A 55,346-nucleotide genomic window follows, 5' to 3' on the forward strand; every position below is an offset into this window, starting at 1 on the left:
CTGCGAGAGGGGCCGAAGGCGCCGTGAATACCTGGAGCGGCCGGGCCACCTCGCGAACAAGCCTCCAGGGATGGATTCACGGCGTGTCCCGCAAATGGCTACCGGCATCGGGGCCGCCACCGAATCAGCTTACGGGCACCGAGCGCCAGGGCTGGTATCATCCACCAATCCGCAAACACAACACCCTATCCCTTATGATCGACACACTGATACACGCCCGCTGGATCATCCCCGTCGTACCCGAACAGAAGGTGTACGAAAACTGTTCGCTGGCGATCGACCAGGGCAAGATCCTCGCCCTACTGCCTTCCGCCGAAGCCGCAGCGCGCTACCAGGCGCGGGAGGAGATCCACCTGGACCGCCACGCCCTGATCCCGGGCCTGATCAATACCCACAACCACGCTGCCATGGCCCTGCTGCGGGGCTTCGCCGACGACCGGCCGCTGATGGACTGGCTGGAAAACCATATCTGGCCGGCGGAACAGCAGTGGGTAAACCCGGAATTCGCCGCCGACGGCGGTCGGCTGGCGATTGCCGAAATGCTCCGCTCCGGCACCACCACCTTCTCCGACCAGTACTTCTTCCCGGAAGCCACAGCGCTGGTGGCGCGTGAAACCGGCGTGCGCGCACAGATCGCCTTCCCTGTACTCGACTTCCCCACCCCCTGGAGCCGCAACGGCGAAGACGCCCTGCAGAAAGGCCTGGCACTGCGGGACGACTACAAGTCCAGCGAGCGCATCGGCGTGGTCTTCGCCCCCCACGCGCCCTACACGGTGGGCGACGAGACCCTGCGCAAGATCGCCGTCTACGCCGCCGAGGCCCAGATCCCGGTACAGATGCACCTGCACGAGACCGCCGGCGAAGTGGAGCGCGCGTTGTCGGAGACCGGCGAGCGCCCCATCGAACGCCTGCAGCGCCTGGGCCTGCTGGGCCCGCAGACCCTCTGCGTGCACATGACCGCGGTCAACGACCGGGATATCGAACTGCTGCAGACCGGCGGCGCCAGCGTCTCCCACTGCCCGAAATCCAACCTCAAACTGGCCTCCGGCTTCTGCCCCGCCGCGCAACTGCTGGACGCCGGCATCAATGTGGCACTCGGCACCGACGGCGCCGCCAGCAACAACGGCCTCGACCTGCTGGCAGAGGCCAGCACCGCCGCCCTGCTGGCCAAGGCCGTCAGCGGCGACGCCGACGCCCTGCCCGCCCACACCGCCCTGGCCATGGCCACCATCAACGGCGCCCGGGCGCTGGGTATCGACCAGGTCACCGGCAGCCTGGAAACCGGCAAGAGCGCCGACCTGGCGGCCGTGGACCTGGGCGGCCTGGAACAGCAACCACTGCACGACCCGCTCTCGCAACTTATCTATACCGCCTGCGGTCACAACGTCAGCGACGTCTGGGTGGCCGGCCGGCAACTGCTGAAAAAGCGCCAATTGCAGACGCTGAACGAGCGGGAAGTGATCCAGCGGGCGCACCAGTGGCGTGCTAGAATCGCCGGCGAATCCTGATCGGGAATCGGGGCTCGAAAAGAATACTGAAACCAGATGCGAAGGCGCCGGCAGCAGTGGCGCCCCAAAGCCCGCTTACGAGAGCAGAACCTGAACGAAGAGACGAAAACTTGACGACCAACGTAGACCCGGCAGAAATCGCCAAATTCGAACAGCTCGCCAGCCGCTGGTGGGATCGCGAGGGCGAGTTCAAGCCGCTGCATGAGATCAACCCGCTGCGCGCCAACTATATCGACCAGCGCGCGCCGGTGGCCGGCAGGAAGTTGCTGGACGTGGGCTGCGGCGGCGGTATCCTGGCCGAGGCCATGGCCCAGCGCGGCGCCGAGGTGACCGGTATCGATATGGGCGAGGCGCCGCTAAAGGTGGCCAAGCTGCACGCACTGGAGAGCGGCGTCAAAGTGGATTACCGGCGCGTACAGGTGGAGGAACTGGCGGCGGAACAGCCGGGCAGTTTCGATATCGTCACCTGCCTGGAAATGCTCGAGCATGTACCCGACCCGGCCTCGGTGATCCGCGCCTGCGCCGCACTGGCCAGGCCCGGCGGCCAGGTGTTTTTCTCCACTATCAACCGCACTCCCAAGGGCTGGCTGTTCGCCGTGGTGGGCGCCGAGTATCTACTGCGCCTGCTGCCCAAGGGCACCCACGAATACGGCAAGTTTATCCGCCCGTCCGAAATGGGCGCCTGGCTGCGCGAAGCGGAGCTGGAAACGCGAGATATCACCGGCATGACCTACAACCCGCTGACGCGCCGCTACAAGCTGGACCCGCGGGATGTGGACGTCAACTACCTGATGCACGCGAGCAAACCTGAATAACCTGGCCCCTCCATGAAAGCAGTACTCTTCGACCTCGACGGCACCCTCTTCGATACCGCCCCGGACTTTATCGTTGTGCTCAACCAGCTGCGCGAACAGGAACAACTGCCGCCACTTCCGGACGCCACCATTCGCTCGGCGGTCTCCAACGGCACCCGCGCCCTGGTGACCCTGGGCTTCGGCAAAGACGAAAATGACCCCGCCTTCGAAGGCCTGCGCCAGCGGCTGCTGGATCTCTACCTGGCCCACCTGGCGGAAAAGACCGTGCCCTTCCCCGGTATCGAAAGCCTGCTCGACAGGCTGGCGGCCGAGGAAATCGCCTGGGGGATTGTCACCAACAAACCGGAAGCCTACACGGTGCCACTGATGCAGGCCTTCACCCGCCTGCCCGCGCCCGGCGCCGTCATCTGCCCGGATCACGTCAGCAAGCGCAAACCCGACCCGGAAGCGGTGCTGCTGGCCTGCAGCCAGATCGGCTGCCGGCCGCAGGATGCCGTCTATGTGGGCGATCACGAGCGGGATATCGCCGCCGGCCGCAACGCGGGCACGCCCACCATCGCCTGCCGCTACGGCTATATCGACGAGGGCGACGATCCCGCCAACTGGGGCGCCGACCACCTGGTGGATTCGGCGGAGGAAATCTGGCCGCTGCTGGAAAGGGAGTATCTGGGGACGGGACTCGGGGAAACCCCGCAAGAACCCACTTAGAATCTCGCACAAAGCCGGAAAAGGGTATCCCTCCCGGCCCGGCACTGAGGCCAGCTTACTGAGAAGTTTAAACCGGCTTTAACAACGGCCATTGGCCACGACCAACCTACTTGATACGACAAGCTCCGGAATCTGTATGTCTGAATTTATCGGCGACTACAAAGCTCCCAGGGACCTGCTGAAAGACAAGGTCATCCTGGTCACCGGTGCCGGCGACGGCATCGGTCGCGTGGCCGCGAAAACCTTCGCCGCCCACGGTGCCACAGTGATCCTGCTGGGCCGCACGACGCCCAAGCTGGAAGTGGTCTACGACGAAATCGAGAAAGCCGGCGGCCCGCAGCCGGCGATCTTCCCGATGGACCTGAGCGATGCGCGCAGCGAAACCTTCGAGCAATTTGCCGAGGCGGTGGAACAGGAATTCGGCCGCCTGGACGGATTGCTGCACAACGCCGGCCTGCTGGGTCAGCGCACCCCCATCGCCAACTATCATTTCGGCACTTGGGAACAGGTAATGCAGGTGAACGTGAACGCCGCCTTCGGCCTCACCAAAACGCTGCTGCCGCTGCTGGAAAAATCGCAAGCCGGCTCGATCGTTTTTACCGGTTCCGGTGTGGGCCTGAAAGGCCGCGCCTACTGGGGCGCCTACTCGGTATCGAAGTTCGCCACCGAGGGCCTGATGCAGGTACTGGCCGATGAACTGGATGGCGTCTCCGAAGTGCGCGCCAACAGCATCAACCCGGGTGCCACCCGCACCAATATGCGCGCGGCCGCCTACCCGGCCGAGAACCCGAACACCGTAACCACGCCGAAAGATATCATGCCGACCTATCTGTACCTGATGGGGGATGACAGCAGGGGCGTGAGTGGCAGGCAGTTTAATGCACAGGGATAGGGAGTGGTAAAGGTTGGCGATAAGTGATGGGATACCCGGGCTTCGCCGGGGCATCCCCAACTGGAAGGATTACTCGTCGGCGTTATCGCTTTCCCCTTCCGGCATCTCGTCCATGACCTCTTCCGCGGCTTCTTCGGTCTCTTCGGCAGCGGTATCCACTGCCGCTTCGGCGGCGTCCGCGGATTCCTCGGCCGTATCCATCATATGCTCGGGGGCATCGGCGAATACGTCGCCCTCGGTTTCCGCCATCTCGTTGCTGGCAACCACGCCTTCCTCTCCGGCTTCCCCGGCAACCTCTTCCGTTTTGCCACCGGCCTCCTCTACGGCCGTATCGACTTCACTGGCGATTTCCGCCTCGGGAGCGGTGGGCTCCATATTCTGGTAATAGAAGTAGCCGCCGATGGCAGCGATGACGATTGCGGGAATAACGAGTTTCTTCATTTTTCAACCCCTGACAGTATGGATTTATGGTTATTAGGTACCGGTCATTGTTCCATGCCGGTTCTGATCAGAATGTGACAATCGGCACGTTTCCGTTTGAGGATTTCCCATCCATCCGGCAGAATCCACCTAACCCAACTAGCCAGACTGACATTATGCGAACTCTTACCCTTATCGCCCTACTGCTGGCGGCCAGTGGTTCCGGCGCCGATTCCATCACCAACCAGCTCAAGGGCTGCGCCAGCCTCGAAAAGGACAGTGAGCGCCTCGCCTGCTACGACGCACTGAGCCGCTCCCTGGATGAGCGCGCGGAGGAGGATTTCGGCCGCGAACAGAAGCGTATTGCCGAGGAAGCGCCGGATTCCATCAAGGCGACAGTCGATCGCATTCGGGAGGCCGCCTACGGCAAGCTGGTGATCACACTGGACAACGGCCAGGTGTGGCGCCAGAACGACAGCACCCGGGTCAACTGGAACGAAGGCGATACGGTGATGGTGGAACGGGCACTGTTCGGCTCTTTCATGATGAAGAAAGAGGGCGGGGCGCGGAGTATGCGGGTGAAACGATTGAAGTAAAAACGCCTTTTAAAACGCGTCGTGCACACGGCGCCCCCTACGCACCCGCTGAGATCCTTTCACCCTGCCATAGGAGGCCCGAAATGAAACGTCCTGCAATTCTCCTCCTTACCGGTGCCCTGCTCTCTACCGGTGCTGCCGCCGATTGCCGGAAGGACAGCGAGGGCCATGTCCGCTGCGGCAAGGGCCAATGTGCCAGGGACAGGTACGGCAAAATCTATTGCGCCAACGCCGGCGGCGGCGCGGTTAAAGACAGGACCGGCAACGTGGTCTGCGGTGTCGGCTACTGTGCCGAGGACTACCTGGGCAAAATCTGGTGCTCGCAAAAGCCGGAAGGCGGCGCTGAGGCAGACAGGCAAGGCGAAGTGAAATGTCTCGGCGACTGCGCCCCCGGCTCCGCACGCCTGTGCAGTGAAGCGCGCTGACTCCACTGACAGATGGCCCCGAAAGGGCCACCTGCCATCGGGCACTCAGATATCGCCGCCAACTGCGGCTTCTACCGCAGCTTCCGCCGCGGCATCGGCAGAGTTATCGGCTGCCTCACCGGCAACATCCGCTGCGGTTTCAGCGGCGGAGGCCGCGGCGTCCCGGGCCGTGTCGGCGGCATCGACTGCGGTTTCAGCGGCGGTGGTCGCAGCATCCCGGGCCGTATCGGCAGTAGTATCGGCGGCATCGACAGCCGCATCAGCTACCGCATCGGCGGAATCCACCGCAGCCTCGGCACCCGCCTCGCCGCGCTGGCGGGCGTCATTGGCAGTCTGCAGACCAAACGCAGCATTGGCTTCGGCCTCTTCGGCGGCCTCGGCGGGCAGGGACAGCGAGTCGATTCCGCTATCGGCATCCTCGCTTTCGCTCACCACGCTCATGCGCACATCCAGCTCACCGCCGGCCGAAACATCGGCCTTTTCACCGGCTCGCACGCTGGCATCGGCACTGGCCGATCCTTCCGCACCAGCGGATGCCTGTGCTGCTACCGGCACTGACGCGGTACCCATGGCTGCAGAAACCAACAGCGCTGAAAGCAATTTGCCTTGCATTTCCATAATCTGACTCCTATCGCGTGTATTATCAGGATAATTGAACATTTGCACTGACTGACACGCAGCGACCGGGGAAAAGGTTCCCACTGGAACGCCCATCGGGCTGTATTGGCAGAAACAGGAAAGAGTGCCAAGCTCCCGGATGCCGCCCGGTTGAGAAACCCCAAGCTTGATGCGAAAGGTCCGTACTATGTCCCCGGAGTTCACCAGCCTCAGCCAGTTGCTGGAACATATCGCCAAAACGGCCAAACGCCGGCAGCGGGTTTCACTGGACCTGGTGGTGCGGGAGGTGGGACAGCGCTCCTTTGCCCCGCTGTTGCTACTGGTGGGGATTATCCTCTTCTCGCCACTTTCCGGTATTCCCGGCGTACCCACGCTAATGGCGATACTGGTACTGCTGGTGGCGGTGCAACTACTCCTGGGCCGGCAACACTTCTGGCTGCCGCAGTGGATGCTGAAGCGCTCCGTCCCGGAAAGGAAATTGCTCAAGGCGCTGGACTGGCTGTACGGGCCGGCCCGGTTTATCGACCGCTGGCTGCGGCCGCGGCTGACTTTCCTGGTACGACGCACCGGTACCTATGTGATCGCCGCAATCTGTGCAGTCATTGCGCTGGCGCTGCCGGCAATGGAAATCATCCCCTTCTCCGCCACCACCGCCGGACTGGCCCTGACCGCCTTCGGCCTGGCGCTGGTGACCCACGACGGACTGCTGGCGGTGCTCGCGTTTGTATTCACCGGGCTGCTGGTGATGATGGTTCTGCTGGGCCTCCTGGGGCTGCTGTGACGCGGTACTCCGCCGATCGCCGTGCCCCTATCCTGTTGGACTTCTTGGGGTGAGCGCAGCGAAGTCCAACGAGCCAAACGGGTCACTTCACCGATTCCTCCGATACCGGGATACCCAGCGAACGCGGGAACCTGGCCAGGGCGGCAATGGCGATCAGGTCGTAGACTGCGTGCCAGGTAATCACCAGCAACAGGCTGTGGCTGAGCCAGTAGGTCGCACCCAGCACCACGCCGATGCCGGTGGCAATAGCGAAATAGACAAAGGACCCGTAGTGCAGCAGGCCGAAGGCCACGGCTGTCACCAGAATCGCAATGGCCGGTGAACTGACGCCCTGCAGCCAGGGCTGCACAAAGCCGCGGAACAACAGCTCCTCGCAGAAACCGGCGGCCAGCGCCGCGGTCGTTATCTGAAACCAGGAAAAGCCCCTGAAGAAAGGATGCAGCGCGCCGCAGAGGGCGCGCAACTGTACACCGATGGTGGTTGGCGAGCGTGTCAGCCCGAGTATCAGGGCGTAGCTCAACAACGCGCCGAGCAGGCCCAGAGCCAGCGATAAGGCGGCACCTGTGTCCCACCAGGACACTGCCACCTCACCGAAATACAGGCAGGCCGCAGCGATGATGAAAGTGACCAGCTGGATGGCCATCGCCAGGCCGAAAGCATCCGCGCTTTTCAGGCCGGGGTAACTCATACCAGTCTCCCGATCGCCAGCGGAACCGGCTCCCCCAGAAAATTGTCACTCAGGTGATCGTCTCTCGCCCCGGCCATTCACTCAGCTCCCGCGGGGATCACATCTTTAAGCCGCGCGCGGCCGCCGCCGGAGACCATCACTTCCGCCACACCGCCGTTGCGCAGGTCGCTCTCCAGCTCCAGCGCCTTCTCTTTCGGGGCAAAAAATGCCTCTATGCCGTAGTCGATGTGGTAATTATCCCGCGCGCCGCCGAGCCAGGAGCCGGTGACCCTGCCGCGCAGGAAAAGTCCCTCATCCGGCTTTTCCAGGCCGGCGCCGGCCAGTTCGTGGAGCCCCTCGCGGCCCGGCTCGAGCGAGATATAGACCACTTCCCCCCGGCGCAGACTGGCGCCCTCCGGAAAATGTTCCGCGGAGACCTGTGAAATCTCGTACTCGAGCCGCGCGTAGTTGCCGCGGAACAGCGAGCGCGGGTCTACCGGAATTGTCTTCAGGTGAATTTCCTCGCCGCTCCACAGCGGCATCTGCGCGGCGACGTACATGCCGGTGAGGATCAGGAACTGGAAGGCGATGGCCACCGCCAGGCCGGGCTTCAGGATCCTTTTCATCATCCCTTTCATCGGGCTTCCTCCCGCGCCTGATGGCGCTTCCAGTACTTTGCCGCCCCCAGCAACACGATGGCAAAAACGGTAAAGATCAGGGCCCCGCCCAGATAGTCGCCGATCAGGTCGATATAGCGCAGGAAGGCAGTGATCAGGATGGCCGACACGCCGAGAAAGAAGTAGTGGGAAATCCCGCTGTGAATCCCGCGCACGATCAGCCAGACACCGCTGCCGATCAGCGCGAAATTGGTGACTACCTGGAAGTGAACCGCGTGCTCCGGATTGCGCGACAGGCTGACGGCCAGCAACAGCCCCCAGAGCCCCGCCAACAGCACTGCGGTGGATCGCAGGCGCCCCGATCGCCACCCCAGCCACAGGGTAAGCGCCGCGAACAGCGCCAGCATCAGCCACATGGACAGGAGATGATTCCAGTCCGCTTCCAGCAGCCCCTCCCAGGGGTTGTCGAAGCTCATTACCAGCATCAGCACCAGCGCAAAGCGCAGGCACCAGACAGAAATGACCGCCGCGTAGTCCTTCGCCGTGGCGGAGGCGCGCTCACCCAGCCACTGGCCGAAGGCAAACAGCAGCACAAAGAGCCCGGCGGCCACGGCGAGATTCTCCGCGTGGAAATCGAACAGGAAGAAGTCCCCGTCGTCTCGCCACAGCGCGGCCAGTGAATACTCCACCCAGAAGCCGACACTGGCGATCGCCACCAGCAGCAGGACGATGCTCTGGCGCCCACCCCAGAGCACAAACAGGGAGGCAAACACAAACAGCGGGAACAGAACCGGGTAAAAGCCGAGTGAAACCTGCAGGAAAAACCAGACCAGTGCGAGGATATTGGCCTGCAATGCCAGCCAGGGACTGCGCGTCAACAGTGCGAACGGCAGGCAGCCCAGCGCCCACCAGAAGACGCCGTCCGGCATGTGTTCGCCGAGATGGTAGATCTGCGCAATCAGGATGATCGAGGCACCGTAGAAGAGGTTGCCGAGCAGGAAGAGCCCCACCCCGCCGCTCTCATCGCCACCGGCGTAGCGGCGCAACGCCAGTGCCTGGGTGGTCACGGTCAGCGCAATCAGCCCCACCATGCGCAGGGCGCGGGGAATCTCGTCCCAGTTGGCTCCCAGCAGCGTGATGATGGCGAGGCCGATAAACAGGTAGCCCAGCCCCACCAGCACGTTGTAACCGAAGGAGCGGTTTTTGGCGCGGTGGTAGTCCACCTCATAGCGCCGGCAGATCTGCTCCGCCTGGGGCTCGCTGATCAGGCCATCCTCCACCCAGTCGGCCGCCTCCCGCGCCAGGTCGTTCTTCAGTAATCGTATCAAGCGCATCCTATGGCCCCGTCCGCCCGTATTGGGAATCACTATCCGCCGCCCGGTCATCTGTATGGAAGCGACGCAGTGGTCAGTTGTCCGCGGAGTATCCCCAATGGCGCTGGAATCTGCAATTGGGCATTCCTGTAGTCAATTTGCAATGGAACCTATGGATAAAAAGCAATCAATCACTACAAGCTATTACCATTATTGAAATAGATTATTTTAATCAATAAACATTGGGCCATAGTATTACTCGCGTTCCAGACAACTTGATACGCAAACACACAGCGAACGAGGAGCAAACTATGTCTCGCTACATCGAATCCGAACTGAAGCCCTTCAACGCCAAGGCCTACCAGGCCGGCGACTTCTTCGACATCAGCGATGCGGATGTCAAAGGCAAGTGGGCGGTGTTCTTCTTCTATCCGGCCGACTTTACCTTCGTCTGCCCCACCGAGCTGGGCGACCTGGCCGACAACTATGAAGAGTTCAAGAAACTCGGTGTGGAAATCTACTCCGTCTCCACCGACACCCACTTCACCCACAAGGCGTGGCACGACTCTTCAGAGACCATCGGCAAGATCCAGTACCCGATGATCGGCGACCCGACCGGCACCATCACCCGCAACTTTGGCGTGATGATCGAGGAAGAAGGCATCGCCGACCGCGGCACCTTCGTCATCGATCCGGAAGGCAAGATCCAGATCGTCGAGATCACCGCCGGCGGTATCGGCCGCGATGCCCAGGAACTGCTGCGCAAGATCAAGGCCGCCCAGTACGTCGCCGCCCACCCAGGTGAAGTATGCCCGGCCAAGTGGAAAGAAGGCGAGGAAACCCTGGCGCCGTCCCTGGACCTGGTCGGCAAGATCTGAACCTTCTTACTCCCCTCTCCCTGGAGGGGCCGGGGAAGACGGCTTCCAGCCGCTTCCCCGCTGGGAACGCCGAGCTCCAGCTCGGCACGCGGGCCGCAGGCCCGCCAAGACCTCAACCGGGACTGCCATCCCCATTGCCCACCGCCAGGTGGGCCTTTTTAGGGAGCCCCTGAACAAGTTTCCCGAGCCATCAGGGAATTTCTTCAGAGCCTTCTCAACCCAAACCGGAAACAGGACACAACGATGTTGGATGCAAACCTGAAACAGCAACTGGACATCTATCTGCGCAATATCAAAGATCCGATCGAGATTCTTGTGTCCGGTGACGACAGCCCCAAATCCGCCGAACTGGAAGAGCTCGCCTTCGAGATCGTCGGCCTCTCCGACAAGATCCGGGCCAGCAAGGGCGATGCCGGACGCACCCCGAGCATGGCCATCGGCCCTGTCGGTGAAGCGCCGCGTGTCAGCTTCGCCGGCATTCCCCTGGGCCATGAATTCACCTCGCTGGTACTGGCCCTGCTGCAGGCCGGCGGCCATCCGTCCAAGGCCGATCCGGAAGTCCTCGAACAGGTGCGCAACCTGGACGGCGAATTCCATTTCGAGACCTATATCTCGCTGTCGTGCCAGAACTGCCCGGACGTGGTCCAGGCCCTGAACCTGATGGCGACCCTGAACCCGAAGATCACCCACGAGATGATCGACGGCGCCCTCTTCCAGGACGAAGTGGAATCGCTCAACGTGATGGCGGTACCCTCCGTCTACCTGAACGGCGAACACTTCGGCCAGGGCCGCATGACGCTCGAGGAAATCGTAGGCAGGCTCGACACCGGCGCCGCCGAACGCAAGGCCGCCGAACTGAGTGAAAAGGACCCGTACGATGTACTGGTTGTGGGCGGCGGCCCCGCCGGCGCCGCGGCCGCCATCTACGCCGCGCGCAAGGGCATTCGCACCGGCCTGGTCGCCGAGCGCTTCGGCGGCCAGGTGATGGACACCGTGGGTATCGAGAACTTTATCTCCGTCCCCTACACCGAGGGCCCGAAACTGTCCGCGAGCCTGGAACAGCACGTCAAGGAATACGGTGTGGACATCATCACCGACCAGCGCGCCGCCGGCCTCAGCCGCGACGGCCTGGTAAAACTGGACCTGGAGAGCGGTGCCAACCTGTCCGGCCGCTCCGTGGTGCTGGCCACCGGCGCCCGCTGGCGCCCGCTGGGTGTGCCCGGTGAAGAGGAATACCGCACCAAAGGTGTGGCCTACTGCCCCCACTGCGACGGCCCCTTCTTCAAGGGCAGGGATGTGGCTGTGATCGGCGGCGGTAACTCGGGTATCGAGGCGGCCATCGACCTGGCGGGCATCGTCAAGCATGTCACCGTGCTGGAATTCGCCGACACGCTGCGCGCCGACGAAGTACTGGTGCGTAAGGCGCGCTCGATGGACAACATCGATATCATCGTCAACGCCCAGACAACGGAAATCACCGGCGACGGCAACAAGGTCAACGGCCTCACCTACACCGATCGCGAGACCGGCGACAGCAAACAACTGGAACTGGCGGGCGTCTTCGTGCAGATCGGCCTGGTGCCCAACACCGAGTTCCTGGAGCACAGCAGCCTGGAGATGAACCGCATCGGCGAAATCGCCATCGACGAACGCGGCGCCACCTCCATGCCGGGCGTCTACGCCGCCGGCGACGCCACCACCGTGCCCTACAAGCAGATTGTGATCTCCATGGGTGCGGGCGCTACGGCGGCTCTGGGGGCCTTTGACTACCTGATCCGTTCTTCGGTATCTGACGAGGTCGGGGAAGCTGCAGACAATGGTGAACCTGAAGCGCTGGCCGAGAGCGCTTGAACCACTTGGCTACCAAATGACGGCCGGCAGACGTCGGCCGTCTTCTCCCTCCCCGAGCTGTTTAAACACCGAGCCAGCCCCCTCCCTCTATTCTGGCATCAGGAAAAACGATAACCGGGCCTGATTCCTGCCCGGATTATCAGATTCCACGAAAGTTTCTCCGGACGCAGGGTTTTCATAGGCTGTTCCTGTCTGCCCATTCGCCTGCGGCCTCGACGCTGTGGCCCTTCCGGCGTATTCTTGGGAACATTATCTCATTCTGGAAACAAGGTGAGGAAAGTTGGCCACTGTGTGAAGAAATTGCGTTTATTACTTGCATCCACGCATCACAGTTTCGAGGCACTTTGCCATTTAATGGCCGCGGAAGGACTGAAAACCATTGAATCCTGTACCACCCAGTACTCTTGTAGTCGGCGCCGGAGCCAGCGGTCTTGCCTTTGCGCTTGTATATGCACAGGCAGGCGCCAATGTTCGTATCATCGATAAGAGAAAACATCGATCAATGACAGGAAAGGCCACAGGAGTGGCACAAGGAGTATGGAATCAACTCCACCGGTTTGGAATCACTTCTTCCGTACTGGCGGCTGCGACTCCGATGCGCAACTTTGTCTTCCACGATGACGAAGCACTGATTGCAAATGTTCCGGTACCAGAGATATCTGGCAGAGCCCCGGCCCACCTCTATCCTCAATGGCAGCTCGAATGCGACATGGAGAAAGCACTTGTCGCATACGGTGTGGAGGTGGAATACGGGATAACCTTGGTTGAGTTTCATCAATCCAGGGAGCATGTACAGGCTACTCTGAAGCACAATGACGAACCCCGGACAGAACAGTATGAGACAGACTGGCTGATTGGTGCAGATGGCGCGCACAGTGATACCCGAAGAATACTGAACCTGCCGTTCCCCGGACGGGACTATCCAGGACCATGGTCTGTCGCAGAAATAGCCACATCGCTATGGCCTCGCCAAGTGCAGGCTCAACTGTTCCTGCATCGCGACGGCGTCGGGCTGTTTTTATCCCAACCGTCTCATGGTGCCGTACAGGGCATCCTGAATGCGAAGGGCGCAGCCAGCGAACTCAAGAAAAGGTTCGCAGATGCAGAACTCCGGTATGAGCGTGAATTCCAGGTATCGCTGCGGCGCGTGTCGAAACCACGGCTGGGGAGAGTGTGGTTGATTGGGGATTCAGCACATGTGCAATCGCCGGTTGGCGGCCAGGGACTCAACCTTGCTATCTGGGATGGAATTACACTCGCGAATGCATTGCTCAATGCTGATCTGACCGTCGAACGACGCCTTGCATCACGCGCAAGGCGGACACTCCTGTTTACTGACTTCGACTATAGAATGCTCGCTACAAGGAACCGGGCGATACGAATACTGCGAAACTTCTACTGGAGTTTCGCATCCAGGTATCCGATCGTCGCGAAGTGGTTTTTCAGGATTATCTCGGGTGCCTGGTAGTCGAGAATACCAACTCATACAACAGAATCGAGGCTGTGGAACAGGTCAGCAAGGCACTGCAATGCAGACTGATATCGTCCACTACAGTCAATCTATACACCCGGCGGGCGTGTACCCGCCATCGTTGGCATGACCTCGCGCATCAGGTCGACAAAGGTGCGCAGCCGGGCCGGGTAATAGGCGGCGTAGGGATACAGCAGATAAATGGGCAGGGGATGCGCACACCACTGTGGCTGGATACGGACAAGACGCCCAGCCTTCAGATCTTCCTGTACAATCCATGTAGACACTATCGCGACCCCCAGCCCTTCGAGCACACTCTGGCGCAGGGCATAGAGGCTGTCGGTACTGAACCGGGGCAGGATGTTGAGTTGCTGTGAGCGATCAGCACGCCGATCGACCAAGGTCACTTCGTTGCGGTAATAGGTGCTCAAGGCAACCCAGGGAAGCCGCTCCAGATCCTGCACCCGTTCTATGGTCGGGGATTGCTCGAGTAATCCCGATGCCGCAACCACAATACGCGGCATCTCCGCCAACAGCACGGCGATCACCGACGGGTCCGTCACGCTGCCCACATGGATCGCGCAGTCGATGTTATCGGCGATAAAATCGGGCGAGTGGTCGTTCAACATCCAGTCAATGGACACCTCAGGATAGCGCTGCAGATAGCGGCTCAGTGGCCGGATCATCTGATCCTGGCCAAAGGCATGGGGAGCGCGCACCCGCAGGCGCCCCGTCGGCTCATCCCCCGCCCCCCGCAGGCCGTCTTCCAGCTCAGACCACTGTTCGATCAGCGTTCTGGCGTGGACGTAGCAACGTTCGCCATCGTCAGTCAGCTTCCGACCGTGGGTACTGCGCAGAATCAGCTTGGTTCCGAGCAGCTTCTCCAGGGTATTCAAGCGGCGGCTGATCGTGGGCTGGGTTGTACCGAGCTGCCGGGCGGCCGCTGAGAGACTGCCGCTATCGACGATCCGCACAAACGTCCGCATCAACTCTATACGGTCTATTCCCAGGCTACTTAATTGGCTCATATGCCAAGTGTATAACAGTCTTTCCTGTCAGCCGTCTACCGGCAAGGCAGCGCATCGGTGAAACTCCACAGCCCTCGAGCAACATAGGCCATCTATCGAGCGCACAGCGCCGGCGCTCCCGGCCCGGCGGTTGCCACCGGTCGCCACCAACCGATGGCGCACCAGAACCTCGACCCAACGATTGCCTCCTGACAGGGAAAATGCAGTATGCCAGTTGACAACGGCTCCACTGACGACACCGAGTCGCCGCCACCCCCATCAAGTTATTTCCTGTTAATGGCACTGATATTCGCCATCAACATGGCGGGAACTACGCTACCGGCACCACTGTACCCGCTTTACCAGCATTCCTTCGGCTTCAGCAATCTCACCGTCTCGGTGATCTTTGCCACCTATGCCGTGGGTGTTTTGGGCGCACTGGTCATCACCGGTCCCTGGTCGGACCAGCTCGGGCGCCGCCCGGTACTCTTCGCCGGTCTTTTGGCATCCGCCCTGAGCGCCCTGCTGTTCCTGTACCAGGGCTCTCTCCCGATCCTGCTTCTGGCCCGGTTGCTGTCGGGTATTTCTGCGGGCCTGTTCACCGCGACGGCGACCATTGCGGTGATCGAGCTCGCCCCGCTGCAACAACGTGGACGGGCAGCACTGGCCGCCGGCATCGCCAATATGGGCGGCCTGGGAATGGGGCCTTTGATCGCCGGCCTCCTGTCTCAATACGCGTTTTGGCCACTTCATCTCCCCTACCTGCTGCACCTGGCCCTGATACTGGTCGCCGTAGTGCTGTTGTGGCACCTGCCCGAAACCGTGACACCGCCGCCCCGGCTGCAATTGCGGCGGCAGCCATTGGGATTGCCGCCGGAGGTTCGCGCGCTATTCGTACCGGCTGCCGTGGCCTGCTTTGCCGGCTTCGCGGTGCTCGGTCTGTTTACCTCGCTGGCCCCGGCGGTCATGAGCCAGATTCTGGGCCTGACCGATCGAGCCGGTATCGGCACGGTGATCTTCACGGTCTTTGCCGCCTCCCTCGCAGGTCAGATGATACAGCGTCGAATACCGGACTGGATGCGCCTGCCACTCGCCTGCGTGGCACTGTTCATCGGTGTCGGTCTGCTCGGGTTGTCTATTGCCAGCGGCGCGCTGCTGCCATTGGTCGTGGCCGCGCTTATTGCCGGTGCCGGCCAGGGCGCCATCTTCGCGGCGAGTATCGCCGCAATTGCCGAAGCCAGCCCACCCGGGAAAAAGGCGGAAGTAACCTCGCTGCTGTTCGCGATTGCCTACGTTGCCATTTCGGTGCCGATCGTCAGCCTCGGGCTCGCAATTGAAGCTTTTGGACTGCGGGACGCCGGCATCGCTTTTACAGCGGCAATAATGTTGTCAATCGTTTTCGCCCTGCTCGCCCTGTGGCGTCTCCGCCGCCAGGCACCATCTCCCGTTTGATTCACCTTTCCGGAACAGAGAGCTTTCCCATGACTGAACAGATTCAGCAAAACGCGCACGCCACAGGACCCCTGCCCGTCTTTAATCCCGGCTCTTTCTGGAACCACTTCAGCCGCAACTACGCCATTCTGGATGACATCCGGTTGCACTATGTCGAAGGTGGGGCAGGCAACCCCATCCTGCTTATCCCGGGCTGGCCGCAGAGCTGGTACACCTGGCGCCACGTCATGCACACACTGGTGGAAACCGGTCACCGCGTGATTGCCGTCGACCCGCGGGGAATCGGCGATTCCGATAAGCCGCGCGACGGCTATGACCTGGCGACGGTCGCCCGCGATCTACACCGGTTCGCCGGGCACCTGGGGCTGACCGGCAACGGCACCCTGAATGTGGCCGGGCACGATATCGGCGCCTGGATCGGCTACGCCTGGGCCGCGGACTGGCCGGGCGATATCCGGCGGCTGGCGCTCTACGATGCAGCCCTGCCCGGCATCAGCCCGGCAGGCCCCGGCGGCATTCCCGATGAGACCATCAATGTGAGGACCTGGCACTTCGGCTTCAACCGGCTCGACGATCTTCCAGAACTGCTGATCAGTGGGCGCGAGCGGCTCTATCTGGACTGGCTGTTCAGGAGCAAGGCACGTAACCCCGCAGCCATCACCCCGACGGACCTGGATGAATACACGAGCATATTCAGCGCACCGGGCGCCATGCGGGCCGCTTTTGCCTATTACCGAACGCTGTTCAATGCCGGGGGACTCGAACAGAACCGACTGCGGGCCGACAAAAAACTCTCGATACCGGTTATGGCCTGGGGTGCCGACGGCGGTGTCGGAAACCGGCTCTACACCACGATGCGGGATGTCGCGAACCGGGTTCAGGGCGGCGTTATCAAGCAGTGCGGGCACTTTCCGCCGGAGGAGGCCCCCGACACAGTCGCCGGCCAACTGGCAGACTTTTTCGGGGATTGAAGTTATGGGTCCCGTCGCCGGCAACCGGAGTCGATTCGGGACCCAATCCAGCGCTTCCACCGCCATATCGAAAAAAATAACGTCTGATTGATACGAGCCGACCGTTTGGGGTCATCATGGGATAACCTGGCAGACTACTTTACTTTCGCCTCGTATTTTTTGTCGAGGGGCCGGCAACACACTCAAAGAGCACCTGTAATAACTTCACCCGTAACACCGGCATGCCCCAGCGAGTATACTCGAGAGCACGGTGGCTCCCAGCCAGGCCCCGACCTGAACCCGTCAATTCAGCAGAGAATCGCCTGAGCTTTAATGGGATGAACAGGATCCGGGGCTTTGCTGTCGTGCCTCTGAAGGGCCAAGCAGCCCACACGAGACGGGTCGCTCGATGGCCCGACTCAGAGAGTGTCGATCCAGGACGCAACGACCGTATTCACGTCCTCCGGCGCTGAGCACACGTGTAGCCCCAGAAAAATAGTAATCATCGCAAAACGAACTATCCCGTTTTTTTTCTGGCCCGATGCGCAGCCGCTTTCATTCTGTTTCCGCAAGAGGCCATGCTACACCAGCGGCGGCGATGAGATTTCGTTTGATCGTGAAACAGCAGGATGCAGTCAGGGGCCTCACACTCTTTCACGAGCTGCAAATCTTCCTCAGTAAGCAACTGGACCAGGGCCCACGCTACAGGCTGTAACAGACTCTCACTCTCCATGTTGCGCTTATACACTTTTTTCACAAACACAGCCTCAGCTGGCTCCCATTCGATTTTCTCCATGGGGCAACCCCGTTCCAGCACATGATTGACCACTGCGGGATCCGCGGCCCGGCCCTGTTTTGCCAAGATGATCAGATCCCTCATGTTTTCACGCAATTCCCGGGCAAGTGTGACTATCCCCGCCGGAGGGTTTCCAGGATTTTCCGACAACACGCCCGCCCGTTGAAGCCACGCGAGGACGCTGCCGTCGTCATCCAGGCACTCCCGGCGCTCAGCCCCTACGCCAAACTGCGTGTTGATGAAATCGACTGCGAGATTGCTTGCGATAAACGGTGGCATAGTTTTTGACGACATACCCAGTAACCTTTAATTCGACCATTGACAGGTTACCCCTATTTCGCATAACCTTCAATAACACTCATTACCGGTTACCGAGGAACTGAACCATGGCATCTGACGTTTCCCCATCGACAACGCCGCAGGTCCACTATCGCTTCGAGAAAGTGGGCGATGTAAACATCTTCTATCGTGAAGCGGGTGATCCGGCGGCGCCGACCGTTCTGCTGCTGCACGGATTCGCCGCCTCCTCGTACATGTGGCGCGATGTCATTAAAGCGCTGGCAGACGGGTATCACGTGATCGCTCCGGATTTGCCGGCCTTTGGCTTCACCGAATCACCTGAGCACGGCAGGTATGACTATACATTCGCCAGTCTCGCAAAGACGGTCGATCGATTTACTGACCAGTTGAAGCTCGACCGCTACGCAATTGGCGTTCACGACTACGGCGCGCCTGTTGGATGGCGCTTGGCTTTGGCCCATCCATCCAGAGTCACGGCCATCATTTCGCAAAATGGTAATGCGTACGAGGAAGGTCTCTCGAAAGGGTGGGAACCCATCCAGAAATATTGGAACAACCCTACGCAAGAGAACCGGGACGCCCTTAGCGACTTCCCGACGCCGGAATCCATTAAATGGCAGTATGTGGAGGGGGTAAACGATACGAGTGCTGTCGCACCAGACGCCTATACGCTGGAAGGGGCCCAAGTATCCCAGCCCGGTATGGCGGATATTCAGCTCGACTTATTGCTGGATTACGCGACCAATGTCGAAAAATATCCTGAGTTCCAGGCCTATTTTCGCAAGCACCAACCGCCATTGCTCGCTGTGTGGGGGAAACACGATCCGTTTTTCCTTCCGCCCGGTGCCGAGGCATGGAAACGGGATATTCCCCGAGCGGACATTCGCTTTTACGACACGGGGCACTTCGCATTGGAAACCCATGGCGACGTGATCATCCCTGCTATTCGTGAATTCCTGGATGCCAATGTAAAAGAGTGAATCGGTTTAAGGGTTAGCGCCTGCGGGCTACGCTCGGAGTGTCCAGGCTGCCCCTTCCCGTTGCGGCTGCTCGGCAGCATCACCGTCTATGGCCTCAGTGAGGCTGTGTTTGACCATATATCCTCGGACTGTTCGGCGATCATGGCCTCGACCCGGGCGCCATCGCGCGATGGAGCGACGATGGCGCAAAGTCCTCACTGTCCGTCGGTGCCTCAGGCGAAGTTGGCTACGGTTTCGGGAAACGGGGTGGTCGCTCGTCCGATAAGCCGGGAGAGGCCTGTGTCATCATGGAGCATCGCCTCCTTCGCCGCACCGGCATCGATATCCGACAGGACCATCGCGTGCTGGGCAGGAAAGCCCGCCTTCAGCAGCGTCGCCTGGACAAAAACGAGCAGCTCGGCGACCCAGACAAGGCCGCAACAGCCATGCTGGAGATCATCGAATGCGATACGCCACCTGCAGGCAGTGATGCGCTCAAGCAGGTGCACGATCGTTTGTCCGCCATGAAACAGAAAATTGATGCCTGGGAATTCCTGACGGTCTCGACTGATGGTTAACCAGGCGGCTTTCGGGGACTGCACTCGTGCACCAGTTGATGTTGTTGCACCGCCATAGGATCGCGCCGGTCCAGCAGTTTGATCAGGCGATGCTCTGCAGCAGGTGCAGTTCGACACCAGCGTGGTGGTGCGGGTGCCGCTGGCATGCTTTGCGGATAGCGGTTGACCGCGCCGATCGGGGGCAGGCCATTCCCGTAATACATACAGCAACTACACGCCCCCAAGCCCGCGCACATGCGCAATCAAAACCCTTAACTTTGGCGTAACCGACCGCCGGCCCGGGGAATACAGACAGAAGCCGGCAAAAGGCGGCAGCCAGCCGTCGAACAGGGTGACCAGCTCGCCGCACTCGATATAGGCATAACGGTCTTCTCCATGCCGAAGGTGATGCCGCCACCGCCCAGTGAGGTGCGGATCATCAACAGCATGTCGTTGGTGGTCACCTGCGGTTCCACTGCATGGACCACCAGCTACCTGTGCCGCCGGTGGTTTACCCGACCAATCCGGCCCGGCCACATTGCAGATTCTTCTCTGACAGCAGGAAAGCAATACCTGCGAGTAGGAAGCTCACGCCCTCTGGATTGTGGCTTCCCATTTTTTGGGTTAGAGATCGAACCATGAAGGACATCCTGAAAAGGCACCCGGCACTCATTGGCGCCCTTGTAGCAGCATAGTGAATTTGGTCACCTGATCTTCGTTGAGAGTGATAATACCACTCAAAGTCAGTCAGCCAAACTCACCATGTCACTACAAAGCATCGATAACACTCATAATGATATAAATATCAGAAACCCATAATAAAAAACTATCGATTCAATATAAGAAATGCACTCCATATTTGGCGCTTAAAAAATCCTCATGGCGTTAAAAAACCAAAATTACTATACCAGATTCCAAGCCATGTAAGGCTCACCATGATGTATTTATCGATCTTTAATGACACCTATTCACTCTCTCATCATCCAATCTGTGCACTCAGTCATACCGCGCCTATCACTTTATCATCCATAATTTCTGGAAAGCGTTGTCATCAAGTGCTAGCATGTTTTCAACTATAACTCGTAACCTGAAAGCACAACCAAAGAAACCCAAAGTCCGTACCAGTAATTTAATACGCTCTTTTTCACCCCACTCTCCTGAACCTTTGGTGCGGGCATCCTATGAATATATAAAAATTCTCAAACTACTCACCCTATCCACTACTTCCTCAGGCACACCGGATTCTCCATAAATGAGATCAAGAGTAACCGCAAGCCATAAGAACCAGCAGAAACCTACACATTCATAACAATTTTATTCCGGCGGCTAACGCAACCAAATGTGACAGGATTATATTGGCCGCGAATCATGGGCATATACATGGATCGCACCACGAAAAAGTTCGCGCTTCATGTTTGCAGTCTGTAAAGCAATAAAAAGAAGGAAGGAACCAAATGATCACACCAGTAAATTTAACAGAAAGAATTTTTCTAAAAGCATCGACAGGAACAAGGCGGCTGTTGACTTGGCTATCCCTCATCCTGCTGAGCTTTCAGGTCGCGGCAAGTCAAATAGACTCCGAAAAATCAAAAGACAGCAATGTTATCGACAAGTTCACCCCGGAACTTGTCAAAAATATAGAAGGTGAAGCGGGGTTGAAGCTCTCCGAAAAGCTGACACCACAACTCATCAAGGTCGCTTCAAAAGTCAACTTCCCCGCAGAGATCAGTAGCGGTTCTCCAAACCCACTTGGCACCATCGAGCAGGACAAACGCAGAATCATCATACGGAAAGATGGTGCCAGCTTTATCAAGGTGCACTTCAGTCAGTTTGACATTCCGCCTGGTGGCTATGTCCAGGTTCGCAGCATCGACGGAAGCCAAATACACCATTATGGCAGTGCATCCGAGTCTCTGAAAACGACCGACCTGCAATCAGGTGACGACGGGCTCAATGCTTTCTCTTCCCTTTCAATCATCGGTGATACCGCTATCGTCGAGTATTTTCCCGGCAGCAGCGTTGGCTCAGGCTATAAAATCGAGATTGACCATATCATGCAGGGCTTTACCGACGCTGAAATCGAAGAAGCTATCCAGAACAGCCTGACGGACAATGTCGGTCCTTCATCGACCTGTGGTGTTAACGAACGCAGGGATGTTCAATGCTGGGCGGATTCCTATCCGACCGAGTTCGAGCGGTCCCGCCCGGTAGCCAGGCTGTTGATCGCCGGCTCCAGTTTATGTACTGCCTGGCGTGTCGGTAGTGACAACCACATGTTCACCAATAATCATTGTGTTGACAACCAGTCCGACCTATCCAACACAGAGGTCTGGTTCAACTATCAGCGCACAAGCTGCGGCGGCAGCACCAACGAGCCGACCACTATCGTGACCGGCCAGGACCTGCTTAAAACCGATTATACGCTGGACTACACCCTGTTCACGGTGAGCGATTTCAGCAACATTGAAAGCTTCGGTCATTTTGGCCTGGATGTGCGCGATGCGCTTGACCAGGAACAAATCTATATTCCACAACACGGTTCCGGCAACCCGAAGGAACTGGCTATCGAAAGCGATCAGAACACCGGCGGTGTTTGTCGTATAGATGACGTCCTCGCGGATGGTCGCGGAACTGATACGGATATGGGGTATTACTGCGACACCATCGGCGGAAGCTCCGGCTCGCCGGTTCTCGCAACTTCGAGCAATCGAGTCCTGGCGCTACACCATTTTGGCGGTTGCACCAATCAGGGGGTTCGAGTCGCCGACATATGGCCGCAAGTGTCGAGTTACTTCGGCGGCACTATCCCATCGGGGGACAATGAAAATCCGTCGGGCGAGCCCAGCGCCAACTTCAGCTACAACGCAGACCAGTTAAATGTCGCTTTCAGTGATCAGAGTACTGACTCCGACGGCAGCATTGCGAGCCATGCCTGGGACTTTGGCGATGGCAATTCTTCCACCGTGCAAAATCCAAGTCATAGCTACGCAGCCCCCGGCTCTTACAATGTTAGCTTGACTGTAACCGATAGCGACGGCTTGAGTGACAGCGTCACTAAAAGTATCCAGGTATCGGATGCGGCAGAGGGGCAGTTGCTTAACGGTGTGCCGGTGACCAGTTTAAGCGGTAACCAGGGCAACACTCTGCACTACTGGATTGATGTGCCATCCGATGCCCAAAACCTCTCCGTCAATATCAGCGGTGGCACCGGCGACGCTGACCTCTATGTCAGGTTTGGCGCTGAACCGACTACCAGTACTTACGATTGCCGACCCTATGAGAGCGGAAACGAGGAGACCTGCAATATCAGCCCGACACAGGCAGGAACCTACTACGTGATGGTCCGGGCTTACAATAATTTCTCGGGTGTGGATTTGGTAGCGGACTACGACTCGACCACCGGTGGTGACGATGGTTTCGAAGAGACCAACGTTTCCGCAGATGAGGGAGAGTGGCGGCATTACTCGCTTGAAGTTTCGGAAGGTGCGAGCGAGCTCAACGCCGTTATTACCGGCGGCACTGGAGACGCCGACTTATATGTTCGATATGGCAGCGAACCGACTACAAGTAGTTATGACTGTCGCCCCTATGAATGGGGGAACGAAGAGACCTGCACTATCAGCAACCCGCAGGCCGGTACCTGGTACATTAGTGCCAGAGCGTACGATGCGTTCTCTGGTTTGACGGTGAAAGGTGAGTCGATAAACGCCGATCCTTAACCGAAAAAACACCCTGTCTTATTAAAGTGGACCCAGGGAACCTCCGGGTAAGCACCACACCGTGGACTTGCCCAGAGGTTCCTTACCTGCATGCGGCGTGTCATCGACGCTTCTCATTCTTACCGGCATGACTATCCGGGCCCCGTAACCCTCCCTCCCGAACTTGACGCCCGCTGGCTTGCGCAGCATTCTTCCTCAGGCATTCCCCAAAGGGATTCAAGGCAGGAAGCGATGAACGAAAACGAACTGGAAACCCTGTGCCGGGCAGTCGAGGCCGGCGAAGACGATATCGAGGCGAAGCTGGGCGCCCTGGAAAGCCGCTGCCTGGTGGACAAACGCGGGCGGACAGTCTTCGACGTGGCCATTGAGAGCTACAACCTCGCCGCCATCGAATACCTGTGTCAGGACCGGCAGGCGCTTATGTTTGCGGCACCCGCGGATAACGCCCTCCGCGATCCGGTCCGGCACAGTGCCGCCATGCAGGGTATCGAATACCCGATCACCGGAATCGAACAGCACCTGGCCGACAGCTTCGGCCCCGACCTGGGCTACAACCGCACCCCACTTCTGACCGCCTGCCGCCTGGGCAACGGCCCGGCCATGGATCGCCTGCTGCGCGCCGGGGCCAAGGTTGCAGACAGGGATCTGCTGGGACTGACAGCGCCGGAACTGGCGTTCTACAGCGGCGGTGAAGAGGGCCTCGAGCGGTTTATCGGGGCCTGTCGGGCGGCGGGAACAAAACCCTTCAGCCTGGGCCAGCAGCTGCTGCGCGACCTGCTGCCCTTTCCCACTCTACTGGACGCCCTGCTCGGCATTGCCAAACCCGCTGCGCCGGCGAAAAAGCTGCTTTTCATCTACCACTGCGCGCGGCTGGACCGGTCCGCCGTTGGGGCCCTGCTGGCCGATGGAATGGATGTGAACAAAGCGGTGACCGCTTCGCTCAATCCCCTGGCCCAGGTCTGCACCTCGCAACTGCTGTGGGAGGACGACCTGCCGGACTCCGATTACTACGCCTACCACCTGAAGAAGCACTGGGGGCCGGCCGGCTCCCACTCCATCTCGGTGGACAACAGCCGCATCAATGAAGACGGTTCCAACCTGCACCGGCTGATGGCCGAGGCGGAGCGCGAGCGCCGGGCGTTGCTGGCCCGGGCGTGCGCCCTGTCCCTGACGCAGGAGGAGCAGGCGTCGTTGATGGCCCGGCGCTGTGCCCTGCTGGACCTGCTGCTGGACGCCGGGCTGGATCTGGACAGGGCGCGCGACAAACTGGATGAGGATTTTTTCGACGAGCTGGACGAGATGGGGCTGGGCGAACTGAACCGACACCTCGCCCGACGCGGTACATCCGCGCAGGAAACCGAAAAGACCGGCGACACCGAGCCGCTCGACATTACCCACTGGGAACTCTCCGGCGAGACACTGCTGTCCGCCGCCCTACTGCCCCTGGAGGGTGCCGCCGGGCTTATCCGGATCGCCGTCAGCAATCCCTACGGCCGCATCGGCGACGCGACGCTGGCCCTGCGCCCACTGGATGAGGACGGCTCGCCGACAGACGGCTGGACGGAACTATTGTGCACCGGCGAGAGCCTGGACATCGACGGCGAAGCCGTCGACCCGCACACCCTGGACGAGCCGGTGTACGGCGAGGCGCCCTGGGAGGCCCGCTATGAACTGCCCCTGACCCGGGACACACATGTGGACCAGCTCCAGATACGGATCGCGTGTGACCAGGATCAAACGTTGAACGGCGTACTCGACGCCTGGAGCCCGAAAGAGAAGGCCTGAATAACCTGCCGGGAGGTCCGGATGCCGGACGGAAAACAGATCGATACACCGCTCACTTTCACTATCGGCCGCGAGGAAGTCGTAATTCGCCGACGCTATGAGTTCGCCAGCATCGCCAACGACTTCCTGATCGCCATCTGGTTTCTCGCCGGCAGCATCCTGTTTCTCTACCCTGCCATGGAAAGCCTGGGCAGTTGGTTTTTTATTTTCGGCAGTGTGCAGTTTCTGGTTCGCCCCAGCATCCGCCTCGTCAGCCATATTCACCTGAAACGCCTTCCTACAAGCCAGTGGGAGAATTGAGTGTGCAAGCCGGCCACCTGTCATCGCTCGAACAGCCCCGGGTGGTGACGGAAGCCATGCTCCAGTATCTCGACAAAAACACCGAAAAGCAGACCGAAGACCAACATGCTCCGTCCAATCCGGGCTGAAGCAGACTGTATCGTTAAGGAGAACAAATATGGATGACCGGGAACTGGCCGCCCAGCTGCGCTGCCCCACTGGCACAGATGCAGCAGAAGTGGCAGGCAGGATGAACGAGGCCAATCGCGCCCTGAACCACAAATGTATCGACCTGCTGCAGCTCGCGGCTGCGGAGCGGATCCTGGAGATAGGGCCGGCCAACGGCGCCTTTGTCGCCGATATCGTGGGTGCGGCCGAGGGTATTGCCTATACCGGCCTGGACTGGTCCGCCGATATGGTGGCCGAGGCGCAGAGGAACAATAGCCGAGCCGTCTCTTCGGGGGCTGCACGGTTTCTCCGCGGCAGTTCCGACAACCTGCCCTTTGCCGAAGACCATTTCGACAAGATCCTGACGATACACACCCTCTATTTCTGGGAGAATCCCGCCCGACACCTGGCGGAGATCCGCCGTACCCTGAAACCCCACGGGCGCTTCTGTATCGCCTTCGGGGACCGGGAGTTTATGCAGCAGCTGCCCTTCGTCCCCTTCGGCTTCCGCCTCTACCACGACACAGCGGGGCAGCAATTGCTGCGCGAGTCCGGTTTTGAGGTGCTGGACTGTCAGCAGCACCGGGAGACGGACGTCAGTAACACCGGCGAAGTGGTGGAAAAACTTATCAATATCGCCCTCTGCCAGCCAGAATAAAGCCCACCCACCGGAGTGCCTCGGTCTCGAGCCCCTGGCAGCAGGAGAAAGGCCTAATCACTGTACAGCCACGCCTTCCGGGAGGCCAGAACAGAGAGAACAACCATGGCCGGGATTCGCTACGCCAAGGGGCCGGTTGTCTACTTCTACAACCCCGACAGCCTGGAAATCAATAAGCGATTGCAGGAGGTGATCTTCCTCGATGTGGGCCACGGGGGTGGCTGCATCTCGAATATCCGGGTAGCAGGTACGAAAACCGGCCCACCTCAGAACGCGAGAGCTTGGACACGACGAACAAGAACCCTCTTGGCTTTCAAAGGGCAGACTACAAGCCGCCAACCCCCAGATAAAACTGAATTTCCGCGGGAAAGTCACTGCTATCTGGAAGCAGCTCAAAACCGATTGTATGCTCCACATTCTCCGAGGACCGGGCCGCTTGCAGGGGCAGCCCATACTCGAAGGAGTCACTCAGAGTGAGACGCCGTTGGTTCATTGTCATTTTGACGATACCTCCAAGCGGAGACTTCAAGCTATAGTCTTGATCCACACCTTTAATAATACTATGTATAACATCCAGCCCTTTCGCGAAGCCGAACTCTTTGACTTCGCTTAAGCGGTAAACCACCGTCAGGTTATACATTGAACAGTATTTCTGCTCGATGTATACGGAATCGCCGTTATCGAGGCTCACCTCGCGTTTTACAATGTATTCTCCACTATCCTCGTCACGTTCCCTGCCCTCACTAACCAAACGGCCAGAAACAGGAAGCTCCAGATCGTATTCAACTTTATCAGAGTAGGGGCAAGCCATACTGCTCTCTTGAGCACATGCCGTCCCGGAGAGCAAAAAGGCACATGCAAGCAAACTGATCTTCAACATATCATCGCCTCACCATTGTTAATATATTTAATGGGATGCAAAATAGACCCCTTACCATATTCAGGTATACTCTTCTTGTTAGGTTTTATTTCAATATGCCAACAGGAGTTGGATTTCCCGGTTTCATCAATCAGACGCTCTATGTACCCCTCGTCTACCAGAGCCTTTAGGGCTTTAGTGAACTTATCTTTATGGAATTTTTTAACGGCTGCTCTTGTTGAGTTAACTCCAATATCTATTACATTCAGTTTCCTGTAATCCTCGGGAGACACACAATGCTTGGAAACACGGATCCCCTTTTTGGATAACTCATTAACCTTATCGACCATCAAGTCAACAACTTCAGACTCTTTCTTTGACTTATTGTCCTCGTAAACCTTCAAAACCTGATCTCCAGCGGAGCCATAAAGACGATACTGACCTTTCAGGCTTTTCTTGGCATTTCTCAACATGATCCCAGCCTGCTCCTCCGGCGTCCGGTAAGTTGACGTAATTACTGCGGCCGCCATCCCCGATTCTTTCAATGCGAGCTTTATTACATTTATAGAATATCCATCAACGGACCTTTTGTCTTCGGCAACTCCATTGTATGTTACCTGAAACCCATCAAGCCCCGCTTTTGATCGAACCCTTTCCTTACTGACGCCAACCTCCTTCGAAGTTCCGACCGAATCGATATTCTTTTCTATCTCTTCCTGCTCACTTTCATCAAGATACATCGTAAGGTAGCGAAATGTTTTCCCATTGGGGTCAACCCTACCATCAGGATGATTCATCCCCACCATGTTCTTTTGGAACCAGATAATCGCCGATATCGTATTCGGGCCGATCAGGCCGTCTTTTGCAATAACCTTTTCCGACGAGCTCTCACTGAGGAAGTTGTTAAGATAAATTTGTATTAGTATTACATCGCGGCGATTATTGACGCCGCCATTCCCAACTGACTGACCAATGCCTTTTGACATAGAAGCGCTCATTATTGGTTAAAAGTTGCTCAGTATATCCAACCCATGCAGCGTGCAAAAGAGATTCAGGCGCCAGCCTTTATTTCATCACCAACCGTGAAAGGGCACCGACGGGGTTTTCCAGGTGAAAGCAGCCGACCGACATTGATCTCCGGGTCCCAACTTTCCATCGCCGCCCCACTGACTGAAGTGCCGGAGAATATTCCGCCGGACTGTCGATTGCCGCCTCCGCCAGGCGACCAGGAATTGATTATACAACACAGCCTCCGCCCCGCGGTTGAAACAGAAAGGAGCCGGATATGGCACTGACACTCTACGCGCACCCCTTCTCGTCCTACTGCCAGAAGGTGCTGATCGCCCTCTACGAGAATGAAACCTCCTTCGAGTTCCGCATGCTGTCGCCGGATGAGCCGCAGAATACCGAGGAACTGGCACGGCTGTGGCCGTTCAGGCGCTTCCCGGTACTGGTGGACGGCGACCGGGCGCTCTCCGAAGCCAGCATCATTATCGAGCATCTGTCACTCCACCACCCGGGGCCGGTATCGCTGCTGCCGGACGATCCGCGGGCGGCACTGGAAGTGCGCTTTATGGACCGCTTCTTCGATCTGTACGTCTCGACCCCGCAGCAGAAACTGGTATTAGACAGCCTCCGCCCGGCGGATCAGCGAGACCCGTACGGTGTTGCAGAGGCAGAGAAAATGTTCGACACCGCCTACCAATGGCTCGATGAGAAAATGCGCGACCGCGAATGGGCGGCGGGGGAGGATTTCTCGCTCGCGGACTGCGCCGCGGCCCCGGCGCTCTTCTACGCCGACTGGACCTACCCGATCGACCCCGGATTTGCCAATGTACACGCCTACCGCCAGCAACTGCTGCAGAGACCGTCCTTTGCCCGTGCGGTGGAGGAGGCGCGCCCCTACCGGTCACTGTTCCCGCTGGGTGCGCCGGAGCGGGACTGAGCCGGCTACGGCAATGCCGTCCAGTTCGGCGGGCACACTGCCGGGATTGGTTACCGTCCGCTATGGTGGCGCAGAGAATCCCTTGGTTCCACTACCGACACGCACGACCATGATCCGCGCCGCCCGCCCCGAAGACGCCGGCCAGATCATGGAAAAAGTGGCACACTTCAAAGCGGCCGGGCACAAGGTCGGCCGCTGGATCGATGTGGGCTGCTGGCAGGGCCTGTTGGGCCCGGGTGCGCCTGAATGAATTATTTCCATTACCCTGCCCCCGGGGCTACCCACTTTCCCCGTAACCATCAAAAATGGCGTCACCTTTTACGCTATTGAGTACCACTTTCCTCTGACGGCGCTTTCCGGGGCGAAACCGGCCGCTTACCGGTTGGATAATCGCTGGGCTGGCCGCAGTGGCCGGCGCTCAAGCAAAATAAATTTCAATAATATGGGGCGTTCGTACGGAGGGTTAACGGCAAGAGGTCTGCCGGCAAGACTTCTCCTGCTCGCCCCAACCCAGTCACAAGGGATAGACCCATGAGATTTTCACAACTGAAAGATAATCAGCGACTGCTGAAAGCGGCATCGGCCCTGCTCCTGCTCTGCGCGTTGTCACCGGCGCGGGCGGAGGTGATCCAGGCCGAGGATTACAACGCGTTTTCCGACACCACCCCGGGCAACACCGGCGGTGCCTACCGCAATGACGATGTGGATATCGAGGCAACCCAGGACAGCGGCGGCGGTTTCAATGTGGGCTGGACCGAGACCGGCGAATGGCTGGCCTATGACAACGTCCATATCCCGGCGTCCGGCAATTACACCATCCGCTTTCGCGTGGCCAGCCAGGGTGGCGGCACCATCTCCAACGACCTGAACGGCGGCGCCATCGTACTGGGCAGCCTGAATGTGCCGGATACCGGCGGCTGGCAGAACTGGCAGACCATCTCCCACACGGTGCATATCGATGCCGGCAACTACAGCCTGGGTGTCTATGCCGTCACCGGCAACTGGAACCTCAACTGGATCGAGGTGGTCAGCGCCGACGGTGGCGACGATGGTAACGGCCAGAACCTGGTCTGGAGCGACGAGTTCGACAGCCTCGACCTGGGCAACTGGTCCTTCGAAACCGGCGGCGGCGGCTGGGGCAACAACGAGCTGCAATACTACACCGGTGGCCAGAATGCCTCCATCCAGTACGACGGCCAGGCGGAGAGCAACGTGCTGGTGATCGAGGCCCGCCAGGAGGGCGGCCACGACTGTTGGTACGGCCCCTGCGAGTACACCTCGACCCGCATGATCACCTCCGGCAAGCGGGAGTTCCAGTACGGGCGCATCGAAGCGCGCATCAAGCTGCCGCAGACCCAGGGCATCTGGCCCGCTTTCTGGATGCTGGGCAACGATGTCTTCAGCGGTACCGGCTGGCCGGATTCCGGTGAGATCGACATCATGGAACACGTCGGCTACGAGCCCACCCTGACCCACGGCGCACTGCATGGCCCCGGCTACTCCGGCAACACGCCGATCACCGGCACCCACGATGTCGGCGAAAGCGTGGATGCCAACTACCATGTCTATGCGGTGGAGTGGGACAGCAACAGCGTCCGCTGGTTTGTGGACGGCAACCAGTTCTACAGCGCGACCCGCGCCCAGGTGGAGCAGTACGGCAACTGGGTCTACGACCACCCCTTCTTCATCCTGCTGAACGTGGCCGTGGGCGGCGACTGGCCCGGCAGCCCTGATGGCTCCAGCAGCTTCCCGCAGCGGATGTATGTGGACTATGTGCGGGTCTACCAGTAGCGACCGGGCAGTCCCCGGAGGGCGGGGCGGATGCTCCACCCTCCGGTGGGACCCGGGGATCTGCAGCCGGCAAGGTGGGAGAATCAGTGCAGATTTTCCCGATTTCGGGGCCCATAGTGGTTCTGTGTAACCGGAAATCGGGAGAATGGGGCCACTTTCCCCGCCGGCGTGCCAGAACAAGCCTGCCCCCAGAGGCCGGGAGCAAAAGAATTGTTTGACTTCCGGCCAATCCGCTATAGACTGCGTGGGAGCTAGAAATTAAGCAACACGAATATTTCTCCTGTTACGAAGTTATACCCATAATCCTCGTCCATCAGTTTTCAGTCCTGCTTATTTCCCGCCACACCCGCCATCTCGTATGGCTATTTCACTGTCAAGTTTAAAGGACACGATTATGTCTGACACCGTTACAGGAACCGTTAAGTGGTTCGACGAATCCAAAGGCTTCGGTTTTATTGAGCAGCAGTCCGGCCCGGACGTTTTTGCCCACTACTCCGCCATCAGCGATTCCGGCTTCCGCACCCTGGTCGAAGGCCAGCAGGTCTCCTTCTCTGTCGCCAAGGGCCCGAAGGGTCTGCAAGCGGAAAATATCGTGGTTGTCTAACGGATAATCACTGCGGGCACCAATGACATTTGGTGCCCATTGTACCGGCTCCGGCCGGTACTCCCCCTCTTTTCCCAGTCAGCATCCGCACCCCGTCGATAGATTGCCACCACGGGTGTAGGGGACAGCCCGCAATATCGCCAGGCTCCGCTGAATGCCCCCACCACCTACACGCCGATCTTCACCGGTGATATAATCCGCCGCCGGTTATGTAAGGCATCGGAGAGTTCAGCCCGAGCAGCACTTTACCCGCCCGGTTGTTATACCCCTTCCACAATATCGCAGCGTGGCCGCGGTTAACGCCATAGCCTGTAACAACTCAGTCATATCTCCACAGAACCCTGCACCACTGCGCTTCGCGATCAGTGTGAGGTTGCGTTTTCGGGGTTTGAGCAAGAAGACAGGGATTTCCATGAAAAGCCACAACTATCTTTTCTCCGCCGTGCTGGCCGTAATCGCGCTCCTCACCGCCTGCTCCCGGGGCCCCGACACGCCGCCGGGCACGATCGTATTCTCTCCATCGAAGGGCGATGTGCGCAGTTACCAGGTTCACAGCCAAACCCGGATTCGCGTGGGCGATTCCTCCCGCAAGCGCACCATGAGGATGGAGAACGATGCGGTGCTGCGCTATCAAGTGCTCGACACCGGCGCCACACTGAAACTGGGGATAGAGGCCCCCTACACCCGTTTTTCCCTCGACGGCCGCAAGAGCTTTTCCAGCACCAATCCCGACGGCAAACGTGGCACCACGGTGCTGCGCGAGCTGATGTCCGCCGGCTTCGAAGTGGATATCGATTCCGACACCGGGAGTATCGAGCGCTTCGTCAACCGCAACGAGGATCTCTGGCAGACAGTGCTGGAAGAAGGCCCCGACCCGGTGGTGGACAATCTGAAAAAGCAGATGAGCCCGCCCGGGTTCCCGCAGCCGGCCATTCCTCTGAACGAGGGGGAAAGGATCACACTGCCCGACTTCCGCGGTATCGGCAAACTGCAATTGACTACCGAGCAGGTGACGGACGACGAGGTCGTCACCACACTGGAAGCACAGGGAGAAAAGGTCCGCCTGCGGGGCACCATGGTGCTGGAGCGGGGTAACGGCTGGTTGAAGCGCCTGGCACTGGTCAGCGAAACCGAAATAGAACGGCACGGCATCAAGGGGACCAGCCACCAGAAGCTGGTAATGCTGCCGGAGGGATCGCCCTCTTCGCTGGGCGACTGGCTGTTGGAGGTGAATCTCGGCGGAGAGGAAGGTCGCCCCTTCCCACCGGCTCCGGCACCGGGCGAACTGGTCGATACTGCCACAGAGGAACAGGTAGTCCCCTCGCCGGTAGGCAGTTTCTCCACCTTTGACGACCAGTTGCGCCTGAGCATCAGCCACGGTTTCGACAACAACAACCTGTCCGGCGACTTCGAACTGGAAGACTTGGAGCTGCAGGACGCCGCCGGCAACCCTCTGCCCCTCAATCTCTTCCGCTCGTCGCGCTACATCTACATCGACCCCGCGACCGAACAGCACCACACCATGGCGCAGTTCATCCCGCTGGGGTGGGACAACGCCAACGAGCAATTACAGAAGGTCCAGCAGATCACCGCGACCGGGCACTACCGGCCACTGGTGGCCGAGGCCCTGACCCTGCCGCTGAATCCGGAAAAGGCGACGGTGGTGGCATCGCGCGGTGCCCGCGCCGAGGCGATACCGACGGACAATCCGCGTGAGTTCCGGCTCCGCTTTCACAACACGAAAGCGCACCGTTTCAGTCCCCGGATTCACGACCTGACCGACGCCCGCGGGTACGTATCCGACGGCGATTGGCTCAGTGCAGAGGAGCGGGAGATGCTGCGGCTGGTAGCGCTGGGCCGCTACGCCGCCGGAGATACCCGCGTGGTTTTCGAACGCGAGATGCCGGAAACCCTGACCCTCTACCTGCTCAGCGAAACCGATAGCGAACCCTTCGACTATCAGCTGCGCTTTGTCACCGAGGCGGCCCTGCGCAACGACCTGAGCCTGCCACCGACTGGCGAGGTCCTGCTCTACGGCGATGAAACCGGCAATACCGCCGCCGGGATAGAGCTGGACGAACTGGAACTGCCACAGCCGCAACGCAACCAACTATCCCTGGAGCTGCCCGGCTCCCTGGCGGAAGCCTGTAAACCCGTAGTGGTCGAAGCGCCTCAGATCAACGGCCACCAGCTTGTCTGGCTCCGGCAAACCGCGGAGACAACCGACGATAACCGACTCAGCACCACACAACACTGGCAAGTCGGTACCGAGGACGGGGTGCGCAGCTACTTCTACGACATCCGGGTCGAAAACGCCGTGCGTTGCAAGGGACAGGCAAAATGGCAGGCGGTTCTTGGCTCCCTGGGTGACAGGCCCTGGCTGGTGGATCCGACGCAGCTGCCGGGAGAGATCGACCCGGAGCAACCCATCGCCGATTTCCTGCGGCGCTATCGCTTTATCGGCGAGCAGGGCCGGGCACTGGCCCCCGTTCCACCGAACAGCGGGGTCTCCCTCGATGCCTCCTCGGTCGGTGACTATCTGACACACAGCGGCCGGCTGAGACTGGCCGGCAAAGTACAGCGGATCGAACAGCTGGTATTTACCGGCGAGCCCGAAGAACGAAGCTGGTCCGCAAGCTTTCAACCGCTGCCATAAGGAGGTGAAAAAATGAAAGCACTCTGGATTTTACTGGCGCTCCTGCCTTCAGTCCTGTGGGCCGCGGAGCAACCGCGGCAATGGCTGGACTACAACCTGCAGCCGGTCGAGGCCGGCAGCGATAAAGCCGTCTACTACCATGCACCGGCGGTGCGCGACGGCGATCGCTGGAAGCTCACGCTCTATTACAAGGACGGCAGCGACGGCGAGGCCGTACCGGCGCTCAAGACACAGCTGGATGGCCCCGACCTCGCCAGCGCACATATGGTCGGTGAGGAGATCCACTACTACGAAGACGGCAGTGTAAAACTGCGCGGCACCCGCAACGAAAATGGCAAGTGGCACGGCGAGTTCACCCGCTACCGGAAAAACGGCCACTACACCGTCACCCAACTGCGCAACGGCGTGCGTCACGGCAGCGAACGACACTTCTACGCCAGCGGCCAGCTGGAAAGCGAGCGGCACTATGTCGACGGTGAGAAAGCCGACGGCGAGCGTATCCGCTACGACAAAAACGGGGCGGTGAAAGAGCGCTACACGATCGTGGATGGCGAGAAGCACGGTGTGCACGAGCACTCCCGCGATGGTGTCGTCTTCAAGCGCGCCCACTACAAACACGGCCAGATGGACGGCCTGTTTCAGCGCTTCACCAGCGATGGCGAAAAAGTGCTCGAGACCCCCTACGTCGACGGCGAGAAACACGGCCTGGTCAAGGCGTGGCGAAAAGGAGAGCTCAGCGAGGAAACACACTACCGGGCAGGGAAACGACACGGCGTGGCCAAGCGCTGGAGAAACGGTGCGCTGGAGGAGGAAATCCACTATGTCGACGGCCGCAAGCGCGGGGATGCCCGCTACTTCTACCGGGACGGCTCGCCCGAAAGTTACGAGCACCGCGACGATAACGGCAAGCTGACCGAGCGGCGCAGCTACGACCGGAAAGGCAATCTGACCAGGCTGCTTATCGTCGAGGACAGTGCCTATGGCCCGGCGGAGCGCAAAGAGCGCTATAACGACGATGGCAGCCTGTCACGGCGCACTATCTACAGCGATGACCGCCGCTGGATCATGGAGGAGAGATACGCAGACGACGGCGAAGAGGTTATCTATCGCCGCGAAACCGTCGATCGCGAGCCGCACGGTCTCCAGATCCGCCCCTCCTACGCGCGGGCCGATGCCACTGAGATTACCCGCTACGAGCACGGCGTACCGGTCGGCGATTACCGAGAGGTCGACAAGGATGGCAATGTGCTGTCCAACGGTCAGTACCGGAATGGCGAAAAAGTCGGCGACTGGGTAATCAGTGAGTACGGTCGCACTGTCTATGAATCCTACGACAACGAAGGACGCCTGCAGGGGGAAAGGCGCGAAGAGGCCACTGACGGCGGATCGCTGCGAGAGCACTACGTCGCCGGCGAGCTGCACGGCGAGCAGGTCAAGAGGAAAAAGGACGGCAGCCTGGTCAGCCGCGGCGAATACCGCCACGGCGAGAAAACCGGCCGCTGGCGCGAATACGACGAATTCGTTAAAGGTATCTTCGAGGGTGAATACGTCGACGGAAAAAGACACGGCCCCTGGCTCGCCTATTCCGACGAGGGCTATGAAATGGCCCGATTCCGCTTCGAGCACGGCGACCCCGCCGGCAAAAGCTACGTCTTCGCCCACAATGGCTCACTGCGGGAAGTCATCCCCTACAAGGACGGTAAGAAACACGGGAAGCGTGAGGCGTACAGCAACGGTGCGCTGGTGGAGGTCGAACGCTTCCGCAATGGCAAGCGCCACGGACTCTCAGAGTACTTCCTTTCCTACGGAGAGCGCTATATGGCCGAAGAATACGATAACGGCACCTACGTGCGCTCGATCGATGACAGCGAAGAGACTAAAAAACGATGATGGCACAGTTCAGGTACGGCGTCCGCCTGGCGGCAATGGTGCTCGCAATCGCGGGCTGCGGGCCGGCGGGAAACGACGTGGAGTACCGCGGCAATGCCGAGCGCACCGGGCTGTTCGCAGGCGAAGGGCCGGCGGAAAAACCGGAGGAGCTGTGGCGCTTCCTCACCCTCGGCGTACTGACCGAAACGCCGGTTATCGCCGGCGACACCCTGTTTGTCGGCACCACCGACGAATCCGTCTACGCCCTGGACCTGCACACCGGCAAGCGGCGGTGGCGCTTCAAGGCCTTCGACAATATCCGCGGCAGCGTCGCCGTGGATCGAGACCGGGTCTATGTCGCCAGTGAGGACGACCACTTCTACGCCCTGGACCGCGCCTCCGGCGAGCCGCTGTGGAGTAGCCGCTTCGACAAAACCCCGCAGGGCGCGGCGGCGGTAAAAAACGGCCGCGTGTATTTCGGCGGTTTCGACGAGCAGGTGCACGCCCTGGATGCGGCGACCGGTGAACCGGTTTGGGAGTTCGCGGCTGCGCGGACGGTGGGCGCCGCCGTCACACTTGTGAGCGGCACCCTCTTCGCCTCCTCCTTCGACGGCCACCTCTACGCACTGGACGCGGCAACCGGCAAAGAGCGCTGGCGGGCCCCCGCCGGCGGCAGGCAGTGGCTGACCACCGCGCCGGTGGTGCACAAGGGCCAGGTCTTTGTGGGCGGCTGGGGTCAGAAGCTGTCGGCGGTCGACGCCGACAGCGGCGAGATCAACTGGTCTTTCGATGCCGGAGTACGGATCGACCACCCGCCCACCGTGGCTCACGGGCTGGTGTATATCAGTGGCCTGGGACCGCTGCGGGCGGTGGATGCACAGAGCGGTGAACTGCGCTGGTCATTCGGAGAGCGGGTCTTCCGCTCCATCGCCGCCACCGCCGAGCGGATCTATGCGGCCTGCGGCAAACAGGTCTGCACCCTGGAACCGGTAAGCGGCGAACTGCTCTGGCGGTCCGAAACACTGAGCGATACGGTCACGAGCATTACCGTGTACGGCGACCGCCTGTACGTCGGCACCATCGACGGCTATATCTACGCACTGCAGTAGAACGCTCGCCCGCGCCGCGCTTCAGGCAGTCTCGGATACCGCAGAGGGCCGGTCCGCTGCCGAGCGGTTGTCGACAAAGGCGCGGTACTGCGACAGGTAGACCTTGCCGGACAGCTGCTGCAGAAAACCGGTGCTCTGCAGCCGGTCCATCACCGGCCCCTTGACCTCAGACAGGTGCAGCTGCATGCCCTGCTCCGCCAGGCGTTCGTTGACAGCCTCCAGCACCTCCAGCGCGCTCCAGTCGATTTCGTTGATGGCACTGCACATCAGGATCACGTGCCTGACCTGCTCACTGGCCGCCAGGTCGGCGTAGATACGATCCTCCAGGTAACCGGCGTTGGAGAACATCAGGCTTTCGTCCACGCGGATCGTCAGTATCTGTGGATCGGTCAGGACCTCGTGGCGTTTCACATTGCGGAAGTGTTCGGTGCCCTCGACCAGTCCCACTTCGGCAATATGCGGCCGCGAGGTGCGATACAGGAACAGGGCGATGGAGGCCAGTACGCCGCAGGAGACACCCGCCTCGACGCCGAACAGCAGCGTGACCGCAATGGTGATGGCCACGGCGAGGAAATCACTCCTGGAGAAACGCCAAGTCTTGCGCAGTATAGAGAGGTCCACCAGCGACAGCACCGCCACCACGATGGTCGCCGCAAGGGTCGCCTTGGGCAGGTAGTAGAGGAACGGGGTCAGGAACAGCGAGGCCAGCGCGATACCGATGGCGGTGAAGACACTGGCCATCTGGGTTTCGGCGCCCGCATCGAAATTGACCACCGAGCGGGAAAAGCCGCCGGTCACCGGGAAGGCGCCGGACAGGCCGGAACCGATATTCGCCGCACCGAGGCCGACCAACTCCCGGTTCACATCGATTTTCTGGCGTCGCTTGGCCGCCAGCGTCTTGCCCACGGAAACGGATTCCACATAGCCGATGATGGAGATCATCATCGCCGGTACCAGCAGCGATTCCACCAACGGCCAGGACAGCGACGGCAGCTGCAGCGATGGCAGCCCCGGGGGGATCTCCCCCACCAGCGCCACCTGCTTGCCCTCGAAGTCGAACGCCACGGCGATGGCGATGGTCGCGATCACCCCCACCACCGGCGCGGCCTTGGCCAGCAGGGCGGCCGCATGCCCGGGCACCGACAGGCGCTGCAGCAGTGAGTCGGCACCGCGGCGCGACCAGTACAAGAAACCGATCACCGCAGCACCGGTAGCGAGCGCATAGGGATTGGTATCGCCGACGCTGCCGGCGAGCGCCTCGATCAGCTGCGGAAGATTGTGTCCGCCGGCATCGACACCGAACAGGTGCTTCAACTGGCTGAAGGCAATCAGTAGCCCGGACGCGGTAATAAAACCGGAGATCACCGGGTGCGACAGGAAGTTGGCGAGAAACCCGAGGCGCAGTATCCCGAGCAGGGTCAGGAAGAGGCCCGACAGCAGTGCCAGCAGCGCCGCCGCCAGCAGGTAGTCCGCGCTGCCGGTGCGCGCCACCTCCCCCAGTGCCGCCGCACTCATCAGCGATGCCACCGCCACCGGCCCCACGGACAGGGTACAGCTGGTGCCGAAGACCGCGTAGGCCAGCAGCGGCACGATACTCGCGTAGAGGCCGACCTCGGGCGGCAGGCCGGCGAGCAGCGCATAGGCGAGCGACTGCGGGATCAGCATGACGGTGACGATGGCGGCGGCCAGCAGGTCGCGGCTTAATGTCTGCCGGTCGTAGTGACGCAACCACCCGGCGACGGGGAGATAGCGGGCCAGTGCGCGCATGGGGACTTCCACGATTCGACGTTCGGCGGCTGCCGGTTATTGCGATTTCATCGACACCAGCACACCGCTGATATCGAACCCGGCACCGCCGGCACTTTCGAGCAGCTTTTTCCCGTCCGCACCGGCGAGCAGCCGCGCACCGGCCCAGACATTGCAGGAGCGGTTGCCGGTACGGCAGAAGGCGTGAATCCTCCTGCCCCCGTCGAGCAACTCGGCAAACTGCCGGCAGTGCGCTTCAGTCATGCGACCGCGGGCAAACGGGATGGCGACAAACTCCAGGCCGGCATCCGCAGCGGCTTTCTCCATTTCGGCATAACTCGGCTGGTCCTCGGTCTCGCCTTCGGGGCGGTTGCAGACAATCACCTGCACACCGGATGCGGCCAGTTCGGACATCGCTTCACAGCTGAACTGGTCCGACACACTGACCTGTTCGTCGAGTTGTTTGATATTCATCATCAGTCTCTCCCGGGCACTGCGACTACTCCGCAGGTACCGATTCCACATTCAGAGCTTGTTGATCGGCACCTTCAGGTAGACGGTGCCATTGTCCTCCGCCGGCGGCATCTGGCCCGCGCGGATGTTGACCTGGATTGACGGGATGATCAGCCGCGGCATCGGCAGTGTCGCATCGCGCTTGCTGCGCATGGCGACGAACTCGGCCTCGCTGACGCCCTCGTGCAGGTGGATATTGTTGCGCTTCTGGTCGCCCACGGTGGTCTCGCAGCGGTGCTCGCGGCCACCGGAGGGCGGATAGTCGTGGCACATGAACATGCGCGTGCCATCCGGCATTTCCAGCAGTTTGCGCACCGAGCGGTACAGGGTGGCCGCATCGCCGCCGGGAAAATCGCAGCGGGCGCTGCCCACATCCGGCATAAACAGGGTGTCGCCGACAAACAGCGCATCGCCGATCAGCCAGGCCATATCCGCCGGCGTGTGGCCCGGGGCGTAGATCACCCGCGCGTCCAGTTCGCCCACCCTGAAGGTGTCGCCATCGTGGAACAGGTGATCGAACTGGCTGCCATCCACCAGAAACTCTTTCTCCAGGTTGAACACCTCGCGGAAGATGGTCTGTACCTGCTGGATCTGGTCGCCGATGGCGACCCTGCCGCCGACCTGCTCGCGAATATAGGGCGCCGCGGACAGGTGGTCCGCGTGGGCATGGGTCTCGAGAATCCACTCGACGGTCAGCTTCTCCTGGCGCAGGAACTCGATGATGGCCTTGGCCCCCCCGGTGCCGGTGTGGCCGGACGGGGCGTCGAAATCCAGCACCGGGTCCACCACCGCGGCGGTGCCGCCGGTGTGGTCGTAGACCACATAGCTCCAGGTTTCGGTGTCCGGGTCGAGAAAAGGCTGCACCTGAGTGACGGGACTGCTTGCGGACATGATATCGCCTCCCACTTTCGATATGACCAACACTATACTTGCCAATATTATACAAATCAATATATTATATTTTTGTAAATCAAGTAACTGTAACAACCATGCCCGACACCACAGATATCAGCCTCGACAGAATGCGCGCCTCCGCCGGCGAGGCGGCGGCCATACTGCGCTCCCTGGGCAACCCGGACCGGCTGATGCTGCTGTGCCAGCTGAGCCAGGAGGAGCTCTGCGTCGGCGACCTGGAAGAGCGGCTGGACATCCGCCAGCCAAGCCTGTCGCAGCAACTGGGCGTGCTGCGGCGCGAGGGACTGGCGACAACCCGCCGGGAAGGCAAACACGTCTACTACCGGGTTGCCGATCCGCGGGTGCTGGAACTGCTACAGACCCTCTATCAACTCTACTGTGCGGAGTAACTATCGTGACCATAGACTGGAACGCCTTTACCCCCCTGTCCGCCCTGGCCGGCGGCGCCCTGATCGGGCTGGCAGCGGCCCTGCTACTGCTGGCGAACGGGCGCATCGCCGGCATCTCCGGCATCGTCGGCGGCCTGCTGGAGCGCACGCCGGGCGAAGCCGGCTGGCGGCTGGCCTTCGTCGCCGGGCTGCTGATCGGGCCGGCGCTGTGGGGCCTTTTTGCCGCCCTGCCGCCCATCCGGATCGATGCGGGCTACCCGCTGCTGGTCGCGGCCGGCCTGCTGGTGGGTATCGGCACCCGCTACGGCTCCGGCTGTACCAGCGGCCACGGCGTCTGCGGACTCTCCCGCCTGTCGCCGCGCTCACTCACCGCGACCCTGCTGTTCATGACCGCCGGTTTCGCCACCGTGTACATCATCCGCCACCTGCTGGGAGCCTGATACAATGAAGAAACTACAGATCTCCGCCTTCGCCGCCGGCCTGGTGTTCGGCATCGGCCTACTGCTGTCCGGTATGGCAAACCCGCAGAAGGTGCTCGCCTTCCTCGACCTGTTCGGCGCCTGGGACCCGTCGCTGGCGCTGGTGATGGCCGGCGCCATCGGCGTGGGCCTGCCGGTGTTCCTGTTGGCGAAGGGGCGTGTCCTGTCCCTGTTGGGTGAGAAGATGCAGCTGCCCACGCGGCGCGATATCGATCGGCCACTGGTGATCGGCAGCCTGCTGTTCGGCATCGGTTGGGGCCTCGCCGGTTTCTGCCCCGGCCCGGCCATCGTCGCCACCGGTGCCGGCGCCCTTAAGGCCATCGTCTTCACTGCTGCCATGTTGGCGGGCATGGGGCTGTTCCAGCTGGCCAGCCGCCCACAACGGCGTCAGAGAGCCAGCTGAGCCCTCCCCTTCCGGCCCCTGCCACTCCCGGCAGGGGCCATCGCCCATCCGCCAACGCCAATTCCCGTCTATCTTTTCAGTCTGTCTCCGGATGCCACGGCAATGGATTGATCGCGGATAGAATATGCGCGCGCGCAGACTGATCCCCAACTGGCTGAAAAATTACCGTCGCCAATGGCTGGCGGGGGATGCGACCGCGGCGCTGGTGGCCACGATGATGCTGGTGCCCCAGGCGCTGGCCTACGCCGCGCTGGCCGGCCTGCCGCCGCATATCGGCCTCTACGCCAGCCTGTTGCCACTGATCGGTTACGCACTGTTCGGCTCCAGTTCGGTGCTGTCGGTGGGTCCGGTGGCCGTGCTGGCGCTGATGACTGCCTCCGCGCTCACCCCCCTGGCCGCGCCCGGCAGCGCCGAATATATCGCCGGTGCGGTCCTGCTGGCCGCTCTCAGTGGCCTGTTCCTGTTCGCAATGGGACTGATGCGCCTGGGGGCGCTGTCCAACCTTCTCAGCCACCCGGTGATCAGCGGATTTGTCTCCGGCGCCGCGACCCTGATCATCATCGGCCAGATCAGTCCCCTGCTGGGTGTCGATACCGAGGGTGACACCGCCCTGCAGTTGTTGACCGGCACGCTGACACAACTGGCCGAGACTGCGCCCTTTACGGCAATGGTGGGCATCGGCGCGGTGCTGGTGCTGGCGATGTCGAAACTGTGGCTCGGCATCACCCTGGTCAAACTGGGCATGCGCGCACACAACGCCCGCCTGCTGGCGCGGCTGGCGCCGATGCTGGTGGTACTGGTAGCCATCGCGCTGACCGCGATCCTGCACCTGGAAAAGGAAATGGCGGTGGTCGGCGAGATACCACCGGGCCTGCCCGCCCTCTCCATACCGGCGTTCGACTGGAGCCAGGTCCACCGGCTGCTGTTGCCGGCACTGATCATCGCCCTGCTGGGATTCGTCGAGAGCCTGTCCATCGCCCACGCCATCGCGCTGCGCCGCGGCGAGCGGCTGAACGCCGACGCGGAACTGCGCGGGTTGGGTGCGGCCAACCTGTTCAGTGCCCTGTCCGGCGGTTTCGCGGTGACCGGCAGCTTCGCCCGCACCGCCATCAACGACGAGGGCGGTGCCGCGTCGCCGATGAGCGGCATCATTGCCGCGGCGCTGGTGGCACTGGTGCTGATGCACCTGACGCCGCTGTTTACCGAGCTGCCGCTGACGATACTGGCGGCCACCATCATCGTCGCCGCCGCCGGACTGATCGATGTGCGCGGCTTCCTGCACAACTGGCGCTACGACCGCACCGACGGCCTAGCGATGGCCGGCACTTTTCTCGGCGTGCTGCTGTTTGGCGTGGAGGCGGGTATCGGGCTGGGGATCGGGCTCTCTTTCGCCACCCTGATCTGGCGCAGCAGCCGGCCGCATATCGCCGTGGTGGGCCGCGTACCCGGCACCGAGCACTTCCGCAATGTGCTGCGACATACCGTCGACACCCAGCCGGAGATCCTGTTCCTGCGCATCGACGAAAGCCTGTTTTTCAGCAATATCAACGCGGTGGAAGAGCGGATACTGAGCGAACTGAAACGGCACCCGGATATCCGCGAGCTGGTGCTGATCCTGTCGTCGGTGAGCCGCATCGACGGCACCGCGCTGGAGTGCCTGCAGCAGATCAACCGCGACTTGCGCGGGTGGAACATCCGCCTGCACCTGTCCGAAGTGAAAGGGCCGGTGCTGGACCGGCTGGGGCGCTCGAAATTTCTGGAGGAATTGAGCGGGCGGGTATTCCTGTCCAATTATATTGCCGAGCTGGCACTGCGGCAGGGGGATGCAGCGGCGAGTAACGGGCAACGTAGGTTGGACTGAGCTCCGCGAAATCCAACATCCGGCCCCCCCGATCGCCCGCGGGGCAGGCTCCACGCCGCGGGCCGCGAAACCCGGCGAGCTTGTCGCCACCCCCACACTACTGGCAGAATATCCAGTATTTGGGCGACCCGAATCCATGCAGGCACCCGCGCTTACGGAAGAACAGCAGGCCATCGCCGATCACCCCGGCGGCCACGCGAAGATCATTGCGGTGGCGGGCTCGGGCAAGACCACCGCGCTGCTGCATTACATCAAGCGGCGCCTGCAGGGCGATGTGTCGCCGGAACGTATCCTGGCGCTGATGTACAACCGCAGCGCGCGCGAGGATTTCAGCCGGCGCCTGCAGCAGCTTGTAGACGGCCCGGTGCCGCCGGTGCACACCTTCCACAGCCTGGGTTACCACCTCTACCAGCGGATGATCGCCAACCGCCACCTGGCCCCCGCCAACCTCTCTCCCCTGCCCCAGTCCACGGTACAGCTGCAGATCTGGAGAGCCATCGAGGCCTGCGCGCCGCCCTACGAGCTGGAGGAAATACGGGCCCGCAAACAGTCGGAGATCGAGGCGGCGGAATACTTTATCGATTACACCAAGACGATACTGCGCGGCGATCTCGACGCGCTGCAGGAGCTGGGGCTCGGCGACGAGTACATGTATTTCCTCAAGGTCTTCCGCACTTTCGAGGAGTGGCGCCGCAGCCAGAAGGCGGTGACCTACGCCGACCTGATCTACGACCCGGCGATACTGCTCAGCCTGGAACCCGGCATCGCCGAACAGTACGGCGGCTTTTACGAGGATATCCTGGTGGACGAATACCAGGATATCAACGAGGTACAGCATTTCCTGCTGCGGGTGCTTTACGGCCGCCCCGTCGACAGGAACTGCAACGTGGTCGCCATCGGCGATCCGGACCAGACCATCTACGAGTGGCGCGGCTCCAAGCCCGACTACCTGCTGAAATTTTTCGACGGCGACTTCCCGCCGTCGAATATCTACCACCTGAGCCGCACTTTCCGCTACGGCCACCAGCTGTCCCTGGCCGCCAACCACTTTATCGAGAACAACCGCGAGCGCGCGGATATTTTCTGTGTATCCGCCGACGGCGAGCGGCAGACCGATATCGAACTGGTGCAGACCGGGAAGGAGACCCGCTGGCTGGTGGAGCAACTCCGCAGGGCGCAGATGCAGGAGCAACCGCTGGACCGCATCGCGATCCTGGTGCGCCTCTGGTCGGTGGCCGCGCCCATCGAGCTGGCGCTGCTCGCGGCCAATATTCCCTACCGCTCCGGCAGCCGCAACACGGTGCTCTCCAGGCGCGAGCTGCGGCCGTTGTTCTGGAGCCTCAATATCGCCTCCGGGCGCTTTGCCGAACTGCCCGCGGGGCGCCGCCAGCAGGGGCTCTACGAATGGCTGACCGCACCGCATATCCGCATCGCGCGCAAACAACTGGAGCCACTGTGCGCGGAGCTGGCCGGGCGGGAGAACGGCTGGGGGGCGCACATGATGTCGCTGGCGCCGGAAGGCCTGAGCAAGCCGCAGATGAAGCGGCTGCGCCAGCGGGCCGAACTGCTGATGGAAATGGAAAACTGGCGCGGCCTCGCCGGCGAGCTGCTGCGCCGGCAACTGGGTGCACTGGACTACCTGAGCGGTATTGCCGACGACAGCTTCACCCGCCAGCAGGGTGAGGAGCGCCAGCAGACGATTCTCGCCTTCGTGCAATTCCTGGGTCACCTGAAAAAGCCACCGGCGGAAGCCCTGGCGCACCTGCAGGAACTGCAGCGCCAGCACCGCGAGGGCGAACAGTCCGACACCGATGCGGTGCTGATCACCACCATGCACCAGGCCAAGGGGCTGGAGTGGGACCGGGTGATCATCCCGTCGCTGACACAGCACAACATGCCCTACCAGCCGCAGCGGGATTTCTCCACGCCAGCGTCCCAGGAGAGCGAGCGGCGCCTGATGTACGTGGCCATGACCCGCGCGCGCCACCACCTTACCCTGCTGTCACCGGAGCCCGCTGCCGATGGTAAAGCCGTCGACGAACAACAACCGTCGCTGTTTCTCGAGGAAATGCACCTGCCGCTGTGCCGGCTGATGGCAAGCGCCTTGCGCGAGCGCCCGGACAGGTTGGAGAGCCCGGTGCCCGTCACCCGCCAGGCACTGCACTATCTCGAGGCCTGCGACTATACCCCGGAGATCGAGGGCCCGCGCGCACCACAGCGCAGGCCCGCAGTCGGCGAGGGCATCCGCCACCGCAAGCTCGGGCACGGACGGGTGATCAAGTGGGAGGACGAGCGGCTGGAGATTCTGTTCAGCGACAGGCAGACGCGGCGCTTCGACTGGGAAAAACTGCAACAACACCTGCTGTAGGGGCGAACACAAGGTTCGCCCCTACGCATTTATTGATCATTGATTATTGGCTATTGCCCGCCGTGCGATCCTCCACACTGTGCGCGAACTGTTCGCTGACATTGAAATACAACGCATACTCTTCGCCGGATTCCGGGTCGCGCACCTGCATTTTGTCGTAGACACCCGCCCGATCGTAAACCAGCGACTGATCCATTATCTGCAGCCCCTTCAGGCGCACGAAACCGCGCAGCTCCGAGGTGCTGATGGTGCGGTAGGCGCTCTCCTGGCTGCGGCCGTCGCCGGTACTTTCGATCGACCGCATCAGTCCCTCGACCATATAGCGGTGGCGATCCTCCCGCGCCAGGTTGGCACTGCGTCCGCTGCAGAGAACGCCGATCATATGCGCCTCCAGGCTCATGTAGTTATCCGCCAGCACCCGATCCACATACTCCAGGCACCGATCGAAGTTCGACTGCTCCACCGACTCGTAGGCCTCCGGCAGGCCGGGCAGCTTTGCGCCGCCGTGGGGGTTGTACTCCGGCGATTCCACGAAGGCGCGGCGCAGGTCGTTGAAGTCCAGGGTAAAGGACAGCTGCTGCGCCTCCGCCAGCAGGCGCCGGTATTCGCCGAGCTCTTCCGGGCGCGGCTTTTCCCGCTGGGCTGTTTCGTCTGTTTGCCGCACAGCGGGTCCGCTGCAGGCAGAGATCAGAAAGGCCAGCGTCAGCAGCGCCGTCCAGGCGCCGGGTTTACGATTGCGAATTGCCATTGGCTGCTTCCGTTACATTTTTCACTTTGATACCGAACAGGTTCCGGCGCTCTGTCTCCACTTCCGCCGCATGCGGTTGCAGAAACTCCCGCAGTTTGTCCTGTTCCCACATGGCGTCCTGATAACCCAGTTCGATCAGCTCGCCGAGAAAGGGTTTCTCGAACAGCAGGTAACTTGCGGCCGATGCACCGCCACCGGACGTGGTGGCGCCGGTGGAGCGGAACAGCCAGCGCAGTGCCGGCGGCAGATGGCGCACTTTGCGGCCGGCCAGCCGATCGAGGCTCTGGGACGGCTCGATCACCGCCGTTTCCACCGACCGCAGCGGCGCCAGCCCCTCGAGCTTGTCGCCGGACACCGAATCCAGCAGGAGATTGACCCTTTCCAGGTGCTCCAGGTCCCCTTCCAGGCTGTCGATAAAGGCGGCGTTGAAAAGCTGACCAGCAACCTGGGCAATGGACGGCGAGTGCCGCGGCGTCTTGATACGGCGCTTGCCCCAGTGTACCGGCGAGCGGTTGTCCGACACCCCCACCACGAAGACGCGCCGGGCTCCGAGGTGCAGCGCCGGGCTGATGGGTGCCAGCTGGCGCACGGCGCCGTCGCCGTAGTAGTCATCGCCGATCCGGACCGTGGAGAAAAGCGCCGGAATGGCCGCCGAGGCCATCAGGTGGTCGGCGTCCAGTTCAGTGCGTACCCCGTAGCGGCGGAAACGGCGCCACTCCCGCAGTTCCTCCACCCCCTGGAAGAAACTGACCGACTCGCCCTCACTGTAAGACATCGCATTGACGCTCACCGCCCGCAGCCGGCCCTCCTCGATATTGCGGGGGATATTCCGGAAGGGAATCACCTCGTTCACCAGCTCCCGCAGCGGGGAATTGTCCAGCAGCGCCAGCGGACGCTGGCGCGCCACCCCCTGGGTGAACAGGGAGCGGGTGATGGTGAACATATTGCCCAGCAGGCTGGTCCAGCCGCTGCGGTAGATCCGGTCCACGGTGAGTTCCAGCCAGAGATCGCAGAGGCGATCGACCGCTTCCCGGAACGTGCCCGGATGAGAGGCCAGCAGCAACGCGTTGACGGCGCCGGCGGAGGTGCCGCAGATGATCGGGAAGGGGTTGGGATTGCTGTCCGGGGTCAGCTCCGCCAATGCCTTGAGCACGCCCGCCTGGTAGGCCGCGCGGGCACCGCCGCCGGAGAGCACCAGCGCGCTCGATTGATGCGTCAGTTTGGGCAATTCGTTATTTGAAGACAATTTGTTCTACCGATAGCGAGAAAACGCAGACAACCGCCACTTGCAGCCGGACAGAGCGGGCATACCGGTCCCCGGCATACGGGAGCCGGGGTTATTCAGCATAGCAGCCCCGCCGCTGCGGACCGATTCCGGCCGGAACCCGCCGCCGGGCCCCGAAAATCACAGCGCCATATCCACCACATAGCGGCCGATACCGTGGCCGCGATGCAGCCGCGCGAGGAACTCCGGCGCCTGTTCCAGGGAGATATCCTCGGCCAGGCGGTCGAGCTGTTTGCCGATATACCAGTCGCCGGCGAGTTTCTCCCACACGGCGGTCTTTTTCCCCAGCGGCAATTCGACGCTGTCGACGCCAAGCAGGCTGACACCGCGCAGGATAAACGGGAACACATTGGCCTGGAACTGTGCGCCGGAAGCCATACCACAGGCGGCAACACCGCCGCCGTAGGCCAGGGATTTGATCACATTGAACAGTGTCTCGCCGCCGACGGTATCCACCGCCCAGGCCCACAGGGGTTTGACCATGGCCTTGCTGGCGAAGGGGACGAGCGTCTCCCGGTCGAGCACTTTCCAGGCGCCTAGATCGGTCAGGAATTCCGAGGATTCGAGTTTGCCAGTCACCGCCGCCACGCGGAAACCCAGCTTGGCCAGCAGCGACACGGCGATGGAACCGACCCCACCGGTGGCGCCGGTCACCAGCACCTCGCCGTCCTCCGGTTTGGCCCCGGCCTCCAGCAGCTTTTCCACGCACAGTGCCGCGGTGAGCCCCGCGGTGCCGAGAATCATCGACTCCCGCGCACTGAGCCCGCCCGGCAGCGGCAGAGCCCAGCCCTCGGGAATGGCGATTCGCTCCGCCAGCCCGCCGGAGGTATTCATGCCCAGGTCGTAGCCGGTTACCAGCAACTGGTCCCCGGGCGAATAAGTGCCGCTCCTGTCCTCGACCACACTGCCGACGGCATCGATACCGGGCGTGTGCGGATACTCGCGGGTGATGGCGCGATTGCCGAAAGCCGACAGCGCATCCTTGTAATTCAGCGACGAGTGCGACACCGCCAGCAGCAGCGGATTGTCCGGCAGTTCGCCGAGCCGTCGCTCCACCAACTGCTGGTCGTACTTGCCGGCAGCCACTTCCTCCACCCGGATTGCGCGAAACGTTTTCTCCATGGCATCTATCCCTGTCGCGAACGGCAGTCGCTAATCATAATCCCCGGACCACACGCCACTAAACAATCACTGCGCCTGGTGCTTCCAGGCCTCCAGCCTCGAAAAGAGCCGCATGGTTGCCGCCTCGATACCGGTCTGGGCAGCCAGGCCGATCTTCTTGGCGATATTGGTTTTTTCCTTGTAGGCCACCTGGTAGAGATCGGCCTCCTTCGCGCGGCTGGTGAGGTATTCGTCCGAGGTTTTCAGCTCGTCCACCAGTCCCAGATCCAGCGCGCGCTGGCCGAACCAGACTTCGCCGGTGGCGACCCTGGCCACATCCAGGCCCGGGCGGTACTCGCCGACAAAGTGCTGGAAAAGCGCATGTATCTCTTCCAGGTCGCCCTGGAATTTTTCTTTGCCCTCTTCGGTGTTCTCGCCGAACATGGTGACGGTGCGCTTGTACTGACCGGCGGTAAACAGCTCGAAATCCACTTCGTGACGCTTGAGCAGGCGATTGAAGTTGGGAACCTGCGCCAGTACGCCGATGGAGCCGAGCATCGCGAAGGGCGCCGCCAGGATGCGGTCACCGACACAGGCCATCATGTAGCCGCCGCTGGCCGCCACCTTGTCCACGGCGATGGTGAGCTGGATACCCGCGCTGCGCACCCGCGCCAGCTGGCTGGCCGCGAGACCGTAGTTGGCCACCATACCGCCCGGGCTCTCCAGGTTCACCAGTACCTCGTCGCCCGGCTCGGCCACCTGCAGCACCGCGGTGACTTCCTCCCGCAGGTGGTCCAGTGCGCTGGCCTTGATGTCGCCGTCGAACTCCAGCACGAAAATACGCTTGCGCTCGCCTTCGGGCTTCTCGGTTACCAGAGCTGGTCTGTGCTGTTCGCCGCTTTCCGCGTCGGCTTCGCCCTGTTCCGGCAGCGGTGTTTCGGTTGTCTCCAGATCCTTGCGCTGCACTTTTTCCCGCGGTTTCTTTTTCCGCTCGGCCTTGTGTTTTTTCTGCAGGGCCTTCTCCTGCGCTTTCTTTTCCTTGGCCTGCTGTTTTTTGCGGCTGGCGAATTCGTGTTTGTCCATCACCGCCTCGAGCAGGGTCTCTCTCATCTGCTCGTAGCGGTCATTGAGGTGAGTGACATCGATATGGCCCTGCACCCGCTCTTTCAGCTGCTCCCGGTTGGCGACGGCAAAACCCACCAGCACCAGCAGCGCGACGACGATGGTTACCACTTTGGCCAGGAAGAGGCCGTATTCACTGAGAAATTCCACTGAGACTCCATACTGAAAATTGAAAGGCGGCGGTTCACTGCCACTCGTCGAGTGCCGAGGAAGCCTGCTCGTTCAGCGGCCGCGCCGTCAGGCCGCTGTGAGTAATGCGCACTTCGTAGACGGCACCGTCCTCCATCGGCAGGAAGGTGGCGCTGCCGTAGACCGCATCCACGAACCCGAGTTTTTTGTCGATGCGACGCAGCGATTGCCAGACATCGACACCGTAGTTGCTGCCGGTGAGCTGGTGCACGGTGCGCTGTTTGTTGCGCTCGTCCTGCAGGGTCAGGTAGCGGCCACTGAGCCGGTCCAGGCGATAGGCCGGCTGGATGCCCCAGCGGGCCAACGGGCCCTTCCACTTCAGCAGGCGCGCATCCAGTTGCCACTGGTCACCGTGCAGTTCGAATTGCTGTCCCAGGCCGTCTTCGTCGGAGAACCTGGCATCGAAATGCTGCTCGCCGAGTTTGCGAAAAGCCACGGTGCCGACATTGTGTTCGTCGGCGAGATTGCGGTAACTGTATACGTCGGCCGCAACCAGAACCACCAGCAGTGCCCCCGCCAGCAACAGCAGCCCGATGCTGCCGCGAATAAAACCGAACACCCAGGTACCCTTCATCAGTACCCGGCCACCCCAGAAGACCAGCAGCAGCGCGATCAGCGCAATCAGAAAAGTAATGGCGATATACATTTTATTATGCTCCCTGTTTTCGCCCGGCCCGGGTTATCGCTCCGGTTTCGGCGCTCGCATCGGGCCGCCGGTGCGGGGTGCCATCGTCTGCTTCTCGAACAACGAAACCTGCATTACCGCTTCCCGTTTTTCGATATGGAGGCAGCGAAGGTGCGAATCAACTGCCCCGACAGGGTCTGCGGGGGCGGTATTTCCGGCAGATCTGTGTAGTGGTACCAGTCCGCCTCGGCGATTTCGTCGCGGTCCGGCCGCACCCGGCCCGCGTGCCACCGGGCCAGGTAGCCCAGCATCAGCTGGCCCGGAAAGGGCCACGACTGGCTGCCGATGTAGTGGCTCTCCCCCACTTCCAGGCCGACTTCCTCCTGTACCTCCCGCCGCAGTGCCTGCTCCGCATTCTCTCCCGGCTCGATAAATCCTGCCAGCGCCGTGTAGAGCGAGTGGCGGTGATGGGTATGGCGGGCCAGCAGGCATTCCTCGCCGCGTGTGACCAACATGATGACACAGGGGGAAATACGCGGGTATACCGCCAGCCGGCAGCCCGGACAGACGCGCGCGCGGTCGCGGGGGTGATATTCGGTCTCGCGACCGCAACGGCCGCAGAAGCGGTGGTCCCTGTCCCAGTCGACCACCTGCATGGCGCGCCCGGCCAGTGCGAAGCGCAATTCGTCGACAGCCCCCAGCAGGCTGCGCAGCCTGCGCCATTCACAACCCGGCACCTCGATCCGTCGCGACAGCTGGTGGACACCACAGGGCTCGCCGGCCAGCTCTCCGAGATAGTGACTACAGAGGACGACCGCCGGCGCGGGCTGGCTGTGCAGAAAATCATCGCCGCGGCAGAGCAGCTCCCCTTCGGCCACCAGGATATGCCGGGAAAACCGCGGCGCGGGCCGCGGGCTGGCGGCGGGAACAAACAGGTCGCTCACGGGGCCTCCGGATCAGGCGACCTCGACCGGGTAGCCGAGCGCGCTGAGGCTCTCCACCGCCAGGTTCAGGGACTGCACGTCCGCCTTGCGGTGCATCTTCACCTCGCCGAGATAGTACTCGAGGCTGATGATCGCATCGGCGAATATCTCCAGCGACTGTTCGATCTGGGGCGCCGCATCCCGCTGGTCGACCACCGCCTCGACAAAATCCACCAGCCGCTCCACCACCGATGCCGCGCGGCGCAGGTTCAGCACCACCATGCCGCCGCGCACCGAGTTGAGCGTGGTGGCCACGTTGCGGATATGGCCGTGATCGTAGTCCGATTCGGCGTAGGAGCCGAGGGCGCGCTTGATCAGCGACAGGCCGGATTCCGCCTCCTTGAGCACCGCGACTTCCGCCTCTGCCAGCTGGCTGTGTTCCAGCGCCAAATCGGCCTGGCCGTACTCGTCCACGTCAATGCTGGAGCTCTGGCGCAACGCGCGGATGGTGCTGTCCACCATCAGCACCTGGCTGGTGAGCTTCTGCAGCGCCGATTCCGCGGCACTGCCACCCGCGCCGACACTGCTGCAATACTCCTGTACCGCGCTGCGCAGCCCCTCGCCGACACGCTTGAAATTGAGCAGTTGCAGGGTGCTGGCAATGCGCTGCAGGGTGCCGGCGAGGCCCTCCTCCTCGTCCAGGCCGGTGGCGCCGATCATCTCTGCGTCGTCGAGCATGCGGCGCACGCCGCCGAGCTCCTCGTCCAGGGCGCCGGCCACGGCGCTGATGGCGGTGGCGCCGGGCCCGCCCAGGCTGGCCCGCTCTCGCTCCAGCTCCGCCTCGCTGTATCCCAGTGGCGCCACCGAGAAAGCCTCCAGTACGCGGGAACCCTGGCCGCCGGGGGCGGACAGGGCCAGCCAGTAGAGGCACTCCTTCAACAGCACCGGCGGCACCGACTGGTCGAGGGCGGCATCGCCCTCTTTCTGCAGCGCCCGCAACCTCCGATCGAGCATGCTGAACACCATCACCCGCGAGCGGTTGATGGTCATTTCCCGCGACGCCATGCCACCCAGGGCGGCACCGGCCACGGCCCAGAGTCGGCCGCTGGGTCGGCCGGCGGAGATGCTGGCAATCCTCTGCAGCGCGCGCGCCATCATGGTGTAGGCCGGCTGGCAGGGTTTGCCCTGCAGCAGCGCCAACAGGCCCACCTGGTACATATGGCGGAAGCGGCGCACGAAATTGCGCAGATCCTCGGACATCACCGATGAGGACACGGAGCCGGGCACACTGGCGTCGAGCCGGCAGCGGAAGAAGTGACTCTCCGGTACCGGCGGCTGAGAGCGCGCCGCGCGCAGATTGTTGATATAGGGAATCAACAGCTCCGGCCGCGAGACGCCCCGGTTCTGCACAAAATCGAGATAGCGGGTCAGCACATAGAAACCGGTGCCCAGCCCTTCCATCAGGTCCGAAGCCACTTCCTGGCGCTCCTGCTGCAGGTCCGCCAGGGCGCTGAGCATCTCCTGCGCCAACAGCTCCCCCGCGTGCAGCTGCACCATCTGCAACACGCCGCAGACCTGGCGCAGGGCCGCCATGCACTGCTCCAGCGAGCGTTTATTGCCGTTGTCGGCCGCGAACTGGTCCAGCTGTGACGCGGCGCTGTCCACGGCCGTCACCAGCTCTTCTTTAACCAGGTTCACGGAAGTAATATTGATGTTGCGCAATTCAGTCACTGCCTATACCGCTGCACTCTATTTAGAATTCTTTAGCGTTGTACAAATATCAACCACCGGAAGTGTGCCTGACCGGATCGGGAGCCTTCTGAGGCAATCTATACCAAACCGCTCAAGAGTCCACCTTTACGGAGCGATTTTCCATCGAACAATCGGCAAAACGGGTAAAACCGCTTGAATTCTCCCGTGAACTGGGTAGCGTTCGGCCGACCCGAGTCTCTGCCCGGCGCACCGATTGCGCCAGAAATCAAGGTTCCGCAAGCTCCCGACAGCCGATAACATCGGCACTGTGACAGACAGCCCGGGCCCGGCAAGGGTAACCAAGGAAGTAATCGATGAACACCTGCAATAATACACTCGCCGCCTCCGGCAGCGGCTTCGGCCGCGCTTTCACCGACAACTTTCTGGGCGAGGCACCCGACTGGTACAAGCTCATCATTGCCGCATTCCTGATTGCCAACCCGGTTCTTCTCTACACAACCGGCCCCTTCATCACCGGCTGGGTACTGGTCGGCGAATTTATCTTTACCCTCGCGATGGCGCTCAAGTGCTACCCGCTGCAACCGGGAGGACTGCTGGCCATCGAGGCGGTGCTGCTGGGAATGACCAGCACCCATGCCATCTACCACGAGGTGACTGAAAATATCGAGGTTCTCCTGCTGCTGATGTTCATGGTGGCGGGCATCTACTTCATGAAGAACCTGTTGCTGTTCGTGTTCACCAAAATCCTGCTCGGCGTGCGCTCCAAGACCCTGCTGTCGCTACTGTTTTGCGCAGTGGCGGCGGTGCTGTCCGCCTTTCTCGATGCCCTCACGGTCACCGCAGTGCTGATTGCGGTGGCGGTGGGCTTTTACGCGGTGTACCACCGGGTGGCCAGTAACCGGCCCCACCAGCAGCGAGACCACGATCACGCGAACGACGAACACGTGGTGGAATACCACCGCGAAGATCTGGACCAGTTCCGCGCCTTCCTGCGCAGCCTGATCATGCACGGCGCCGTGGGCACCGCCCTGGGCGGCGTCTGCACCCTGGTGGGGGAGCCGCAGAACCTGCTGATCGCCGAAAAGGCAGGTTGGGAGTTTGTACAGTTCTTCGTCAATATGGCGCCGGTCACCCTGCCCGCTCTTGCCGCCGGCCTCATCACCTGTGTGCTGTTGGAGAAAAGCGGTATCTGCGGCTACGGCGCCAGGCTGCCCGGTGCCGTGCGCGAGGTACTGACGGGTTTTGCCGCCGAGCAGGAACAGAAGCGCACCGGCAACGACCGCGCAGAACTCTGGGTACAGGGGATTGTGGCCGTGCTGCTGGTGCTGTCGCTGGCCTTCCATGTGGCGGAAGTGGGCATGATCGGCCTGATGGTCATCGTGCTGCTGACATCCTTCAACGGTGTGGTGCAGGAAGCGCGCATCGGCCACGCTTTCGAGGAGGCCCTGCCCTTTACCGCCCTGCTGGTGGTCTTTTTCGCCATCGTAGCAGTCATTCATCAGCAGAACCTGTTCGAGCCGGTGACCCACTTTGTGCTCGACCTGGAACCTCAACAGCAACCGGGCATGCTGTTCCTGGCAAATGGCATCCTGTCGATGATCAGCGACAATGTGTTCGTGGCAACGGTCTATATCGACGAAGTGAAAGCGGCACTGGCTGCCGGGGAGATCACCCGCGAGCACTTTGAAAAGCTGGCCATCGCCATCAATACCGGCACCAACCTGCCGAGCGTGGCGACACCGAACGGCCAGGCGGCCTTCCTGTTCCTGCTGACTTCCGCGCTGGCACCGCTGATCCGGCTGTCCTACGGGCGCATGGTATTGATGGCCCTGCCCTATACGCTGGTACTGAGCGTTGTGGCACTGGGTTGTGTGGTGTTCATTATCGGCTGATTGCCAGGGACTCGGGACTCGGGACTCGGGACTCGGGACTCGGGACTCGGG

The 55,346-nt window shown here is 61.2% G+C and carries 52 protein-coding genes; 32 read left to right on the top strand and 20 right to left on the bottom strand.

Translation table 11 applies throughout. The features are described from left to right. Positions 1 to 194 precede the first annotated feature (194 nt). The 4 genes from OQE62_RS15065 to OQE62_RS15080 all read left to right on the top strand — a co-directional run bounded on the left by OQE62_RS15065 (position 195) and on the right by OQE62_RS15080 (position 3,923). Positions 195 to 1,508 (top strand): TRZ/ATZ family hydrolase, encoded by a 1,314-nt coding sequence (locus tag OQE62_RS15065; protein ID WP_265722920.1) that lies wholly within the window; start codon positions 195 to 197, stop codon positions 1,506 to 1,508. Positions 1,509 to 1,618: 110 nt separating this feature from the next. Beyond that, entirely contained in the window at positions 1,619 to 2,323 is a 705-nt protein-coding gene (gene ubiG / locus OQE62_RS15070; RefSeq protein ID WP_265722871.1) for a bifunctional 2-polyprenyl-6-hydroxyphenol methylase/3-demethylubiquinol 3-O-methyltransferase UbiG, read from the top strand. A 12-nt stretch (positions 2,324 to 2,335) separates the two neighbouring features. After that, complete coding sequence (locus tag OQE62_RS15075; protein ID WP_265722872.1) at positions 2,336 to 3,031, top strand: HAD-IA family hydrolase; 696 nt, start codon at positions 2,336 to 2,338, stop codon at positions 3,029 to 3,031. Positions 3,032 to 3,167: 136 nt separating this feature from the next. Beyond that, complete coding sequence (locus OQE62_RS15080) at positions 3,168 to 3,923, top strand: YciK family oxidoreductase (RefSeq protein ID WP_265722873.1); 756 nt, start codon at positions 3,168 to 3,170, stop codon at positions 3,921 to 3,923. A 69-nt stretch (positions 3,924 to 3,992) separates the two neighbouring features. Here the strand turns inward: OQE62_RS15080 and OQE62_RS15085 are convergent, their stop codons facing one another. Continuing rightward, positions 3,993 to 4,364, bottom strand: coding sequence for a hypothetical protein (locus OQE62_RS15085; protein ID WP_265722874.1), 372 nt, complete (start codon positions 4,362 to 4,364; stop codon positions 3,993 to 3,995). A gap of 155 nt (positions 4,365 to 4,519) precedes the next feature. Between OQE62_RS15085 and OQE62_RS15090 the strand changes: the two genes are divergently transcribed. Both OQE62_RS15090 and OQE62_RS15095 read left to right on the top strand, forming a co-directional pair. Beyond that, positions 4,520 to 4,939, top strand: a complete 420-nt coding sequence (locus OQE62_RS15090) for a hypothetical protein (RefSeq protein WP_265722875.1) — start codon at positions 4,520 to 4,522, stop codon at positions 4,937 to 4,939. 83 nt (positions 4,940 to 5,022) lie between these two features. Next, entirely contained in the window at positions 5,023 to 5,364 is a 342-nt protein-coding gene (locus tag OQE62_RS15095) for a hypothetical protein (protein ID WP_265722876.1), read from the top strand. Between the two features lie 45 nt (positions 5,365 to 5,409). On the opposite strand, the gene OQE62_RS15100 is transcribed toward OQE62_RS15095, so the two are convergent. Continuing rightward, a complete protein-coding gene (locus OQE62_RS15100) occupies positions 5,410 to 5,982 on the bottom strand; it encodes a hypothetical protein (RefSeq protein WP_265722877.1) in 573 nt (190 codons plus the stop codon). Positions 5,983 to 6,169: 187 nt separating this feature from the next. On the opposite strand from OQE62_RS15100, the gene OQE62_RS15105 reads away from it, so the two are divergent. Continuing rightward, positions 6,170 to 6,763 (top strand): exopolysaccharide biosynthesis protein, encoded by a 594-nt coding sequence (locus OQE62_RS15105; protein ID WP_265722878.1) that lies wholly within the window; start codon positions 6,170 to 6,172, stop codon positions 6,761 to 6,763. 82 nt (positions 6,764 to 6,845) lie between these two features. On the opposite strand, the gene OQE62_RS15110 is transcribed toward OQE62_RS15105, so the two are convergent. The 3 genes from OQE62_RS15110 to OQE62_RS15120 form a co-directional block, all read right to left on the bottom strand. Continuing rightward, positions 6,846 to 7,451 (bottom strand): CPBP family intramembrane glutamic endopeptidase, encoded by a 606-nt coding sequence (locus OQE62_RS15110; protein ID WP_265722879.1) that lies wholly within the window; start codon positions 7,449 to 7,451, stop codon positions 6,846 to 6,848. Between the two features lie 77 nt (positions 7,452 to 7,528). Then, positions 7,529 to 8,059: a GDYXXLXY domain-containing protein gene (locus OQE62_RS15115; protein WP_265722880.1), complete on the bottom strand. Its 531-nt coding sequence runs from the start codon at positions 8,057 to 8,059 to the stop codon at positions 7,529 to 7,531. A 5-nt stretch (positions 8,060 to 8,064) separates the two neighbouring features. Then, the gene (locus OQE62_RS15120) at positions 8,065 to 9,381 is read right to left on the bottom strand and encodes a DUF2157 domain-containing protein (RefSeq protein ID WP_265722881.1); all 1,317 of its coding nucleotides are present in this window, start codon (positions 9,379 to 9,381) and stop codon (positions 8,065 to 8,067) included. Between the two features lie 290 nt (positions 9,382 to 9,671). On the opposite strand from OQE62_RS15120, the gene ahpC reads away from it, so the two are divergent. The 3 genes from ahpC (at position 9,672) to OQE62_RS15135 (ending at position 13,557) form a co-directional block, all read left to right on the top strand. Next, positions 9,672 to 10,238 carry an alkyl hydroperoxide reductase subunit C gene (gene ahpC / locus OQE62_RS15125; RefSeq protein WP_265722882.1) on the top strand — a complete coding sequence of 189 codons (567 nt, stop codon included), beginning with the start codon at positions 9,672 to 9,674 and terminating at the stop codon, positions 10,236 to 10,238. Between the two features lie 243 nt (positions 10,239 to 10,481). Continuing rightward, positions 10,482 to 12,089, top strand: coding sequence for an alkyl hydroperoxide reductase subunit F (gene ahpF, locus OQE62_RS15130; protein WP_265722883.1), 1,608 nt, complete (start codon positions 10,482 to 10,484; stop codon positions 12,087 to 12,089). A gap of 379 nt (positions 12,090 to 12,468) precedes the next feature. Further along, a complete protein-coding gene (locus OQE62_RS15135; RefSeq protein ID WP_265722884.1) occupies positions 12,469 to 13,557 on the top strand; it encodes an FAD-dependent oxidoreductase in 1,089 nt (362 codons plus the stop codon). 92 nt (positions 13,558 to 13,649) lie between these two features. Here OQE62_RS15135 and OQE62_RS15140 read toward each other — a convergent pair whose 3' ends face one another. Further along, a complete protein-coding gene (locus tag OQE62_RS15140; protein WP_322746584.1) occupies positions 13,650 to 14,588 on the bottom strand; it encodes a LysR family transcriptional regulator in 939 nt (312 codons plus the stop codon). A gap of 276 nt (positions 14,589 to 14,864) precedes the next feature. Here OQE62_RS15140 and OQE62_RS15145 point away from each other — a divergent pair, with 276 nt between their 5' ends. Both OQE62_RS15145 and OQE62_RS15150 read left to right on the top strand, forming a co-directional pair. Beyond that, positions 14,865 to 16,019, top strand: a complete 1,155-nt coding sequence (locus tag OQE62_RS15145; RefSeq protein ID WP_265722885.1) for an MFS transporter — start codon at positions 14,865 to 14,867, stop codon at positions 16,017 to 16,019. A gap of 29 nt (positions 16,020 to 16,048) precedes the next feature. Beyond that, positions 16,049 to 16,990, top strand: a complete 942-nt coding sequence (locus OQE62_RS15150; protein ID WP_265722886.1) for an alpha/beta fold hydrolase — start codon at positions 16,049 to 16,051, stop codon at positions 16,988 to 16,990. Positions 16,991 to 17,486: 496 nt separating this feature from the next. Here the strand turns inward: OQE62_RS15150 and OQE62_RS15155 are convergent, their stop codons facing one another. Continuing rightward, a complete protein-coding gene (locus tag OQE62_RS15155; RefSeq protein ID WP_265722887.1) occupies positions 17,487 to 18,059 on the bottom strand; it encodes a CGNR zinc finger domain-containing protein in 573 nt (190 codons plus the stop codon). Positions 18,060 to 18,151: 92 nt separating this feature from the next. Here OQE62_RS15155 and OQE62_RS15160 point away from each other — a divergent pair, with 92 nt between their 5' ends. Together OQE62_RS15160 and OQE62_RS15165 are read left to right on the top strand one after the other, a co-directional pair. Continuing rightward, positions 18,152 to 19,045 carry an alpha/beta fold hydrolase gene (locus OQE62_RS15160; protein WP_265722888.1) on the top strand — a complete coding sequence of 298 codons (894 nt, stop codon included), beginning with the start codon at positions 18,152 to 18,154 and terminating at the stop codon, positions 19,043 to 19,045. Between the two features lie 287 nt (positions 19,046 to 19,332). Continuing rightward, the gene (locus OQE62_RS15165) at positions 19,333 to 19,602 is read left to right on the top strand and encodes a Rossmann-fold NAD(P)-binding domain-containing protein (RefSeq protein WP_265722889.1); all 270 of its coding nucleotides are present in this window, start codon (positions 19,333 to 19,335) and stop codon (positions 19,600 to 19,602) included. Between the two features lie 251 nt (positions 19,603 to 19,853). Here the strand turns inward: OQE62_RS15165 and OQE62_RS15170 are convergent, their stop codons facing one another. Continuing rightward, positions 19,854 to 20,045, bottom strand: a complete 192-nt coding sequence (locus OQE62_RS15170; protein ID WP_265722890.1) for a hypothetical protein — start codon at positions 20,043 to 20,045, stop codon at positions 19,854 to 19,856. A 990-nt stretch (positions 20,046 to 21,035) separates the two neighbouring features. On the opposite strand from OQE62_RS15170, the gene OQE62_RS19445 reads away from it, so the two are divergent. The 5 genes from OQE62_RS19445 to OQE62_RS15200 all read left to right on the top strand — a co-directional run bounded on the left by OQE62_RS19445 (position 21,036) and on the right by OQE62_RS15200 (position 26,190). After that, a complete protein-coding gene (locus OQE62_RS19445; protein ID WP_322746585.1) occupies positions 21,036 to 23,300 on the top strand; it encodes a pre-peptidase C-terminal domain-containing protein in 2,265 nt (754 codons plus the stop codon). Positions 23,301 to 23,531: 231 nt separating this feature from the next. Continuing rightward, on the top strand, positions 23,532 to 25,085 hold the full coding sequence (locus OQE62_RS15185) for a hypothetical protein (protein WP_265722891.1): 1,554 nt from the start codon (positions 23,532 to 23,534) through the stop codon (positions 25,083 to 25,085). A gap of 21 nt (positions 25,086 to 25,106) precedes the next feature. After that, positions 25,107 to 25,385 (top strand): YrhK family protein, encoded by a 279-nt coding sequence (locus tag OQE62_RS15190; RefSeq protein WP_265722892.1) that lies wholly within the window; start codon positions 25,107 to 25,109, stop codon positions 25,383 to 25,385. A gap of 2 nt (positions 25,386 to 25,387) precedes the next feature. Beyond that, entirely contained in the window at positions 25,388 to 25,513 is a 126-nt protein-coding gene (locus OQE62_RS15195) for a hypothetical protein (protein ID WP_265722893.1), read from the top strand. A 29-nt stretch (positions 25,514 to 25,542) separates the two neighbouring features. Continuing rightward, positions 25,543 to 26,190, top strand: coding sequence for a class I SAM-dependent methyltransferase (locus tag OQE62_RS15200; RefSeq protein ID WP_265722894.1), 648 nt, complete (start codon positions 25,543 to 25,545; stop codon positions 26,188 to 26,190). A 325-nt stretch (positions 26,191 to 26,515) separates the two neighbouring features. On the opposite strand, the gene OQE62_RS15205 is transcribed toward OQE62_RS15200, so the two are convergent. Then, a complete protein-coding gene (locus OQE62_RS15205; RefSeq protein ID WP_265722895.1) occupies positions 26,516 to 27,070 on the bottom strand; it encodes a hypothetical protein in 555 nt (184 codons plus the stop codon). Next, entirely contained in the window at positions 27,064 to 28,035 is a 972-nt protein-coding gene (locus OQE62_RS15210; RefSeq protein ID WP_265722896.1) for a peptidoglycan-binding protein, read from the bottom strand. The genes OQE62_RS15205 and OQE62_RS15210 overlap by 7 nt, the downstream gene beginning before the upstream one ends. A gap of 299 nt (positions 28,036 to 28,334) precedes the next feature. On the opposite strand from OQE62_RS15210, the gene OQE62_RS15215 reads away from it, so the two are divergent. From OQE62_RS15215 to OQE62_RS15245, 7 genes are all read left to right on the top strand, one after another. Beyond that, on the top strand, positions 28,335 to 28,994 hold the full coding sequence (locus OQE62_RS15215) for a glutathione S-transferase family protein (RefSeq protein WP_265722897.1): 660 nt from the start codon (positions 28,335 to 28,337) through the stop codon (positions 28,992 to 28,994). A gap of 13 nt (positions 28,995 to 29,007) precedes the next feature. Then, positions 29,008 to 29,244: a hypothetical protein gene (locus OQE62_RS15220; RefSeq protein ID WP_265722898.1), complete on the top strand. Its 237-nt coding sequence runs from the start codon at positions 29,008 to 29,010 to the stop codon at positions 29,242 to 29,244. Between the two features lie 281 nt (positions 29,245 to 29,525). Further along, positions 29,526 to 30,785, top strand: a complete 1,260-nt coding sequence (locus OQE62_RS15225) for a family 16 glycosylhydrolase (RefSeq protein ID WP_265722899.1) — start codon at positions 29,526 to 29,528, stop codon at positions 30,783 to 30,785. A gap of 394 nt (positions 30,786 to 31,179) precedes the next feature. Then, complete coding sequence (locus tag OQE62_RS15230) at positions 31,180 to 31,389, top strand: cold-shock protein (RefSeq protein ID WP_265722900.1); 210 nt, start codon at positions 31,180 to 31,182, stop codon at positions 31,387 to 31,389. A gap of 412 nt (positions 31,390 to 31,801) precedes the next feature. Beyond that, positions 31,802 to 34,045: a hypothetical protein gene (locus OQE62_RS15235; protein WP_265722901.1), complete on the top strand. Its 2,244-nt coding sequence runs from the start codon at positions 31,802 to 31,804 to the stop codon at positions 34,043 to 34,045. Between the two features lie 12 nt (positions 34,046 to 34,057). Further along, on the top strand, positions 34,058 to 35,935 hold the full coding sequence (locus tag OQE62_RS15240; protein WP_265722902.1) for a toxin-antitoxin system YwqK family antitoxin: 1,878 nt from the start codon (positions 34,058 to 34,060) through the stop codon (positions 35,933 to 35,935). Next, positions 35,932 to 37,023 (top strand): outer membrane protein assembly factor BamB family protein, encoded by a 1,092-nt coding sequence (locus OQE62_RS15245; protein WP_265722903.1) that lies wholly within the window; start codon positions 35,932 to 35,934, stop codon positions 37,021 to 37,023. Before OQE62_RS15240 ends, OQE62_RS15245 begins: the two co-directional genes overlap by 4 nt. Positions 37,024 to 37,044: 21 nt before the next feature. On the opposite strand, the gene OQE62_RS15250 is transcribed toward OQE62_RS15245, so the two are convergent. From OQE62_RS15250 to OQE62_RS15260, 3 genes are read right to left on the bottom strand one after another with little or no spacing between them, the layout of a single operon-like run. Beyond that, positions 37,045 to 38,790 carry a SulP family inorganic anion transporter gene (locus OQE62_RS15250; protein ID WP_265722904.1) on the bottom strand — a complete coding sequence of 582 codons (1,746 nt, stop codon included), beginning with the start codon at positions 38,788 to 38,790 and terminating at the stop codon, positions 37,045 to 37,047. 36 nt (positions 38,791 to 38,826) lie between these two features. Further along, the gene (locus OQE62_RS15255; protein ID WP_265722905.1) at positions 38,827 to 39,246 is read right to left on the bottom strand and encodes a TIGR01244 family sulfur transferase; all 420 of its coding nucleotides are present in this window, start codon (positions 39,244 to 39,246) and stop codon (positions 38,827 to 38,829) included. Positions 39,247 to 39,294: 48 nt separating this feature from the next. Then, positions 39,295 to 40,173, bottom strand: a complete 879-nt coding sequence (locus OQE62_RS15260) for an MBL fold metallo-hydrolase (protein ID WP_265722906.1) — start codon at positions 40,171 to 40,173, stop codon at positions 39,295 to 39,297. A gap of 98 nt (positions 40,174 to 40,271) precedes the next feature. On the opposite strand from OQE62_RS15260, the gene OQE62_RS15265 reads away from it, so the two are divergent. From OQE62_RS15265 to OQE62_RS15285, 5 genes are all read left to right on the top strand, one after another. Continuing rightward, positions 40,272 to 40,586 (top strand): ArsR/SmtB family transcription factor, encoded by a 315-nt coding sequence (locus OQE62_RS15265; protein WP_265722907.1) that lies wholly within the window; start codon positions 40,272 to 40,274, stop codon positions 40,584 to 40,586. A gap of 5 nt (positions 40,587 to 40,591) precedes the next feature. After that, entirely contained in the window at positions 40,592 to 41,026 is a 435-nt protein-coding gene (locus OQE62_RS15270) for a YeeE/YedE family protein (protein WP_265722908.1), read from the top strand. A gap of 4 nt (positions 41,027 to 41,030) precedes the next feature. Next, a complete protein-coding gene (locus OQE62_RS15275; protein WP_265722909.1) occupies positions 41,031 to 41,468 on the top strand; it encodes a YeeE/YedE family protein in 438 nt (145 codons plus the stop codon). A 124-nt stretch (positions 41,469 to 41,592) separates the two neighbouring features. Further along, positions 41,593 to 43,329, top strand: coding sequence for a SulP family inorganic anion transporter (locus tag OQE62_RS15280; RefSeq protein ID WP_265722910.1), 1,737 nt, complete (start codon positions 41,593 to 41,595; stop codon positions 43,327 to 43,329). A 136-nt stretch (positions 43,330 to 43,465) separates the two neighbouring features. Next, positions 43,466 to 45,697 carry an ATP-dependent helicase gene (locus OQE62_RS15285; RefSeq protein ID WP_265722911.1) on the top strand — a complete coding sequence of 744 codons (2,232 nt, stop codon included), beginning with the start codon at positions 43,466 to 43,468 and terminating at the stop codon, positions 45,695 to 45,697. A 43-nt stretch (positions 45,698 to 45,740) separates the two neighbouring features. Here the strand turns inward: OQE62_RS15285 and OQE62_RS15290 are convergent, their stop codons facing one another. The 7 genes from OQE62_RS15290 to OQE62_RS15320 form a co-directional block, all read right to left on the bottom strand. Beyond that, complete coding sequence (locus tag OQE62_RS15290) at positions 45,741 to 46,445, bottom strand: DUF4919 domain-containing protein (protein ID WP_265722912.1); 705 nt, start codon at positions 46,443 to 46,445, stop codon at positions 45,741 to 45,743. Then, the gene (locus tag OQE62_RS15295; protein WP_265722913.1) at positions 46,426 to 47,691 is read right to left on the bottom strand and encodes a patatin-like phospholipase family protein; all 1,266 of its coding nucleotides are present in this window, start codon (positions 47,689 to 47,691) and stop codon (positions 46,426 to 46,428) included. Before OQE62_RS15295 ends, OQE62_RS15290 begins: the two co-directional genes overlap by 20 nt. Positions 47,692 to 47,850: 159 nt before the next feature. Then, positions 47,851 to 48,852 carry a YhdH/YhfP family quinone oxidoreductase gene (locus OQE62_RS15300; protein WP_265722914.1) on the bottom strand — a complete coding sequence of 334 codons (1,002 nt, stop codon included), beginning with the start codon at positions 48,850 to 48,852 and terminating at the stop codon, positions 47,851 to 47,853. Positions 48,853 to 48,918: 66 nt separating this feature from the next. Further along, positions 48,919 to 50,103: a protease SohB gene (gene sohB, locus OQE62_RS15305; RefSeq protein WP_265722915.1), complete on the bottom strand. Its 1,185-nt coding sequence runs from the start codon at positions 50,101 to 50,103 to the stop codon at positions 48,919 to 48,921. A gap of 34 nt (positions 50,104 to 50,137) precedes the next feature. Then, a complete protein-coding gene (locus tag OQE62_RS15310) occupies positions 50,138 to 50,788 on the bottom strand; it encodes a cation/multidrug efflux pump (protein ID WP_265722916.1) in 651 nt (216 codons plus the stop codon). A gap of 113 nt (positions 50,789 to 50,901) precedes the next feature. After that, positions 50,902 to 51,711 carry an NAD(+) diphosphatase gene (gene nudC, locus OQE62_RS15315; RefSeq protein WP_265722917.1) on the bottom strand — a complete coding sequence of 270 codons (810 nt, stop codon included), beginning with the start codon at positions 51,709 to 51,711 and terminating at the stop codon, positions 50,902 to 50,904. Positions 51,712 to 51,723: 12 nt separating this feature from the next. Further along, complete coding sequence (locus tag OQE62_RS15320) at positions 51,724 to 53,421, bottom strand: hypothetical protein (protein ID WP_265722918.1); 1,698 nt, start codon at positions 53,419 to 53,421, stop codon at positions 51,724 to 51,726. Positions 53,422 to 53,756: 335 nt separating this feature from the next. Here OQE62_RS15320 and nhaB point away from each other — a divergent pair, with 335 nt between their 5' ends. Then, the gene (gene nhaB / locus OQE62_RS15325; RefSeq protein WP_265722919.1) at positions 53,757 to 55,295 is read left to right on the top strand and encodes a sodium/proton antiporter NhaB; all 1,539 of its coding nucleotides are present in this window, start codon (positions 53,757 to 53,759) and stop codon (positions 55,293 to 55,295) included. The last annotated feature ends 51 nt before the right edge of the window (positions 55,296 to 55,346 follow it).

This window comes from Microbulbifer halophilus (genome assembly GCF_026183675.1).
In the GTDB taxonomy this organism is placed as follows: domain Bacteria; phylum Pseudomonadota; class Gammaproteobacteria; order Pseudomonadales; family Cellvibrionaceae; genus Microbulbifer; species Microbulbifer halophilus.

Excerpts from the sequence above, each read along its gene's own strand:
- OQE62_RS15065 (WP_265722920.1), top strand. The coding sequence starts at position 195 with ATGATCGACACACTGATACACGCCCGCTGGATCATCCCCGTCGTACCC.
- OQE62_RS15075 (WP_265722872.1), top strand. The coding sequence starts at position 2,336 with ATGAAAGCAGTACTCTTCGACCTCGACGGCACCCTCTTCGATACCGCC.
- OQE62_RS15080 (WP_265722873.1), top strand. The coding sequence starts at position 3,168 with ATGTCTGAATTTATCGGCGACTACAAAGCTCCCAGGGACCTGCTGAAA.
- OQE62_RS15085 (WP_265722874.1), bottom strand. The coding sequence starts at position 4,364 with ATGAAGAAACTCGTTATTCCCGCAATCGTCATCGCTGCCATCGGCGGC.
- OQE62_RS15090 (WP_265722875.1), top strand. The coding sequence starts at position 4,520 with ATGCGAACTCTTACCCTTATCGCCCTACTGCTGGCGGCCAGTGGTTCC.
- OQE62_RS15095 (WP_265722876.1), top strand. The coding sequence starts at position 5,023 with ATGAAACGTCCTGCAATTCTCCTCCTTACCGGTGCCCTGCTCTCTACC.
- OQE62_RS15100 (WP_265722877.1), bottom strand. The coding sequence starts at position 5,982 with ATGGAAATGCAAGGCAAATTGCTTTCAGCGCTGTTGGTTTCTGCAGCC.
- OQE62_RS15105 (WP_265722878.1), top strand. The coding sequence starts at position 6,170 with ATGTCCCCGGAGTTCACCAGCCTCAGCCAGTTGCTGGAACATATCGCC.
- OQE62_RS15110 (WP_265722879.1), bottom strand. The coding sequence starts at position 7,451 with ATGAGTTACCCCGGCCTGAAAAGCGCGGATGCTTTCGGCCTGGCGATG.
- OQE62_RS15115 (WP_265722880.1), bottom strand. The coding sequence starts at position 8,059 with ATGATGAAAAGGATCCTGAAGCCCGGCCTGGCGGTGGCCATCGCCTTC.
- OQE62_RS15120 (WP_265722881.1), bottom strand. The coding sequence starts at position 9,381 with ATGCGCTTGATACGATTACTGAAGAACGACCTGGCGCGGGAGGCGGCC.
- ahpC (WP_265722882.1), top strand. The coding sequence starts at position 9,672 with ATGTCTCGCTACATCGAATCCGAACTGAAGCCCTTCAACGCCAAGGCC.
- ahpF (WP_265722883.1), top strand. The coding sequence starts at position 10,482 with ATGTTGGATGCAAACCTGAAACAGCAACTGGACATCTATCTGCGCAAT.
- OQE62_RS15140 (WP_322746584.1), bottom strand. The coding sequence starts at position 14,588 with ATGAGCCAATTAAGTAGCCTGGGAATAGACCGTATAGAGTTGATGCGG.
- OQE62_RS15145 (WP_265722885.1), top strand. The coding sequence starts at position 14,865 with ATGGCACTGATATTCGCCATCAACATGGCGGGAACTACGCTACCGGCA.
- OQE62_RS15150 (WP_265722886.1), top strand. The coding sequence starts at position 16,049 with ATGACTGAACAGATTCAGCAAAACGCGCACGCCACAGGACCCCTGCCC.
- OQE62_RS15155 (WP_265722887.1), bottom strand. The coding sequence starts at position 18,059 with ATGTCGTCAAAAACTATGCCACCGTTTATCGCAAGCAATCTCGCAGTC.
- OQE62_RS15160 (WP_265722888.1), top strand. The coding sequence starts at position 18,152 with ATGGCATCTGACGTTTCCCCATCGACAACGCCGCAGGTCCACTATCGC.
- OQE62_RS15165 (WP_265722889.1), top strand. The coding sequence starts at position 19,333 with ATGGAGCATCGCCTCCTTCGCCGCACCGGCATCGATATCCGACAGGAC.
- OQE62_RS19445 (WP_322746585.1), top strand. The coding sequence starts at position 21,036 with ATGATCACACCAGTAAATTTAACAGAAAGAATTTTTCTAAAAGCATCG.
- OQE62_RS15185 (WP_265722891.1), top strand. The coding sequence starts at position 23,532 with ATGAACGAAAACGAACTGGAAACCCTGTGCCGGGCAGTCGAGGCCGGC.
- OQE62_RS15190 (WP_265722892.1), top strand. The coding sequence starts at position 25,107 with ATGCCGGACGGAAAACAGATCGATACACCGCTCACTTTCACTATCGGC.
- OQE62_RS15200 (WP_265722894.1), top strand. The coding sequence starts at position 25,543 with ATGGATGACCGGGAACTGGCCGCCCAGCTGCGCTGCCCCACTGGCACA.
- OQE62_RS15205 (WP_265722895.1), bottom strand. The coding sequence starts at position 27,070 with ATGTTGAAGATCAGTTTGCTTGCATGTGCCTTTTTGCTCTCCGGGACG.
- OQE62_RS15210 (WP_265722896.1), bottom strand. The coding sequence starts at position 28,035 with ATGTCAAAAGGCATTGGTCAGTCAGTTGGGAATGGCGGCGTCAATAAT.
- OQE62_RS15215 (WP_265722897.1), top strand. The coding sequence starts at position 28,335 with ATGGCACTGACACTCTACGCGCACCCCTTCTCGTCCTACTGCCAGAAG.
- OQE62_RS15220 (WP_265722898.1), top strand. The coding sequence starts at position 29,008 with ATGCCGTCCAGTTCGGCGGGCACACTGCCGGGATTGGTTACCGTCCGC.
- OQE62_RS15225 (WP_265722899.1), top strand. The coding sequence starts at position 29,526 with ATGAGATTTTCACAACTGAAAGATAATCAGCGACTGCTGAAAGCGGCA.
- OQE62_RS15230 (WP_265722900.1), top strand. The coding sequence starts at position 31,180 with ATGTCTGACACCGTTACAGGAACCGTTAAGTGGTTCGACGAATCCAAA.
- OQE62_RS15235 (WP_265722901.1), top strand. The coding sequence starts at position 31,802 with ATGAAAAGCCACAACTATCTTTTCTCCGCCGTGCTGGCCGTAATCGCG.
- OQE62_RS15240 (WP_265722902.1), top strand. The coding sequence starts at position 34,058 with ATGAAAGCACTCTGGATTTTACTGGCGCTCCTGCCTTCAGTCCTGTGG.
- OQE62_RS15245 (WP_265722903.1), top strand. The coding sequence starts at position 35,932 with ATGATGGCACAGTTCAGGTACGGCGTCCGCCTGGCGGCAATGGTGCTC.
- OQE62_RS15250 (WP_265722904.1), bottom strand. The coding sequence starts at position 38,790 with ATGCGCGCACTGGCCCGCTATCTCCCCGTCGCCGGGTGGTTGCGTCAC.
- OQE62_RS15255 (WP_265722905.1), bottom strand. The coding sequence starts at position 39,246 with ATGATGAATATCAAACAACTCGACGAACAGGTCAGTGTGTCGGACCAG.
- OQE62_RS15260 (WP_265722906.1), bottom strand. The coding sequence starts at position 40,173 with ATGTCCGCAAGCAGTCCCGTCACTCAGGTGCAGCCTTTTCTCGACCCG.
- OQE62_RS15265 (WP_265722907.1), top strand. The coding sequence starts at position 40,272 with ATGCCCGACACCACAGATATCAGCCTCGACAGAATGCGCGCCTCCGCC.
- OQE62_RS15275 (WP_265722909.1), top strand. The coding sequence starts at position 41,031 with ATGAAGAAACTACAGATCTCCGCCTTCGCCGCCGGCCTGGTGTTCGGC.
- OQE62_RS15280 (WP_265722910.1), top strand. The coding sequence starts at position 41,593 with ATGCGCGCGCGCAGACTGATCCCCAACTGGCTGAAAAATTACCGTCGC.
- OQE62_RS15285 (WP_265722911.1), top strand. The coding sequence starts at position 43,466 with ATGCAGGCACCCGCGCTTACGGAAGAACAGCAGGCCATCGCCGATCAC.
- OQE62_RS15290 (WP_265722912.1), bottom strand. The coding sequence starts at position 46,445 with ATGGCAATTCGCAATCGTAAACCCGGCGCCTGGACGGCGCTGCTGACG.
- OQE62_RS15300 (WP_265722914.1), bottom strand. The coding sequence starts at position 48,852 with ATGGAGAAAACGTTTCGCGCAATCCGGGTGGAGGAAGTGGCTGCCGGC.
- OQE62_RS15310 (WP_265722916.1), bottom strand. The coding sequence starts at position 50,788 with ATGTATATCGCCATTACTTTTCTGATTGCGCTGATCGCGCTGCTGCTG.
- nhaB (WP_265722919.1), top strand. The coding sequence starts at position 53,757 with ATGAACACCTGCAATAATACACTCGCCGCCTCCGGCAGCGGCTTCGGC.